This is a genomic window from Vibrio sp. EA2 (genome assembly GCF_033042495.1).
Classification (GTDB): Bacteria; Pseudomonadota; Gammaproteobacteria; order Enterobacterales; family Vibrionaceae; genus Vibrio.
This window is the reverse complement of sequence record NZ_JAWLID010000006.1, coordinates 57,672-115,342: the sequence shown is the minus strand read 5'-3', so window position 1 is coordinate 115,342 and position 57,671 is coordinate 57,672. Positions and strand designations below refer to the sequence as shown.

The window sequence follows — 57,671 nt, the reverse complement described above, 5'->3', positions numbered from 1 at the left end:
ATCTCTCGTGCACGTACGTTTGGTTTTATGCGTGATATCGAATATCTACAGTCTCAGAACCTAGTTCTGGGTGGTAGCTTTGATAACGCTATCGTACTGGATGATTACCGCATTCTTAATGAAGAAGGTCTGCGTTTTGACAATGAGTTTGTGACTCATAAAGTGTTGGATGCTATCGGTGACCTTTACATGTGTGGCCACCCAATTATTGGTGAGTTCCGCGCATTCAAATCGGGTCATGGTTTAAATAACCAGCTTCTACGTGCTGTTCTGGCTGATCAGGAAGCATGGGAATGGACAACATTTGAAGAAGAAGTCGGCTCGCCAGTCGCATTTGCTGAGCCAAATATGGTACTAGCATAACGCTTAGACAGAATATTAAAAACCAGGTCTCGACCTGGTTTTTTTCTATCCAAAATTTGCTTGAGAACGGCTATTTTTGCGATTTTTCTGCCATGTCAGCCAGTCTTTTCAGGCGTTCCTGAATTTTAGGCGGTGCCATATCGGCGATGATCATTAATGATTTGGCCGCAGATTCGGTTAATGGCGGTCGCTTAGGTCTCTCATCTTGCTCGTATCGATTGCGGTAAAGGGATGGATTAATTCTGACGTCCATGCTGATCAACTTCGCATAACCTTGAGTTCTAAGTTTATTAAGGATCATTAGGCGATCATAGTCGATCTTCATTTTAATCGCAGCGCTCGATACATCGATCAACAGATGGCCGTTACGAATATTGGCTACCCGACAATGATCCGCTGTTCCTTTGGGTAGGATTTCCTGTAAGGCTTGATTGAGCTGCAAGATTTCTCCAGCATGCTCTTGAATCTGCTTAAACTGAGATTCAGCAATAACATCCTCAGTTGAGGTTGGTCGATGATCACGCATAGGTAAAATCTAATTTTGTTAATATATAAGCTATTCTAGAGCAGCTTTCTACCTAGGTATAGTTTACATTAGCGCCTTTACTGCAATCAGTTTGGAAACGGCAAAATAAAAGCAAAAATGATAGATTTAGGGCTTTTCAGTGGAATCTTTGTCTAATCTATCACCACTTTCAATAAAATTTACAGAGTGCTTCAAACAAATAGGTCTATTTATGGTTGTATCGATTAAAAATCCTTACACTAGGCGACTATGTTTCGAAATTTAGCCTTGAAATATGGATGTTTGGACTCAATATCATTTGTTAAATGATTTATATCAGTATTCTTAGTACCAAACTGGCAGAGACTGAAGGCATTACAAGTAGATCGGCAACGGTCTGATGAAAGAGAGATTCACGAAAAATGATAACTAAGCTACTGACAAAAGTTATTGGCAGTCGCAACGATCGAACACTGCGCCGCCTTAGAAAAATTGTAAAAGAAATTAATAATTATGAGCCGACATTTGAAGCTCTATCTGATGAAGAACTAAAAGCAAAGACTGTTGAATTCCGCGAGCGTCTGGACAAAGGTGAAACTCTTGATCAACTCCTTCCAGAAGCATTTGCAACCGTACGTGAAGCGTCTAAGCGTGTTTACGGCATGCGTCACTTCGATGTACAGCTGATTGGTGGTATGGTCCTGAATGCAGGTCAAATTGCAGAAATGCGTACCGGTGAAGGTAAAACATTAACGGCAACGCTTCCCGCTTACCTCAACGCATTAGCAGGTAAAGGTGTTCATGTAGTCACCGTGAACGATTACTTGGCTAAACGTGACGCAGAAACAAACCGTCCATTATTTGAATTCTTAGGTATGAGCGTTGGCATCAATGTGCCAAACATGCCACCTCAAGAGAAAAAAGAAGCGTATCAAGCTGATATCCTTTACGGAACCAACAACGAGTTTGGCTTTGATTACCTTCGTGACAACATGGCTTTCCGCAATGAAGACCGCGTACAGCGCGAGCGCTTCTTTGCCGTAGTCGATGAGGTTGACTCAATCCTTATCGATGAAGCTCGTACTCCTCTTATCATCTCTGGCCCTGCTGAAGATAGCTCTGAGCTATACACTCGAATCAACCTGTTGATTCCTAATCTTAAAAAGCAAGATCAAGAAGATTCAGAAGAATACCGTGGTGATGGTCACTACACGTTAGATGAAAAATCGAAACAAGTGTACCTGACTGAAACCGGTCAAGAATTTGTTGAAGAACTGATGGTTAAGAACGGCTTAATGGAAGAGGGTGACACGCTTTACTCTCCAACCAATATCAGCCTACTTCACCACGTGAACGCAGCACTACGAGCGCATGTACTGTTTGAACGTAACGTTGATTACATCGTTACGGAAGAAGGTGAAGTGGTTATCGTAGATGAGCACACGGGTCGTACCATGCCTGGCCGTCGTTGGTCTGAAGGTCTTCACCAAGCAGTAGAAGCGAAAGAAGGCGTTAAGATTCAGAACGAAAACCAGACGCTGGCATCCATCACATTCCAGAACTACTTCCGTTTATACGAGAAGCTGTCAGGTATGACAGGTACAGCAGATACAGAAGCGTTTGAGTTCCAGTCAATCTATGGTTTGGAAACGGTTGTTATTCCAACCAACAAACCAATGATTCGTAACGATATGCCAGATGTGGTGTACCGTACCGAGCCTGAGAAGTTTGCCGCAATCATTGAAGATATCAAAGAGCGCGTAGCAAACGGTCAGCCATCATTGGTTGGTACCGTATCGATTGAAAAATCAGAGCTGCTGTCTAATGCACTTAAGAAAGCCAAGATTAAGCACAACGTACTGAACGCTAAATTCCACGAGAAAGAAGCCGAAATCGTAGCCGAAGCGGGTATGCCAGGTGCGGTGACTATCGCAACTAACATGGCGGGTCGTGGTACTGACATTGTGCTTGGTGGTAACTGGCAATCCAAAGTTGAAATGCTGGAAAATCCGACGAAAGAACAAATCGATGCGATTAAAGCGGATTGGAAAGTGGTCCACGATCAAGTACTGGAAGCGGGTGGTCTGCACATCATCGGTACAGAGCGCCACGAATCTCGTCGTATCGATAACCAGTTACGTGGTCGTTCTGGTCGTCAGGGTGATGCGGGTTCTTCACGTTTCTACCTCTCAATGGAAGATTCACTACTACGTATCTTTACCTCTGACCGTATGGCAAGCCTGATCCAAAGTGGTATGGAAGAAGGCGAAGCGATCGAATCTAAAATGCTGTCTCGTTCGATTGAAAAAGCGCAGCGTAAAGTGGAAGGCCGTAACTTTGATATTCGTAAGCAGCTGCTTGAATACGATGATGTTGCCAACGATCAGCGTAAAGTCGTGTACGAGCTACGTGACGAGCTAATGAGCGTTGATGATATCAGCGAAATGATCGAGCAAAACCGTGAAGACGTAATGACGGCGATCATCGATGAGTACATTCCGCCACAATCTCTGGAAGATATGTGGGATGTGGAAGGTCTGCAAGAACGTCTGAAAGCGGACTTCGATCTGGATGCACCAATCAAGCAATGGCTTGAAGAAGATGACAAGCTTTACGAAGAAGCACTGCGTGAAAAAATCATTGCTTTAGCGGTTGAAGTTTACAAAGCGAAAGAAGAAGTGGTTGGTGAACAAGTACTGCGTAACTTCGAGAAATCAGTGATGCTACAGACCCTGGATACGCTTTGGAAAGAACACTTGGCGGCAATGGATCATCTGCGTCAAGGTATCCACTTACGTGGTTATGCACAGAAGAACCCGAAACAAGAGTACAAGCGTGAGTCGTTTGAACTGTTCGAAGGTTTATTAGACGCGCTGAAATCTGATGTTATCACGGTACTGTCTCGCGTACGTGTTCAACAGCAGGAAGAAGTTGAACTTATGGAAGAGCAACGTCGTGCGCAAGCAGAAGAAGCGGCACGCCGTGCACAAGCTCAACATGCGGCGGCAGAAAACCAGTTTGCAGATGGTGAAGAGGCACACGATGAACACCAACCCGTTGTTCGTGATGAACGTAAAGTGGGTCGTAATGAGCCATGTCCATGCGGCAGCGGTAAAAAGTACAAACAGTGCCACGGAAAAATTGACTAATATTGCGTAGTCACTTATTGATAGAGAGTCGCTTAGGCGGCTCTTTTTTTAAGTAAATTTTATTGCTCCGACTCATGTTGTCTCCATGTAGGGTCGGGAGCATTTCAGTTTTAGGAAGTATTCTCCATGAAAAGAATTCACATCGTTGCGGCGATCATTTTCAACCAAGATAAATCGCAGATCTTCATTACTAAACGCCCTGACGATAAGCATAAAGGCGGATTCTGGGAATTTCCTGGCGGCAAAGTAGAACCCGAAGAGTCTGTTGAACAAGCTATGACTCGCGAGTTAGAAGAAGAAGTGGGGATAAAAGTCACAGAGCAGTCTCTGTTTGAGCACCTTGAGTACGACTACCCAGACAAATCCCTGAAGTTTGACTTTATCTCTGTTATCGCTTTTGAACATGAACCGTACGGCAAAGAAGGCCAGGAAGGACGCTGGGTTGATATTAAGAGCTTGCCTGAATATGCATTTCCGGAAGCGAATGTGCCAATTCTTGAACGTGTCGTACAAGAGTTTTCTTCATAGTTTACGCTGTAAGTATCTTGTGGTTCGCAAGGTATGTTGTTAGTTTAAAAACATTGAGCGAAATGTGAGAAAACGAGAATAGATCTCGTATTCCAGAGAAGGAGATAAACGCAATGGTTCGTATTGCAATCGCAGGAGCAGCTGGCCGCATGGGTCGCAACTTGGTCAAAGCTTCACACCATCATCAAGAAGCATCGGTAACGGCGGGATCTGAGCGTCCGGAATCATCACTTGTTGGTGTCGATATTGGTGAGCTTTGTGGTGAAGGTAAGTTTGATGTTGTGTTGACAGATGATCTTGCTAAAGACGTGGATAACTTTGATGTCATTATCGACTTTACGGCACCAGTCAGCACTTTGGCTAACCTTGAGCTATGCAAACAGCATGGTAAAAGCATGGTGATTGGCACCACGGGTTTCAGTGACGAAGAACGTGCGCTTATTGATGAAGCTGCGAAGCAAGTTCCTGTTGTAATGGCTCCTAACTACTCTGTTGGTGTGAACCTAGTATTCAAGCTGCTGGAAAAAGCAGCTAAAGTCATGGGTGATTACTGCGATATCGAAATTGTTGAAGCACACCATCGCCATAAAGTGGATGCCCCATCAGGTACAGCAATTGGTATGGGAGAAGCGATTGCAGGTGCAATGGGCAACAATCTTAATGATGTAGCGGTTTATGCTCGTGAAGGCATTACCGGTGAGCGTACTAAAGACGAGATTGGATTTGCCACCATCCGCGCTGGCGATATTGTTGGTGAACACACCGCGATGTTTGCCGATATTGGTGAGCGAGTTGAAATCACACACAAAGCAACGGATCGCATGACCTTTGCAAATGGTGCCGTGAAGGCAGCGGTTTGGTTAAGCGCTAAACCAGCAGGCTTTTATACTATGACTGATGTACTGGGTTTGAATGAACTGTAGTTACATAATTATTCGCCGGCGTTAGCCGGCTTTTTTATACTACTAGGTATAGATGTAAAATAAATGATTCAATGTTAGTGGGGTTTTGATTTCACTTAAGTTGTCTTTTTGGCGCTTTTGTTGTCTATGCTGTCTATATGGCTTAAAAAATATAGTTATTTTTGATTGGTTAACGTTTGCGTAAAAATCTCATCTAATTTTGTGATCTGTAGAAAGTTCAAATTTGTAAAATTCACAAAAAAGTCACCCCTTCTCATCTTAAGGTAACTAAAACTTGTTATTTTGGGGGTTATTCTGTCCAAACGCCCTTACTCGCTAGAAAATCATCATTTATTTTTAATTGTTTATTGACAGGTTTCCAGTCCGTCTTTAGAATACCGCCAATTTGTCTGAAATACCTATTTATGTCGATTTTATAGGTAAAGGAAGGCATTGATTGCAGTTTGATTTATTTTTTTTGCATTTTTATTCTGGAGGTTGTCTTGGGTAAATTAGCACTGTTAGTCCTAGAAGATGGGACAGTGTTCCGCGGAGTGTCCATTGGGGCAGATGGCGTATCCGTCGGTGAAGTCGTTTTCAATACCTCTATGACGGGGTATCAAGAAATCCTCACTGATCCTTCCTATTCTCAGCAAATCGTTACTCTTACTTATCCTCACATTGGCAATACCGGAACCACTTCCGAAGATGAAGAATCCTCTTCAATCCATGCACAAGGCCTTGTGATTCGCGATCTTCCTCTTATCGCTTCTAACTTCCGTAATGAGCAATCCCTTTCTGACTACCTTAAATCACAAAATATTGTTGGCATCGCCGACATAGATACGCGCAAGCTGACTCGTATCTTGCGTGAGAAAGGTGCGCAGAATGGTTGCATCGTCGCTGGCGACAACTTAGATGAAGCTTTGGCATTAGCGAAAGCTAAAGAATTCCCTGGCTTAAAAGGAATGGACCTTGCGAAAGAAGTTACAACAAAAGAAGCGTATCAATGGAAACAAGGCTCGTGGACGCTTGAAGGTGGACTTCCAGAAGCGAAAGATGACAGCGAGTTACCGTACCATGTCGTTGCATACGACTTCGGAGCGAAGCGAAACATCCTACGCATGTTGGTTGACCGAGGATGCCGCTTAACGGTTGTACCTGCTGAAACTTCAGCAGAAGAAGTACTGGCTCTTAACCCAGATGGCGTTTTCTTATCAAACGGCCCTGGCGATCCAGAACCATGTACTTACGCGATTGAAGCAACAAAAGTGTTCCTGGAAAAAGGTCTACCGATCTTTGGTATCTGTCTGGGTCACCAAATCCTGGCGCTAGCGTCTGGTGCACAAACGGTGAAAATGAAGTTTGGTCACCATGGTGCGAACCACCCAGTTAAAGATTTAGATCGTAACGTTGTCATGATTACTTCTCAGAACCACGGTTTTGCAGCGGATGAAGCAACGCTACCGGAAAACTTACGTGCAACTCACGTATCTCTATTTGATGGCTCTCTGCAGGGTATCCACCGCACAGATAAGCCAGCATTTAGCTTCCAGGGTCACCCAGAAGCGAGCCCAGGTCCACACGACGCGGCACCGCTTTTTGACCACTTTATCGAACTAATCAAAACACACAGCGCTTAATTCGGAGTAGTAGATAATGCCAAAACGTACTGACATTCAAAGTATTCTAATTCTTGGTGCTGGTCCGATTGTTATCGGTCAGGCATGTGAGTTTGACTACTCTGGCGCACAAGCGTGTAAAGCTCTTCGAGAAGAAGGCTACCGAGTTATCCTAGTTAACTCTAACCCAGCAACCATCATGACTGACCCAGAGATGGCAGATGCGACTTACATCGAGCCAATCCACTGGGAAGTAGTACGCAACATCATTGAGAAAGAGCGTCCAGATGCGGTACTACCGACAATGGGCGGTCAGACTGCGCTTAACTGTGCTCTTGATCTAGAGAAGCACGGCGTTCTTGAAGAGTTCGGCGTAGAAATGATTGGTGCAACGGCTGACGCGATTGATAAAGCAGAAGACCGTTCTCGCTTTGATAAAGCGATGAAGTCTATCGGCCTTGAGTGTCCTCGCGCAGATACAGCGAAGAGCATGGAAGAAGCTTACAAAGTTTTAGACATGGTTGGCTTCCCTTGTATCATCCGTCCATCTTTTACCATGGGTGGTACTGGTGGCGGTATCGCGTACAACAAAGAAGAGTTCGAAGAAATCTGTCGTCGTGGTCTGGATCTTTCTCCGACCAACGAACTGCTTATCGATGAATCTCTAATCGGTTGGAAAGAGTACGAAATGGAAGTGGTTCGTGACAAAGCGGACAACTGTATCATCGTATGTTCAATCGAAAACTTTGACCCAATGGGGATCCACACTGGTGACTCAATCACAGTAGCACCAGCGCAAACACTGACAGACAAAGAATACCAGCTAATGCGTAACGCATCGCTAGCGGTTCTGCGTGAAATCGGTGTTGAAACAGGTGGTTCAAACGTACAGTTTGGTATCAACCCGAAAGATGGCCGTATGGTTATCATCGAGATGAACCCACGTGTATCTCGTTCTTCTGCTCTCGCGTCTAAAGCAACAGGTTTCCCAATCGCTAAGATTGCAGCGAAACTGGCAGTTGGCTTTACTCTGGATGAACTACAAAACGACATCACAGGTGGTGCAACTCCAGCGTCATTCGAACCAACTATCGACTACGTAGTGACTAAGATTCCTCGTTTTAACTTCGAGAAATTTGCTGGTGCTAACGACCGTCTGACTACACAGATGAAGTCAGTTGGTGAGGTGATGGCGATTGGTCGTAACCAACAAGAATCTCTGCACAAAGCACTACGTGGCCTAGAAGTTGGCGCGACTGGCTTTGACGAGATGGTTGACCTGGAAGCGCCAGATGCATTGACTAAGATTCGTCACGAGCTGAAAGAAACAGGCGCTGAGCGCATCTGGTACATCGCAGACGCATTCCGTGCAGGCATGTCAGTTGACGGTGTGTTTAACCTAACGCAAATCGATCGCTGGTTCCTGGTTCAAATTGAAGAACTCGTGAAACTAGAAGAAGAAGTGAAAGCGGGTGGTTACGCAGGCTTGACCAAAGATGTGCTTCGTCAATTGAAGCGCAAAGGCTTCTCTGATGCTCGTTTGTCTAAACTACTTGGTGTTGCAGAAAGCGAAATTCGTCGTGCTCGTGAGCAATTCGATATTCACCCGGTTTACAAACGTGTGGATACCTGTGCGGCAGAATTCTCTTCTGACACGGCTTACATGTACTCATCTTACGATGAAGAGTGTGAAGCAAACCCAACAGACAAAGACAAAATCATGGTTCTTGGCGGCGGTCCAAACCGTATCGGCCAAGGCATCGAATTCGACTACTGCTGTGTACACGCATCACTAGCACTACGTGAAGACGGTTACGAAACCATTATGGTTAACTGTAACCCAGAAACGGTATCGACTGACTACGATACGTCTGACCGTCTGTACTTCGAACCAGTCACACTGGAAGATGTACTGTCTATCGCTCGCGTTGAAAAACCAAAAGGTGTAATTGTTCAGTACGGTGGTCAAACACCACTTAAACTGGCTCGCGCTCTTGAAGCGGCTGGTGTGCCAATCATTGGTACTAGCCCAGATGCTATCGACCGTGCGGAAGACCGTGAACGCTTCCAGGCAGCCGTTGACCGTCTAGGTCTACTTCAGCCAGAAAACGCGACAGTAACGACGATGGAGCAAGCGGTTGAGAAATCAAAAGAAATTGGCTTCCCATTGGTTGTTCGCCCATCTTACGTACTTGGTGGTCGTGCGATGGAAATCGTATACGACGAGCAAGATCTACGTCGCTACTTCAACGAAGCGGTAAGTGTATCGAACGAGTCTCCGGTTCTACTAGACCGTTTCTTAGATGACGCAACGGAAGTTGACATCGACGCTATCTGTGACGGCGAACGCGTAGTTATCGGCGGTATTATGGAGCACATCGAACAAGCCGGTGTTCACTCTGGTGACTCAGCATGTTCACTTCCTGCTTACACGCTAAGCCAGGAAATCCAGGATAAGATGCGTGAGCAAGTAGAGAAGTTGGCATTCGAACTAGGTGTACGCGGTCTGATGAACACGCAGTTTGCTGTGAAAGACAACGACGTTTACCTAATCGAAGTTAACCCTCGTGCTGCTCGTACGGTACCATTCGTATCGAAAGCGACAGGTGCACCTTTAGCGAAAATCGCAGCACGTGTAATGGCGGGTCAATCTCTGGAGTCACAAGGCTTTACTAAAGAGATTATTCCTCCTTACTACTCAGTAAAAGAAGTGGTTCTGCCGTTCAACAAATTCCCTGGCGTTGACCCACTATTGGGTCCAGAAATGCGCTCAACAGGTGAAGTCATGGGTGTTGGCGCAACGTTCGCAGAAGCTTACGCGAAAGCAGAGCTAGGTTGTGGTGCGGTTTACCCAGAAGGTGGTCGTGCGCTACTGTCAGTACGTGAAGGCGATAAAGAGCGTGTTGTTGACCTGGCGTCTAAGCTAGTGAAACTAGGTTACCAGTTGGATGCAACACACGGTACTGCAGTGATTCTAGGCGAAGCGGGTATCAACCCACGTCTGGTAAACAAAGTACACGAAGGTCGTCCACACATTCTTGACCGCATCAAGAACAACGAATACACCTACATCGTAAACACGGCTGCAGGTCGTCAAGCGATTGAAGATTCGAAAGTTCTACGTCGTGGCGCATTGGCAGAGAAAGTGAACTACACAACGACACTGAATGCAGCGTTCGCTACGTGTATGTCTCACACTGCAGATGCAAAAGCGTCAGTAACTTCTGTTCAAGAGCTACACGCTAAAGTGAAAGCAAGTCTAGAAGCGTAATAGATAAAAATCAGTAAGCTCGTTAATCAGAGCTTATATGACAACCTCATTGCCCGCTCTGTTGAGCGGGCTTTTTTGTATTAGATTCTTCCAACTGATACCAATCCGGAAAATTAACTGGTCAGGGAACTGGGGTCGATAAACAAACTCTATTTGCCATGGATGGCAAATCGAAGCCCCATGGATGGGTTGATGCGTGTTTGTGTTCGATGCCTGTTTTCTGGTTCTCTATAATTAAGCATGACCACTTGCTTACTTAGGTTGATATTAGATTTCCCAAACCAACACTGATGAAAATCTGGAATAGGTTGGTATCTTGCCTTTCCTTTTGTCCTTGCTTCGATTAATGCTACCGTTGCCTTCTTTTTGGTATCTCATTGACAAGGAAGCATAAGTGGAAATTACGTTTGAGGTTTTAGCTGCACTGTTTTTTGTAGCATCAGCAGCAGGGTTTATTGATGCCATGGCTGGTGGCGGCGGTTTGTTGACGCTTCCAGCATTACTGGCTGCGGGGCTCAGCCCAACTCAGGCGCTAGCAACCAATAAACTGCAAAGCTCATTCGGCAGCTTTTCCGCCAGCTGGTATTTTGTGCGTAATGGCATCGTCAGCCTAAAAGAAATGCGTGTTGCTATCTCATGTACTTTCATTGGCTCCGCAATCGGTGCTGAGGCGGTGCAATTTATTGATGCTGGCATTCTTACCAGCTTAATTCCCGTTTTGCTCATCGCAATTTCACTCTACTTTTTACTGGCACCAACAACGAAAAAGACCGGTGGTGACCCTAAGCTATCAGAGGCCATGTTTGCGCTCTGTATTGGTGGTGGCGTAGGGTTTTATGATGGCTTTTTTGGACCAGGGACAGGCTCTATCTTTACGGTTTGCTTTGTTGTTCTGGGTCACTTCTCTTTAGTTGATGCAACGGCGCGAACTAAGATCCTTAACTTCACTTCTAATATTGCCGCTTTGTTGTTTTTTGTATTAGCCGGGCTGCCAGTATGGGAGATAGGCTTAACTATGGCGGTTGGTGGTTTTATTGGCGCTCAACTAGGGGCGAAAGTCGTGGTGACGAAAGGGCAAAAATGGATTCGACCTTTAGTGATTACGATGTCGATGTTGATGGCGATAAAACTTCTTTGGCAACAACATCAGCAATGGCTTCTATCAATGTTTTAACCCGTTGATTTCGTGAGGTGTTGTGGCGCAAGCAGATGTTAATTGGCCGAATAAGATGAGTGAGTTCCTCGAATTCAAAACAGTATTTGGCGTCGATATTAAGTGTATTGACGATGGATTTGGGGATCAAAGCGGGGGCCATACCACCCAAAGCTAATTGTGCGGCTGCGGTATAAGAGTCCATCTGCATCAGGGGCTCGATGTTGTGTTTAGATAAAATCGCCTGTTGGTAAGTGTTAGCAGGGTTATCTAAATCATTGGTCAGTACTGCTTTTGGCAACGTGGTCAGTGGGTATTTACTGATTATTGAGAAGGGCTCGTCGGCTAAGTGAAAGCTCATTAGGCCGTGATGAGGGGGTAAATAGCCGGCGCAGAATCCAAGCGTTGCTTTGCCTGATTTTACGTTTTCGATGATTCTCGGCGTGTGATTAGTGGAGATACGAAGATAGGGATCTTCTGAGAATCGCGCTTGCATGATCAAACTCAGATAACCAGCAACCAAGGTTTCGGAGCAGTCGATCTTAATTAGCGACGTATCTTCGATCACTTGTTGATCGTGGATTTGGCCTATCAACTCGTTGAAGGTTGGCTCAATCATACTGATAAGGGCAGTCGCGTCTGAGGTCAGTTTGATATGTCGACCATGCGGCTCAATCAGCTTTTTGCCTAGTTTTTTTTCCAGGTTGGCAATACGTTTACTCACGGCAGACTGGCTAATATAGAGCTGACTGCCCGTACGGCTCATGGTCTTCTCTTTGCTTAGAACTAGTAACGTCTCAATGCCTTCTAATAACATACCAATTAATGAAAATAGGGAATAGTAGGTCCAATTTAACCAAATGTAGAACAGTAAGCGAGCATAATAGAACAAATAAAAAGAGCCGATGTCAGGACCGGCTCTTAAAAGTGTTCTTGGCTAGGGGGTAACTAGCGATTGATGGCGAATGTAGGCAAAGACAAGTGCCAGCGGATCGCCCCAAGACGGATGATCAATGTTGAGCTTACTCCAGCGATCATCGCCGTTGAATGGTCATAGCCCATTGCGACAGCGGTGGTATGAAATATCCCGCCAATAATACAGGCTGTCGCATACACTTCACTTCTCAGTACCATCGGCACCTCGCGCGCCAGTACATCACGTATGATGCCGCCACCACAGCCAGTAATAACGCCCATGATCACAGCGACCATGCCTGAAGCATTATAAGCCAGGGCTTTTTCTACTCCGATACCGACGAATACAGCAAGGCCAATGGCATCACAAACGGGTAAAACCCACCAAGGAAGGCGTTTGGGACGACGGACGATCAACAAAGTTAATAGACAGGTGATAAAGATAACCCAGAGATAAGTCGTGTCAGTGACCCAAAAGACAGGTGTGGCACCCAGTGCCATATCTCGGATTGTTCCTCCGCCGATAGCAGTAACGCTACCAAGTACAATAACTCCGAATGGATCCATCTTTAACCGGCCTGCCAGTAATACACCAGAAATGGCGAAAACAGCGGTGCCGAATAAGTCGATCAAATAAAGCAGCATGGAATCCATGTTACTTGGTACCTTTACAACGAGTGATAAAAAATGGGCGCAAATTGTACGGTATTTACCACAAAAACGTTAGCCTTTTTGGCGAACGCTTTCAAAGTGATCACACACTTCTGTGATGGCGTTAAGTGTTCTAGGTGTCGGGCGGTTGATCCAGTCAGCATTCAATGACCAAATATGTCCATCTCTTAAAGCCGGCACCTCATTCTTCCATTCAGACCACATCCCGTCACTACTCATTGCATGACGCGAAGTAAAAATGACATCCGGTTGGCGAGTGATGACTTGCTCGATGCTGACCTGAGGGTAGGGGGATCCTGCATTGGCAAATATATTTTCGCCGCCACAAAAGCTAAACACTTCGCTCGGCCAGTTTTTTCCTGCGACGGTGATGATCGGCTTTTCACTCAGCTGGTAAAAATAGCGGACTTTATCTTCAGTATTGTATTTGTCTTTGAGTGCCTTTAATCCGGCTCTAAAATCTTCGGCGGCTTGTTGGCCTACTTGTGGGTTTTCGCTGTAGTGACTCAATTGCTCGATGTTATCAGCTATCTCCTCCAGTGAATCCGTCGTCGAGTAATAGATAGGTACATCAAACTGGGCGAGCTTTTCCAGTTCTTTGGCTGGATTGCCTGAAGGCCAGGCAATGACCAAGTCCGGACGAAGCGCAATGATACGTTCTAGTTTAATTCCTTGGTAATTAGAAACTTTTTCCAGCTTGTTCGCTTGCTCAGGGTAATCACTCGACTCGCTTACTGCGATCAGTTTGTCTCCCAGCCCTGCGGCATAGGCAAGTTCTGTCGCGTGTGGCGCTAAGCTTATTATGCGTTGAGCTGGCTCGTTCGCCAGGGTAATAGACGAAAAGAACAGTGAAAGTGATACGGCAATTTTATGCATCATAATCCTTGATAAATCAGTCCTAGAAGAAGGCTTTGGATAACAATCCAGGCAAAGATACGCCAAACCAGCAGGGTTTGGATCTGTGCCAGATGTATGGCGGAAGGCGCAATGCGTCCGCCTAATTTCGCTCTCTCGGCGCGTGTTCCTTGGTAAAGGGCTGGTCCACCCAAAGAGAGCTGCAACTTGTGTCCGATACTACAGAGCAACCATGCAGGCCCGGGTAACGGCCAGGATTGGGCTTGTTGTTTTATCCCGCTAATAACAGTGGATAGGCTCTTGCCTGATGCGATAAACAGAGCGAACAAACGCAATGGGATGACTTCAAGTGCGGCGAGAAGCTGAATGATGGGCTTGCCAAATGGTGAATACTGTTTACGGCTTGGTGACCAGGTGCGTGCAAGGTCTGCGATGAGTCGGTAAAGGAAAGCGCCGATACCACCCGTCAGTGCATACCAGAACAAAACACAGATGACATTTCTACCGTACCCCATAATGATGGTCTCTGCGCCCGCTTTTCCAATGCCTACGAGCGAAAGGCTTTCGGTATCACGATTGAGGTACGGTTGTAGCCGTTGACGACAAAGCGGTTTGTCCTCTTTAGACATGGCGTTGACGAGTTGTTTGGTCAACCTCTCGCTGCTTCGCCAATCTAACGCAAGCAACAATAGGGCGAGCTCGTACAGTGGTGCTTTCCAGACTAAAGGTTTGAGTGCGATCAGTAATGCCAAACAAGGCATGAGCATGAGGATAATGGAGAGGCTGCCTGCGAGTATGCTTTGCGAATAGCTATGGTGTCGATTCACCTTTATGGCCAGCTGCTCGGCTATTTTTCGCCATAAGGCTAAGGGATGAGCGGAATGAGGGATAGGCAGTATTAAATGAAATAGCAGCGCGCTCCACATTACCAGGAGCGCGCCATTGGTATAAAGTTGCTGAAAAATTTCGTCCATGAAAGGTTCGATTTATTTAACCTGCGTGATTGGCTTCACGTGCTTTATTTTACCAACTCAAGCATTTTGAATACCATTTCGGAAGAGCTCTTCGCCGCTAACGGTAAAAACTCTTCAAAGCTCATTGGTGATTCTTTGTCTGCTACGTCTGAAATCGCGCGCACAACCACAAATGGCGTGTTGAACTGATGGCAAGTTTGGGCAATGGCGGATGCTTCCATTTCTACTGCAATCACTGATGGGAAGTATTGACGAATAAATGCCTGACGCTCTGCAGTACAAACAAACGCATCACCCGTACAAATTAGACCGCGTACCGCGTGTTTATTTTCCATTTGTGCCAGTGCTTTTTCTGCAAGCTCCATGAGCTTTTCATCGGCTTTAAATGCCGCTGGTTGGCCAGCCATTTGCCCCATTTCGTAACCGAATGCCGTTACATCTGCATCGTGGTGACGCACTTCCGTTGAGATAACTACGTCGCCTAGGTTCAGGCTTGAATCGAAACCACCAGCCGAGCCTGTGTTGATCACAACGTCAGGTTGGTATTCATCAAGTAAGATAGTGGTACCTACAGCGGCGGCAACTTTACCGATACCTGACTGCAGAAGTACCACATCTACACCGTTAATTTGACCAGAGAAATACGTACAGCCAGCTTTGTTAACCGTCTGGCAGTTTGTCATTGCTTCTTTCAGGATGGTCACTTCTTGTTCCATCGCACCGATGATACCGACTTTCATAACACTCTCTTTGGATAAAATATGTATTCGGCCGAGAGTATAACACTCCCCATCGCCAGTTTTCTATTTGATGAGTCCTGCGTCAGAGAGTTCTGCGCGCAATTGATTCGCTCGCTTTCGGTTGACGCCGAAATCAGAGTATCCAATACGCGATTCAGAGCGAACAATGAGCTTATCGTCACTGATTTTTAGCTCGAGATCATCAACAAAGCGCATGATTTTCGACGTACATTCAATACGCAGGTAATCACCTTCTTTTACCGCCGTTTTTGCCCCTGGTAACTTAAGTGCCGCTTGTTCGATGGCATCTAAAGTAGCAGCGTCGGTCAGGACAAATGGCTCAAGGTAGTGCTCGTCACGAGAATCTTGGGTGGAAACACAGTTTGGCTTGTTACCACATGGTGTTTGAGAGCGATCGGTCATGGTTGGTACTCCTTGGCTGCACGCGGTTAAGCTGAAAAGAACGATAGAAAGGAGAGCAAATGTTTTCATGGAATGGATTCCTTGTGGTAGGAATTTACTACGATTGGTATTGGGTAATTATATGTAGTAAAAGAAAAAAGGACCCAACAATAGGGTCCTTTTGAGAAGTTTGACGGGTTGAAATTAGACTTCTAGGTAGTCGAGGATACCTTCGGCTGCTTTTCGGCCTTCGTCGATGGCCGTAACCACGAGGTCAGAGCCGCGTACCGCATCACCCCCGGCAAAGATTTTCTCGTTGCTGGTTTGATACTGAAACTCTTGTTTCAGAGGCGCTTTAATTCGGCCCCACTGGTCGAGGTCAACATTGAAAGGGGTTAACCAATCCATTTGATGTGGTTGGAAACCAAATGCCATGATCACCGCGTCAGCAGCTAATACATGCTCACTTCCTTCAACAGGTTCTGGGCGTCGTCGGCCTGCTTCATCAGGCTCACCTAGTGCGGTTTTCACCACTTTCACGCCAGTCACCTTACCAGAGGCATCGATTTCTAGCCCCAGAGGTTGAAGGTTGAACATGAATTTCACGCCTTCTTCTTTGGCATTTTTAACTTCTCGACGTGAGCCCGGCATGTTGGCCTCGTCACGACGGTACGCACAAATGACGTTGGAGGCACCCTGACGAATAGAAGTACGCACACAGTCCATTGCGGTGTCACCGCCACCAAGTACCACGACTTTTTTACCCGCCATATCGATATATGGTTGACTATCTTTCAGGCCCATCACTTTATAGGTGTTGGAAATCAAAAATGGCAGGGCATCATATACACCTGGTGCTTCTTCATTTTCCAAACCGGCACGCATGTTTTTGTATGTACCTACACCAAGGAAAACAGCATCGTACTCATCGATAAGTTCTTGCATCTGCACATCTTTACCGACTTCGACATTCATGCGGAACTCGACGCCCATCTCAGTGAAAACGCGGCGACGATTTTCCATGACCCCTTTTTCAAGTTTGAATGAAGGGATACCGAAGGTCAGCAGGCCACCAATTTCAGGGTAGCGGTCAAACACCACAGGTTTCACTCCGTTACGAACCAAGATGTCGGCAGCAGCGAGACCCGCAGGGCCAGCACCGATAATGGCGACTTTCTTGTCTGTCCATTCAACCTTGGACATATCCGGCTTCCAGCCCATCTCAAAGGCTTTATCGTTAATGTACTTCTCGATGTTACCGATGGTGACGGCACCAAAGTCATCATTGAGTGTACATGACCCTTCACATAAGCGGTCCTGCGGGCAAACGCGGCCACACACTTCCGGTAAGCTATTGGTTTGGTGAGACAGCTCAGCGGCTTCCAGAATTCGCCCCTCATTAGCCAGCTTCAGCCATTGAGGAATATAGTTGTGCACCGGACACTTCCACTCACAGTATGGGTTACCACAATCCAGACAACGGTCAGCCTGTGCCGATGCCTGTTGCTTAGTAAACGGTTCGTAGATTTCAACAAACTCAATCTTACGAATTTTAATTGGCTTTTTCGCCGGATCTACGCGTTGAACATCGATAAATTGATAAACGTTCTGGCTCATGATTCAAACATCCTCCATGATTTATTGGGCTTGAACGCGCAGTTCAGCAGTGCTGCGACTTTGGTGACCAAGCAGCGTATTTAGATCTGCCGCTTGAGGTTTCACCAAGTAGAACTTCGGAATCCATTCATCAAAGTTCGCTAAAATATGCTCTGCGTGACTAGAGCCCGTTTCTTCTAAATGCTCTGCAATCAGACCACGAAGATGTTCTTGGTGGATGAACAGATCAGACAGTGAAATAGCTTCAACCGATTCGTTGTTCACACGACCTTGGAAGCTTTGTTTCTCATCCAGCACATAGGCAAATCCACCTGTCATACCCGCGCCAAAGTTCACGCCCGTTTCACCAAGAACAGCAACAATACCGCCTGTCATATATTCACATGCGTTATCACCTGCGCCTTCAATCACAGCGATGGTGCCTGAGTTACGCACACCAAAACGCTCGCCAGCTTTACCTGCAGCAAACAGTTTGCCGCCCGTCGCGCCATATAAACAGGTGTTACCTATGATGGTCGCTTCGTTACATTTGAAGGCGGTGCCCAAATGTGGCTTGATAGCAATCTTGCCTCCCGCCATGCCTTTACCGACGTAGTCGTTGGCATCACCAGTCAGGTAAAGTTCTACACCACCGGCGTTCCAAACCCCAAATGACTGTCCTGCCGTACCATCGAGGTGCAGTTTAATCGGTGATGCCGCCAATCCTTGGTTACCATAGCGCTGCGCGATTTCACCAGATAGACGAGCGCCTACTGAGCGATCCGTATTGATCACATTGTAGTAGAAGCTGGCTGAACGGCCCTCTTCTACAGCAGCAATGGCATCGTCAACGATTTGTTGGTTGAGTTCTGCTTTATCAAATGGTGTGTTTGGCTCTGTCCAAAATAGAGGGTGTCCCTCAGCAGAAACCGGTGCTTCCAGAATATTAGATAAATCTAGTTTGGTTTGTTTTGCGGTGAAACCTTCTACAGCTTCAAGTAAGTCGGTACGGCCAATCAAGTCGGTCAGCTTTTCGACCCCAAGCTCTGCAAGCAGACCGCGTACTTCTTCCGCAAGGCCTGTGAAGTAGTTCATCACCATTTCAGGCAAGCCTTTGAAGTACTCTTTACGCAGGGTTTCATCCTGAGTCGCAACACCTGTCGCACAGTTGTTAAGGTGACAGATACGCAAGAACTTACAACCCATAGCGACCATTGGCGCGGTACCAAAACCAAAGCTTTCCGCCCCTAAGATCGCCGCTTTTACGACGTCTAAACCTGTTTTCAGACCACCATCGACCTGCAAGCGAATTTTATGACGCAGACCGTTGGCAACCAGAGCTTGTTGAGTCTCAGCTAGGCCTAGCTCCCAAGGGCTACCAGCGTATTTCACCGAGGTTAGTGGGCTCGCGGCCGTACCACCGTCATAACCAGAGATAGTGATAAGGTCAGCATAAGCTTTTGCCACGCCCGTAGCGATAGTGCCAACACCTGGTTCAGATACAAGCTTCACCGAAACCAGTGCTTTCGGGTTGACTTGCTTTAGGTCGAAGATCAGCTGAGCCAAATCTTCAATCGAGTAAATATCGTGGTGTGGAGGAGGGGAGATCAGCGTCACGCCCTGCACTGAATAACGCAGCTTAGCAATTTCAGCCGTGACTTTATGTCCCGGAAGCTGGCCACCTTCACCCGGTTTCGCCCCTTGAGCGACTTTGATTTGTAGGACATCCGCATTGGTGAGGTAGTGCGGAGTAACCCCAAATCGACCTGAGGCAATCTGTTTAATGCGAGAGTTACGCTCGGTACCAAAACGGCGAGGGTCTTCACCACCTTCACCAGAGTTTGAATAACCTCCGAGACGGTTCATTGCCGTTGCCAGTGCTTCGTGTGCTTCTGGGCTCAATGCACCGATAGACATCGCAGCAGAGTCGAAACGTTTGAATAGATCGTTTTTCGGCTCGACTTTATCCAGTGACAACGGAGACTCGGCTTTCTTCAATGTCATTAAATCACGCAGCATAGCAACCGGACGTTGGTTTACCTGCTTCGCATAGGTTTGATAGTCATTGATGTCGCCTGATTTCACCGCGGTTTGTAGCGTACCTACCACATCTGGGTTGTAGGCATGGTATTCGCCGTCGTGAACGTATTTCAGCAAACCACCTTGTTCGATCGACTTACGTTTTGTCCAAGCTTTACGGGAAAGGTTAGTCAGATCTTGCTGGAAATCTTCAAAGTTTGCTCCGGCAATTCGTGTCGCGACACCTTTAAAGCAGAGATCAACGACTTGCTGACTTAAACCTACCGCTTCAAATAGTTGAGAACAGCGGTATGAGGCGATGGTTGAGATCCCCATTTTCGACATGATTTTGTACAGGCCTTTGTTGATGCCGTACTGGTAGTTTTGCATCACGTCGCGGTATTCTTTGTTTAGTACACCATCATCGACCAGCTTACCGAGAGCTTCATAAGCTAAGTACGGATAAACCGCTGTGGCACCAAAGCCAAGCAGAACGGCAAATTGGTGTGGATCTCGTGCTGTTGCGGTTTCGACCACAATGTTGGCATCACAGCGCAAGTTGGCATTGGCAAGGCGAGTTTGTACCGCCCCTACCGCCATTGCCGCAGGGATTGGCAGCTTACCTTTAACCAAAGCGCGATCAGACAGCACAACCAGAACCGTGCCTTCACGAACCACTTGTTCCGCTTGATCACACAGGAAGTGAATCGCTTCCTCGAGGCTTCTCTCTTCCGGATCATAGTTGATATCGAGAATGGTATTGCGATAGTGATCGTCACTCAGCCCAAGCAGTTGCTGCATATCAGAATAAAGCAGAACCGGTGAGTCGAACGTGACACGATGCGCGTGTCCGTCGGTTTCACAGAAGACGTTCATCTCCTGACCGATGCTGGTTGCCAGTGACATCACGTGCTGTTCACGTAATGGGTCAATCGGCGGGTTAGTCACCTGAGCAAATTTCTGACGGAAGTAGTCGGTAACCAGGCGCTCTTTGGAAGACAATACGGCCATTGGGGTATCATCACCCATCGAGCCCACTGCTTCTTGTCCCATTTCGCCGAGAACACGCAGTACTTGGTCGACTTCTTCGTTATTCATGGCGAATTGCTTCTGATAGGTCTTGAGCAAGTCTTCGTCAAAAGTGCGCTCGCCAACCTGATCTTCAGACAGTTCTGCAAACGGTGTCAGTTTACGTACGTTGTTTTCCATCCATTCACGATATGGGTGACGACTTTTCAGATCGTTGTCGATCTCGCTAGATTGCCACAATTTACCTTTTCGGGTATCGACAACCAGTAGCTCGCCGGGGCCAACACGGCCTTTTTCCGCCACTTCATCTGGTGCGTAGTTCCAAATACCGATCTCAGAAGCAAGCGTGATCAATTTGTCTTTGGTGATCACATAACGCGCCGGACGCAGACCGTTTCGATCCAGGTTACATGCGGCGTAACGACCATCAGACAATACAATTCCCGCTGGGCCGTCCCATGGTTCCATGTGTTTCGAGTTGAAATCGTAGAAAGCGCGCAGATCCTGATCCATGTCCGGGTGGTTCTGCCATGCTGGCGGAACAAGCATGCGCATTGCACGGAAGATATCCATACCACCAGCCAGGAATAGATCCAGCATATTATCTAAGCTGGAAGAGTCTGAGCCAGTTTCGTTAACGAATGGCGCGGCGGTTTGAAGATCAGGTAACAACGGAGATGAGAACTTGTAAGCACGAGCACGTGCCCACTGGCGGTTGCCTTCAATGGTATTGATCTCACCGTTATGTGCCAGATAGCGGAACGGCTGCGCTAGGGGCCAGCGTGGCTGTGTGTTGGTTGAAAAACGCTGGTGGAATAGACAAATTGCCGATTCCATACGTAGATCGGCAAGATCCAGATAGAAACGTGGCAAGTCTGCCGGCATGCAGAGCCCTTTATACACCAATACTTGCGTAGATAAGCTACAGATATAAAAATCTGGATCTTCCGTGATCTGCTTTTCAATACGACGTCGAGCTATATATAGACGGCGTTCAATATCTCGTTCACGCCATCCTGCTGGTGCGGAGATAAAGACCTGATGGATATTTGGTACTGAGTGCAGGGCTATTGGACCCAGAACTTCAGAGTTTATTGGTACTTCTCGCCAGCCCGCTATGGTTAGCGTTTCTTGGGCGAGTTCTTTATTCACGATTTCTCGTGCTTGTTGAGCTTTGATAGGATCCTGGCTAAAGAATATCATCCCTACGGCATATTGCTTGCCAAGGTTAAAGCCATGCTCTTCAGCGACTAGACGTAAATAGGAATCGGGCTTTTGAAGTAGAAGACCACAACCATCACCTGTTTTACCATCGGCGGCAATACCACCACGGTGGGTCATACGGTCAAGTGCAGAAATTGCTGTACGAACCAGCTTGTGACTTTGCTCGCCTTCCATATGAGCGATCAAGCCAAATCCACAGTTGTCTTTCTCAAGACTTGGATCATAAAGAGCCATTGCAATTCTCCCTTTGCTTATCTGTCATCCCGACAGATATATCAACACTGCTTATGTTGATACTGATGACTAACTATGCGTCATTTTTATAATTTTATGTATATTTATTCAATAAAAGTTGTGAAATATTTAACAAGTTTTGTCTGTTTTATTTTCATCAACTTCACAAGCTATAGCTTATTGTAAAAAAGGTCAAGTTATTAGTGGATGATCACGTAAATCTGGTAATTACCATTTAATTGGCTGGGATTGTTCAATAATTTCAATTGGATATAAATTTGATTGTTACAATAAAGTAATATTTACGTCTGTGAGAAATAAAAAAGACCAGCATAAAATGCTGGTCAAAATAGAAAGATTGGAAGGAATTGTTTTCTTTCTAGGACAACAGCCCACAATATAAATGCTGGCTGTTTAAAACGCAGAAAGAGTGGGGGGAGTGTATCTCCCCCACTATTATGCAGAGAGCATCAGCGAGTCTGCTTTAGCTTCCAGATGGGTTCCGCCCATCAGGTATTCATCGATAGAACGAGCACACTCACGACCTTCGTTAATACAACGAACAACCAGTGATTGACCTGTACGCATATCGCCTGCAGCGAAAATGCCTTCTTGGTTAGTCGCAAAGCCCTGAGTTGCAACATTGCCACGATCATCAAGAGCGATGTCTAGCTGAGCCAGCACACCTGTTGGTTCAGGATGTAAGAAGCCCATCGCTAGGAATGCCATGTCACATGGAATCACTCGCTCACTGCCTTCAACTTCTTTAAAGCTTGGGCGTTCGCCTGGTTTTGCATCTTCCCATACGATGTCAGCAATACGTAGACCCGTTACTTCACCTTTATCGTTGCCAATGAACTCCTTGGTCAGGATGTTCCAGTGACGATCTACCCCTTCTTCGTGAGAAGTCGAAGTACGAAGGATCATTGGGTATTGTGGCCACGGCATATTCGCAGGGCGTTTTTCTGGTGGAATTGGCATGATCTCAACTTGAGTCACACTCGCTGCACCGTGACGGTTTGAGGTACCAACACAGTCAGAACCTGTATCACCACCACCAATAACGACAACATGTTTACCAGCAGCATGAATCTCTTCTGTTTTTAGATCCATGTTGTTTGCGCGGCGGTTGTTCTGTCCAAGGAACTGCATTGCGAAGTAAACGCCGTTTAGCTCACGTCCCGGTACCGGAAGGTCACGAGGAACCGTAGAACCACCAGTCAGAAGGACGACATCGTACTCCTGACGTAACTGCTGTGCGTTTACGTCAACCCCAACGTGTTGGTTTACTTTGAATTCAACACCCGCTTCAGCCATCAGATTGATCTTACGATCGATCACTTCCATGCTCAGCTTAAAGTCAGGGATACCAAAACGTAGCAGACCGCCAACTTTTTCATCGCGTTCAAATACCGTCACTGAGTGACCCGCGCTGTTCAGCTGTTCAGCCGCAGCCAGACCCGCAGGGCCTGAACCGATGATTGCAACGGTTTTACCAGTACGAGAACGTGGTGTTTTTGGCTTGGCGTATCCTTCACGATACGCCGTTTCCACGATGGTTTTCTCAATATTACAGATGGTGATTGGGTCTTGGTTAATACCAAGTACACAAGAACTTTCACACGGTGCTGGACATACACGACCCGTAAATTCAGGGAAGTTGTTCGTCGAGCTCAGAATGTTCCATGCTTCTTCCCAGCTATCGCGGTAAACCGCATCGTTAAATTCTGGGATGATGTTACCAATCGGGCAGCCGTTATGACAAAACGGCACGCCACAGTCCATACAGCGAGAAGCCTGAGTATTGATCTTGCTACCAAACTCCTCGTTCAGAACGAACTCTTTGTTGTTCTTGATACGTTCAGCGGGATCGATCTTCTGTGGAAGTTCACGACCATGCTCTAAAAATCCAGTAGGCTTACCCATTACACTGCCTCCGCTTCAGTTTGTTGTGCCTCAGCCTTACGTTTTTGAAGGACCGCTTTGTAATCGCGCGGCATAACCTTAACCATTGAGGTCAGGCTAGCTTCAAAGTTGTCTAGGAATGACTGAGCTACTTCACTTCCTGTGAATTGAACATGCTTAGTTAGCATGTCGAGTAACAGATCTTTGTCTTCTTGCTCGATAGGATCCAGGTCTACGAGTTCTGGGTTCAGTTTTGACTCGAAGTCACCTGATTTATCCCATACGTACGCAACACCGCCACTCATACCCGCTGCAAAGTTACGACCCGTTGAGCCAAGAATAATCGCTGCGCCGCCAGTCATGTATTCACAGCCGTGGTCACCGACGCCTTCTACGACAACTTTCGCGCCAGAGTTACGAACACAGAAACGCTCACCAGCCATACCGCGGATGAAAGACTCACCAGAAGTTGCACCATAGAAACATACGTTACCTACGATGATGTTGTCTTCAGCAATAATGCTAGAGTTTGCGTCTGGGTACAGTACTAACGTACCGCCAGACAAGCCTTTACCCCAGTAGTCGTTCGCATCACCTTCAACTTCGAACTTCACGCCTTTCGCAAGGAATGCACCGAATGACTGACCTGCAGAACCGTTGAACTTCACGTTCATTGGCTGTGGTAGACCCTGGTCTTTGTAAACCTTCGAAATCTCATTCGACAACATAGTACCCGCAGAGCGGTCAGTGTTGACGATAGGGAATTCAGCGTTAACTGCTTCACCTTTCTCCAGAGCAGGAATCGCTGCTTGGATCAGCTTACGGTCAAGTACTGATTCAAGGTTGTGGTTCTGTACCGTTTGGTTGTGTACACCGTCAGCTTCACGTGGTTGCTCAACGTGTAGGACAGGAGACAGATCCAGGTTCTTGTATTTCCAGTGTGAAACGTTTTGGCGAACACGCAGTTTCTGGCCTTGGCCAACCATCTCGTCGATAGTGCGGAAACCAAGTTCAGCCATGATTTCACGCAGACCTTGAGCCATGTACTGGAAGAAGGTCACAACGTCTTCTACGCGGCCATCAAAGCGCTCACGCAGCGTCTTGTTCTGAGTTGCGATACCAACAGGACAGGTGTTCTTATGACACTTACGCATCATGATACAGCCTTCAACAACCAATGCAGCGGTTGCCACGCCCCATTCTTCAGCACCCAATAGCGTTGCGATTGCAAGGTCACGAGGTGTTTTCATCTGACCGTCAGCCTGAACAACGATACGGTTACGCAGACCATTCTTCAGAAGTGTCTGGTGTGTTTCTGCCAAACCGAGTTCCCAAGGAAGACCTGTGTGACGAATCGAAGAAATTGGCGACGCACCTGTACCGCCATCGAAACCAGCGATCAGTACAACGTCTGCTTTTGCTTTCGCTACACCTGATGCGATGGTACCAACGCCCGCTTCAGATACCAGTTTCACGTTGACACGGCCTGCACGGTTCGCGTTCTTCAAGTCGTAGATCAGCTGAGCCAAATCTTCGATTGAGTAGATATCGTGGTGTGGCGGTGGAGAAATCAAACCCACGCCAGGAGTCGAGTGACGAGTTGCACCGATCCAGTCATCCACTTTATCGCCAGGTAGCTGACCACCTTCACCAGGTTTTGCACCTTGAGCCATCTTGATTTGTAGCTCATCTGCGTTGCTGAGGTAGTAAGAGGTCACCCCGAAACGACCTGATGCAACCTGTTTGATTGCTGAACGTTCCCAATCGCCGTTTTCTTTACGTTCGAAGCGAATTGGGTCTTCACCACCTTCACCTGAGTTGGATTTTGCGCCCAGGCGGTTCATCGCAACAGCCAGTGTTGAGTGAGCTTCGTGAGAGATCGAACCAAATGACATTGCACCTGTTGCAAAGCGTTTTACGATGCTTTCAAGTGGTTCAACTTCGTCGATAGAGATAGAACCTGCTGGGTTCTTAATGAACTCTAACTGGCTACGCAGTGTAACGGCGTTATCACCCTGTTTATCGACTGCACTCGCGTACTGCTTGAACTGATCGTAGTCTTTATTTCGAGTCGATTGCTGTAGCAGAGAAATCGTTTCTGGGTTGAACAGGTGCTTCTCACCACGTTGTTTCCATTGGTAAACTCCGCCAACATCCAGCATTTGAATTGGGATATCGCGTTGTGGGTAACCGATACGGTGACGAACTACGACTTCTTTCGCGATGTCGTCCAGAGTCAGACCCTGAATACGAGAAACTGTACCGGTAAAGTATTTGTCTACAACTGACTTGTGAATACCAAGTGCTTCGAAGATCTGTGCGCCATGGTAAGACTGTAGCGTTGAGATACCCATTTTCGAGAAGATTTTCAGCAAACCACCGTTAACTGCATTACGGTAGTTGTTGAACAAATCGCTTGGGTTTGCTTCAGGATCGAGCTTTTTCGTACGCTGTAGTTCGATGATGCTTTCGATTACCAGGTAAGGGTTAACCGCGTTTGCACCGTAACCAAGTAGCGTTGCGAAGTGGTGAGTTTCACGCGCGTCACCTGTTTCTACCACGATGTCACACTTAGCACGCAGACCTTTACGGATCAGGTGGTGGTGTACTGCGCCAACCGCCAGCATTGCTGGGATAGCTGCGTGGTTAGAGTTTACTGCACGGTCTGTCAGTAGAATGATGGAGTAGCCATCGATCACTGCGTCTTCTGCGTATTGGCAGATACGTTTTAGTGCGCGCTCAAGCTTGCCTTTGTCTTCGCTTGCCTGGAATACGATGTCTAGCGTCTTCGCTTGTAAGTGCTCGTTATCGATAGCACGCAGCTTCTCAAGCTCAGAGTTAGCCAATACTGGAGATTCCAGCTCTACCTTCTGACAATGAAGCGGTGTTTCTGTCAGTAGGTTTTGGTCTTTACCCAAGTAGGTGTTCAGCGACATAACCATGCGCTCACGGATCGGGTCGATCGGTGGGTTGGTTACCTGAGCAAACAGCTGCTTGAAGTAGTTTGATAGATGCTGAGACTGGTGAGACAGAACGGCTAGTGGCCAGTCCGCACCCATCGCAGATAATGGTTCTTTACCATCTTTTGCCATTGGAACGATGATTTCGTTCACTTCTTCAGAGCTAACGCCAAATGCTTGTTGGCGATGCAGCAGATGTTCCGGTTTAGGCTGGCTAAACTGGTTGCTCGCATCTGGCAGTTTTTTCAGGCTAAGAAGGTTCTCTTCAACCCATTTATCGTATGGCTGAGAGGTGGCAATGGTGTCTTTCACTTCTTCGTCAGAAATGATTCGACCTTGCTCTAGGTCCGCAACAAAGATACGACCTGGTTGCAGGCGACCACGGAATTCAACATTTTCAGGTGCGATTTCTACTACGCCAGATTCTGACGCCATAACCAGGAAGTCATCTTTAGTTACTGTGTAGCGAGAAGGGCGTAGACCGTTACGGTCAAGTGTTGCACCTACTTGAACACCATCAGTAAAACATACTGATGCTGGGCCATCCCATGGTTCCATAACGTTGGCGTGGTACTGATAGAAAGCACGACGCTTAGGATCCATGTTTTTATTTTCCTGCCATGCTTCAGGAATCATCATCATCAGCGCGTGAGGCAGGCTACGGCCAGAAAGAACCAGCAGTTCCAGTGCCATATCAAAGTTGGCTGAGTCAGACATGCCTTCCTGACAGATAGGCAGAAGCATATCGATTTCAGCCTGAGTGAACAGATCTGATTCGATGATCGCTTCACGGGCTTTCATCCAGTTCAGATTACCGCGAACGGTATTGATTTCACCGTTGTGGGCGATATAGCGGAAAGGCTGAGCCAGGCGCCATCTTGGGAATGTATTGGTAGAGAAACGAGAGTGTACCAGTGCCAGTGCAGTTACCATTGTTGGGTTCTGCAGGTCAAGGAAGTACTGTGGTACCTGTTCTGTCGTTAGCTGGCCTTTATATACCAGCGTCTTGTACGACATAGAGTTGATATAAAACTCGTCTTTGATATTCGATACGCTTTCCAGGCAGACGCGCACTGTATAGTTACGCAGAACGTACAGTTTACGTTCCAGTTCCTCAGGTGTTACACCTGGGCCGCCAGAGATAAATACATGTTCGAATTGCGGCTCCGTGCTAAGCGGGTCAGCACCAAGCATAGAATTATCTACTGGAAGTACGCGGTAACCGATAACTTCAAGGTCCAGGCGTTTGGCATTACGCTCTAGAATGTCACGGCACTGTTCACGTTTGTATTCGTCTTTCGGGAAAAGAACAACACCAACACCGTATTTTTCGAACGAAGGCAGTTTAATGCCCAGTTTAACGGCTTCTTCTAATAGAAACTCATGAGGTTTCTGCAGCAAAATACCGGCGCCGTCACCGCTGCATGGGTCACAACCTTGACCACCACGGTGTTCCATACGAGCCAGCATATCCAATGCTTGCGTTACTACTTCATGAGATTTACGGTTTTTAAGGTGAGCAACAAAACCGATACCACAAGCGTCATGCTCCAGCTCTGGAGTGTACAGACCCTGTGAATTGTGCTCTCTATCTACCATAGATACATCCTTCCAGTTCAATGTAGACGCGAAAACTCCAGACAGACTGAGCCTGTCTAGGTAAATTTAATTTGCGTCTTGTCCTTTATATTTATGATTCGCAACCAGTCGCAGTTGACCAGTCTTGATTCCTTTCCGTATCTCGCAGGAAAAGTGTTGCGAGAAAAACAATCCTTGGTGATATCTCTTTTTAATTTGTCACTTCTTGGTGACTTATATAGGTAGGAGTGGGATAACACCGACAAACCCCGCAGTCCGTGTTGTAATCAAAATGACAAAAACAACGGGGATGCGTAAGTATCCTACAATTTTGTTACTTCATAATGCAACGAAAAAGTCGACGTTGTGACCCATTTTTTTTGTTTAAATATGCATTTTTTGTTTAACAATTACGTAACATCGTCGTTTTTTATATGTTTTTATGCAGGTTTATTGATTTTGGCCAGTCTGAGATTCGTTTAAATTGACTATTATTCTTTGCTTTTTCTTGCAGGTATGTAATTAAGTTACACAGATCGTAGTGAGATTGATTGCGATTTTTGTTTGGTGGAAATTTATGCAGTTACATGAATTGGTTAACACATTAGGCCAGGATCTTCAGCGCCGCTATGGTGAAAAAGTTCATAAATTAACATTGCATGGTGGATTTAGCTGCCCGAATCGAGATGGCACGATAGGCCGTGGAGGATGCACATTTTGTAATGTTGCGTCTTTTTCCGACGAGGAAGTACAGGTTAAAAGCATTCATGATCAACTCAGTGATCGGGCAGGAGAGATCCAACGTGCGAAAAAGTATCTCGCCTATTTTCAAGCATACACGAGTACTTATGCTGAAGTTCAAGTGCTCAAGAGAATGTATGAAGAAGCATTAAAAGCGGCAGATATTGTTGGTTTGTGTGTTGGTACCCGACCTGATTGTGTTCCAGATTCTGTGTTGGAACTCTTGTCTGACTACGTTGAGCAAGGTTATGAGATCTGGCTGGAACTAGGTTTACAAACCGCCAATAATAAAACCCTAAAGCACATTAACCGCGGTCATGACTTCGAATGTTATGCTGAGATAACCAACCGAGCTCGGGCTTTAGGCATAAAAGTGTGTACCCATCTGATCGTAGGGTTACCCAAAGAATCCCGCCAAGATAACGTGAACACGATGAGCAAAGTACTCGAAGTGGGAACGGATGGCATCAAATTGCATGGTTTGCATATTGTTGAGGGTAGTATCATGGCGAAAGCGTGGCGAGCTGGAAAGCTGGAAGCTCCAGAGCTAGATGAGTATGTCGCCATCGCCAGTGAATTAATTCGCATGACGCCGGCAGAGATTGTTTATCATCGGGTTTCTTCAGCTGCACGTCGTCCGACGTTACTTTCCCCTTTGTGGTGTGAAAACCGTTGGTTAGCGATGACAGAAATTGGCCGTGCATTGGACATAGAGGGCGCTCAGGGGAGTTTAACCGGTCAGCCATTTATCTATACAAAACCCCAACTTAAACATTAAACAATGTACGCATATCTAATTGCTCACGGCTAGCATGAAACTCTGCATTCCCAAGTATTTCCTTCCTACTTGGGTCTGTGGTTCACCACTCGGTCCTTATCTGTTCTCACCACCTTTTTAAGTCTTTTCCCATGTCTGTTTTGTCGTTCATTATTAAGCACACCAACGATAAAAGAGAAGTTATTGCCAACGCTTTGTGACCTCTTGCTCTAAGTTGATAGTGAGCAGTTTAAATCACCGTATCAAACACGTTAAACTGCTGGTACTTGGTGTTTTTCCATTATTCCCCTGATACTTTTTTTAACACTAAGGCAAATGTCTCATGTTCAGGGATGATATCTAGCTTTGCGCCGTGGAGTCGTGAATGAAACCGATGAAAAATCTCGCCCAGTATTATGTCGACCTTTTGGTTAAGCTGGGAATTGTCCGTTTTTCAATTTTGCTGGCGCTTGCTCTGGTGGCGTTGGCTGTCGTGGTACAAGTCGGTATTACCCTGGCACTTAAGGGGCGAGTGGACGATATTGATATCGTTCGTTCGGTGTTCTTTGGTCTGCTGATTACTCCTTGGGCGGTATATTTTCTGTCGGTGGTTGTCGACCAATTGGAGGAGTCGCGCCAAAGGTTAACTAAGCTGGTTTCCAAGCTGAAAGACATGCGCTCGCGCGATCAAGAACTGAACTTCCAGTTGCAACAGAATATTGAAAAGCTCAATCAAGAGATTGAAGAGCGTATTAAAGCCGAAGAAGCACGCGAAGAAGCGATGAAGGACCTGGAAAATGAGGTCTTTCAGCGTGAGCGAACCCAGCTAGAACTTGCCGAGCGAACCGCACTATTACGCTCTTTCATTGATGCGTCTCCGGATTTGATTTACTACCGAAATGCAGATGGTGTGTTCTCTGGTTGTAACCGCGCCATGGAAGAGCTGACGGGTAAGAAAGAACATCAGTTGGTGGGCTTAAGCCCTTGGGATGTTTACAGTAAAGAAATTGCACAGCCAATCGTTGATACGGACCAGAAAGTCTTTACAGATAATCAGGCGATTACCTATGAGCAATGGTTGGAATACCCGGATGGCCGCAAACATTACTTCGAATTGCGTAAGGTTCCATTCTATAGCAAGGATGGCCGTCACCTTGGTTTGGTTGGTTTTGGACGTGATATCACCGAGCGTAAGCGCCACGAAGAGTCCCTGGAAAAAGCCAGTCGGGACAAAACTACCTTTATCTCCACCATCAGTCATGAGCTTCGTACCCCACTCAACGGCATAGTCGGCTTGAGCCGCATGTTGCTGGATACCCAGCTGACGGAAGAGCAGCGCAAGTACATGCAAACCATCAATGTCAGTGCCATCACATTAGGCAATATTTTCAACGATATTATCGATATGGATAAGTTTGATCGCCGTAAACTTGAGTTGTTGCCTGAGCCGCTGAACTTCGAAGATTTTGTCGCAGAAATCGAAAGTATCTCCGCGTTGATGGCGGAACAGAAAGGCTTGCGCTTTGATTTAGAGCGTTTGAGCGATTTACCCAAAGCGATTGAAGTCGATGCCACCCGTTTACGTCAGGTTATCTGGAACCTGGTCAACAACGCCATGAAGTTCACTAAAGAAGGTGGCGTGGTGATGACGGTAAGTGCCGATGTTGAAGATAGCTTCGCGACTATCATTATTGAAGTGGAAGATACCGGTATTGGCATTCCGGAAGAAGAATTGAATAAGATTTTTGCCATGTATTACCAAGTGAAATCAGGCAAAGATAATCTACACGCGGTGGGGACTGGCATTGGACTGGCTGTCTCTAAACAACTGATCAATATGATGGGTGGTGATATCTCGGTAACCAGTGAAGAGGGCTATGGTAGTACCTTTACCGTGTCTATTCATGTACCAGTCGTTCCTCTCGAAGAACCTGTCATCGACGCTCAGCGCGACAATGTTCATTTAAATATCTTTATGGTCGAAGATATCGAATTGAACGTGACAGTAGCGAAATCTTTATTGGAAAGCTTGGGTCATTCCGTCACCGTTGCCATGACAGGACAAGAAGCGTTAGTTAATTTCGTTCCCGAACAATATGACTTAGTTTTACTCGATATTCAGTTACCCGATATGACTGGTTTCGATATCGCCAAATACTATCGAGAGCACTACGATAACTTGCCTCCATTAGTTGCGTTGACAGCAAATGTGCTAAAAGATCGTAGAGAATATCTGCAAAATGGTATGGATGATGCAATCAGTAAGCCTTTAGCTGTGCATGCTATCCAGTCTGTGATTGATAAGTTCTTTGTGCATAGAGTGGAAAAACCACAGCCAGTAGAGGTTATTGAAGTGAAGGAAGAACCAACCCCATCCCCGGTGATAGAGACGCATTTGCTTGACCTCGATATGCTGGAGTCTTACGTTGATATTGTGGGGTCAAAGCCCGTTTATGACAGTATCAAAATGTTTGAAGAGATGATGCCTGATTATATTGAAGTTCTGGATTCCAATATGATCGCGAAAGATAAAGATGGCATCGTGTCAGAAGCGCACAAAATCAAAGGCGCGGCAGGTTCAATTGGTCTGAAACGCATTCAAAGTGTCGCGCAGAAAGCCCAGTCTCCTGATATGCCTGCGTGGTGGGAGAATATTTCCGATTGGATCGAAGAAATAAAAAATGAATACCTCAATGATATTCAAGTACTAAGAAGTTGGTTAGAACAAAGGAAATAACATGAAAAAACTTGCATCAGTGGCCATTGCTACTGCTTTGCTGACGGGTTGTAGTGCTGTTCCTGAAGTGAATTGGAAACAAGACAGCCAGATAACAATTAATAAAGTCAATATTGAACTCAAGAGTAACCTCTGGGTCAATTTGATGCCGACGATTGGTGAGTCGCAGGAAGCCAGCCTTCATGGTTCTCTCTCCCTAGAAAGTGACACGCAGTTACCCGCAAATCTTACCGTTGAGGCTTTGATAATTAAGCAAGGTGATGAGCAATGGATGTTGGACGAAGACTCACTGGAAACACGGACTCATAGCGAAAACCAATGGGAAGTTGCTTTTACCTGGGAAAACCAAGTTAACACTGAGAAGTGGGTTGAGCTGGCGATACTGCTGGATGATGCTGGTAAAAAGCGCTGGCTGGTCGAAAAGTATGTGAAGATCAATAAGGTGTATTGACCTCTTAAATTAAAAAAGGGCTTGCGCAGGCAAGCCCTTGGTACCTATGAAGAATAAATTAGTCTTCTAGATCACCACAGAAGCGGTAACCTTCACCATGAATCGTTGCGATGATTTCTGGTGTACCTGATACCGATTCGAAGTGCTTACGAATACGACGAATGGTGACGTCTACAGTACGATCATGTGGCTTAAGTTCACGTCCTGTCATCTTCTTAAGAAGGTCAGCACGTGTTTGGATTTTACCTGGGTTCTCACAGAAGTGCAGTAGAGCACGGAATTCAGAACGAGGCAGCTTGTAGCTATCGCCTGAAGGGCTCACTAGTGAGCGGCTATTGATATCTAGCACCCAACCGTTGAATTCGTATTTTTCTACTGAGCGTTTTTCTTCTTGAACGGCATTCTCGCTCATTGAGCGACTCAACAAGTTACGCGCACGGATAGTCAATTCACGTGGGTTGAATGGTTTAGTGATGTAATCATCAGCACCAATCTCAAGACCGAGTATCTTGTCCACTTCATTGTCACGGCCTGTCAGGAACATCAGTGCGATGTTTGCTTGTTCGCGTAATTCACGTGCAAGTAGAAGACCATTCTTGCCTGGAAGGTTAATGTCCATGATGACCAAGTTGACAGAGTTGTCTGATAATACTTGGTGCATCTCTTCACCGTCACTGGCTTCAAAAACAGCGTATCCCTCTGCTTCAAAAATACTCTTAAGAGTGTTACGAGTTACTTGCTCATCTTCAACGATCAGAATCTGCGGGGTTTGCATTGGCGGTACCTAAATTTGTGACAAAATTGTGCTAATAGAATAAATTCTAGGCAAAAATATAACATACAGGTAATGAAATTTTGATAATAAATCAAGTTAATCAAAATTACACTTCTTTCAGTTATCCGCCTTCCATGGAGATTTACCAGCTCACCTACATCCCGTGGCGACTTTTATTCTAATGGGATATTTACCTTTCATTTCCAGTTTCTTATTGGGATAGGAAACGTAAACACCCCAGAGGTGCGGAGAATTTTATATTGTTAACAGCATGCTAACAATGCTCAAATGTTAATTCCATGCAGTTTGTTGATTTACATCAATTGATGAAATTTAACTGTTATTAATCATTTAAGAGTTATGATAGAAAAAAATAATACGAACATCGACGCATCGTTATGGAATGCTTATGCAAATTCTTTTTTTCGCTTTGAAACGAAATGGAATGTTTTGAGCTATGTTGTGATAACTGCTTGGAACCCATACAGTAATTTGCTGTCCAAAGAAGATAACTGCATAATTAATCAAACGCTAGAAAAACGTCTAAAACACATCAATTATGTGCCAGTTGTGGTAGGTGATAGAACCTTCGAATGGTACGAAGAAAGTTTTGCGGCGGAGATCTCAATAGAAAATGCTATATCACTAGCGAACGAGTTTCAACAAAACGCGATTTATTATGTTTCTCATGGCGACATCTACCTTATTGCCTGTAGTGAGCCAAGCAATCGACACAAGATCGCTAAGATGAGTGAGCGACTCGTATAACGCAAAAAGGATACTACTCGTTCGAGTGTCGCTCGGGCGAGAAAATTCATGGAGGAAATATGAACGATATAACACCAGATATTTGTGACCAATTTGAAGACAAGGTTACGTTGCTGAATCTGCCATTACAGAATTTCGGACAACGGAGTGCGTTTTTTGGCGAAATTGTCACAGTGCGTTGTTATCACGATAACTCCAAGGTACGAGAAGTGCTTGGACAGGACGGCAGCGGAAAAGTATTGATTGTCGATGGCCATGGTTCGTGTCAAAAAGCATTGCTCGGTGATCAATTAGCCATACTGGGTATTGAGAATGGATGGGAAGGTATCATCGTCTATGGTGCAATACGCGATGTCGCTCAAATGTCTCAAATGGATATTGGTGTACAAGCACTTGGTACCTGTCCGTTTAAAACAGAAAAACGAGGCTTGGGCGAGGTTAATGTGACATTAACGATGCAAAATCAGCTAGTGCAGCCAAGGCATTATGTTTATGCGGACTGGAACGGCATTCTGATTTCAAAAGAAAAACTCGATTTCTAGAAGCGGAAGCCTAATCCCACCTCAAAGCCTTGTTGCCAGTCTTGATAGTCCAAAGTGGCGTGAATATCTAACTTGTCAGTAATCTTCACGCGGCTAGATACTTCGGCAGCAAGGCCACTATCTTCTTCATCAACACGCTCGTTGGTGTCCCCTTTGAAAGAACGCAGCGTACTTTTAACCGTGACACGATCATTAAAGTGGTAGCTAACACCACTTAAAAAACCACTCTGGTTCTGAATTGGAGAATTGTTAACGCGTGCCCCGACATAAAGATCAACAGAGTCAAATAACTCGTACGAGTAACCGCCGTCGATGTTCCATACATCGAAGCTATCCGTTTGATAACTGTCACTTGAGATAAACAATTTGTGTGGGGAAGTAATAGATGCACCAGGAAGGGTAGGCAGTTCAGCGGCTAAAGAAATACCGGGCATGACAAACAGTAACAGAAAAAGCCATTTTTTCATGCTCACCACTCCTTGTGTTTCACGATTTTTATTGGTATGTGCTCAACGCTTCTCACTATTAAAGCATATAATATGAAAGCCAGCTCATTTATTTGCCAAATAATTTATTCTCGTGGACAGTGATCACACTTAGTTTGCAGTGAAAGGGGCATTGCTGTGCACTTTTTTTTGATCTTGGCCGTTTTAGCAAAGATCCTTTCGAATGTAGGTGTAATGCAACTTTATCTTGGCAAACTTACATGGGGAGTGAAAAGCCAAGATAAATTTTTATTAATTTTGAATTTATAACTATGCTTTATTTTTCAGTCAGATAGCGCAGAGTTTATCTCTGGGAGATTGGGAAATAAACAATTTCTTGTTGACTCTCTTCCAGAAACTCGGTAAACGTAGGGTTAAGCAAACACACATTTCGTAGAATATTAGTTTATGCCAGTTAACAGCCTCGTTGTAATGACCACCACGATTATTATTACCGACATTACCATTGTTGGGGCAGGCTGCTGAGCGAAAGAAATTCACAAGAAAGGCCTGTATCCAACAAGATACAGGCCTTTTTTTATGCTTTCTTAATACAAAATTTAGACAAGTTTAAGAAGATACATTGGAGGAAGGGATGCGAGTATTGAAGTTTGGCGGTTCATCATTGGCTGATGCAGATCGCTTTTTACGAGCAGCAGATATTATTGCGAATAATGCTCAACAGGAAGAAGTCGCAGTCGTGCTTTCTGCACCGGGTAAAACAACTAATAAACTGGTTGCTGTGATCGAAGGCGCTTTACGAAATGGTGAAGCAGAATTACAAATTAACGAGTTAGAAGAGTCGTTTAAAACGCTCTTTGCTGAAATCCAAGCCGTTGTGCCTAACCTAGATGGGACTGGCTACGACAATCAAGTTAAAACCTCGCTCTCTCAATTACGTCAATTTGTTCATGGCATCAGCTTGTTAGGCATGTGCCCAAATAATGTCAATGCACGCATTATCAGTAAAGGTGAGCGTGTTTCTATCCAGCTGATGAAAGCGGTACTTGAAGCCAAAGGTCAAAAGGCCAGCCTAATTGAGCCCGTTGAATACCTTTTTGCTCAAGGTGATCACCTTGAAGCGATGGTTGATGTTGATATTTCTACGCAAAACTTCCGCCAAAAGCCTCTTCCTCAAGGCCACGTTAACATCATGCCTGGTTTTACTGCCGGTAATGAGAAAGGAGAACTGGTTACACTAGGTCGTAACGGTTCTGACTATTCAGCCGCTGTTTTAGCTGCCTGTCTTCGTGCGGATTGTTGTGAAATCTGGACAGATGTTGATGGTGTTTACAACTGTGATCCGCGCTTGGTAGAAGATGCGAGATTGCTGAAATCACTTAGCTACCAGGAAGCAATGGAGCTCTCTTACTTTGGTGCATCCGTTCTGCACCCGAAAACCATCGCTCCAATTGCTCAGTTCCATATCCCATGCTTAATCAAAAACAGTTTTAACCCGCAAGGTGCAGGTACCTTGATTGGTCAAGATACTGGTGAAGATAACCTGGCGATCAAAGGCATCACGACACTGAATGACCTGACTATGGTTAACGTCTCTGGCCCGGGCATGAAAGGCATGGTTGGCATGGCGAGCCGAGTATTTGGTGCTATGTCTGCGGCTGGCGTTTCAATCGTACTGATTACTCAGTCATCTTCAGAATACAGCATCAGTTTCTGTATCGAAGCACAAGACAAAGCGAAAGCACAACAGACACTGGCAGAATCCTTTGAGTTAGAACTGAAAGATGGCCTTCTTGAACCTGTAGAGTTTATTGATGATGTGGCTATCGTGACCCTTGTTGGTGACGGCATGCGTACATCGCGTGGTGTTGCTTCACGTTTCTTCTCATCTCTTGCTGAAGTAAACGTCAACATCGTTGCGATAGCGCAAGGATCTTCTGAGCGTGCAATCTCTGCGGTTATCCCTGAAGATAAGATCTCTGAGGCGATCAAAGCCTGTCACATGAACCTGTTCAATTCTAAACACTTCCTTGATGTTTTCGTCGTAGGCATCGGCGGTGTTGGTGGCGAGCTGGTGGATCAGATTGAACGTCAACAAGCGAAATTGGCTGAAAAAGGCATCATCATTCGCGTATGTGGTTTGGCAAACAGTAAAGGCCTGCTACTCGATAGTGAAGGGCTGCCACTGGAACATTGGCGAGATCGTATGTCTTCGGCAACAGAAGAGTTCAGCCTGGCACGTCTAATCGCACTTGTGCAACGTAACCACATCATCAACCCTGTTTTAGTCGATTGTACTTCGAGTGAAGCCATTGCGAATCAATATGCAGACTTCCTGGCGGCGGGTTTCCACGTTGTAACACCAAACAAAAAAGCAAACACTGCAAGCATGGCCTACTACCATCAGCTTCGTGATGTAGCGCGCAACTCACGTCGTAAACTGATGTACGAGACAACGGTTGGTGCGGGTCTACCGGTGATTGAAAACCTACAAAACCTAATTGCGGCAGGTGATGAGCTTGAGCGCTTCAGCGGTATCCTGTCAGGTTCACTGTCTTACATCTTTGGTAAGCTAGACGAAGGCATGAGCTTGAGTGAAGCGACAAACATCGCGAAAGAAAACGGCTTTACTGAACCGGATCCACGTGATGATCTATCGGGTATGGATGTGGCTCGTAAGCTTCTTATTCTGGCTCGTGAAGCGGGAATGTCGCTAGAGTTAGAAGACGTTGTGGTTGATCAAGCACTACCACCAGGCTTTGACGATTCAGGCAGTGTTGATGAGTTTATGGCACGCCTACCTGAAGCTGATGCTTACTTTAAAGAGCAGGTCGCAAAAGCAGCTGAAGAAGGCAAAGTTTTGCGTTATGTTGGTGAAATCAGCGAAGGCAAGTGCAAAGTAAGCATTGCAAGTGTTGATGAAAATGATCCGATGTACAAAATTAAAGATGGTGAAAACGCACTAGCGTTTTACAGCCGTTACTACCAGCCAATTCCATTGGTACTACGTGGTTACGGTGCGGGTACTGAAGTAACTGCTGCAGGCGTATTTTCAGATGTGATGCGTACTTTAGGTTGGAAACTAGGGGTATAACAGTAATGAGTTCAAGTGATATGGATGTAGTGGTTTATGCCCCAGCATCAATTGGTAATGTAAGCGTAGGTTTTGATGTTTTGGGAGCAGCTGTCTCTCCTATCGATGGCACCTTATTGGGTGACCGAGTACAAGTGAAAGCTGGCTCTGAACCGTTCAGTTTGAAAACCGCAGGTAACTTCGTCTCGAAGTTACCAACAGAGCCAAAAGAGAACATAGTTTACGACTGTTGGGTTGTCTTCGCTCGAGAGCTGGACAAAAAAGGCATTGAGCTGAAATCATTGGAAATGACGCTGGAGAAGAACATGCCGATTGGCTCAGGTCTGGGCTCTAGTGCGTGTTCTATTGTTGCTGCATTAGACGCTTTAAACCGTTTCCACGGACAGCCACTCGATGAAACTGAGCTGTTAGCGCTAATGGGTGAGATGGAAGGTAAAATTTCTGGTGGTATCCACTATGATAACGTGGCGCCGTGTTACCTAGGTGGCGTGCAGTTGATGCTTGAGGAACTGGGTATTATTAGCCAGGAAGTACCATGTTTTGATGACTGGTACTGGGTAATGGCTTACCCAGGTATCAAAGTGTCTACTGCGGAAGCTCGAGAGATCCTACCATCTCAATACCGCCGACAAGATATCATAGCTCATGGTCGCCACCTTGCAGGCTTTATTCACGCGTGTCATTCTGGTCAACCGGAACTTGCTGCGAAAATGATCAAAGACGTGATCGCAGAACCGTATCGTGAGAAACTGCTGCCAGGCTTTGCGAACGCTCGTCAATACGCTGCATCTGCGGGCGCGTTAGCAACCGGTATTTCTGGCAGTGGTCCGACACTGTTCAGTATTTGCAAAGAGAAAGATGTCGCTGAGCGAGTTGCTCGCTGGTTAGAACAAAACTACGTACAAAACGAAGAAGGATTCGTCCACGTTTGTCGTCTAGATAAACAGGGCTCGATCGTTACAGGAAGTGAGCTATGAAGCTTTACAATATAAAAGAAAATGATGAACAAGTTTCCTTTGGCCAAGCCGTTCGCCAAGGATTAGGTCGTAACCAAGGCCTGTTTTTTCCATCAGAATTACCAAAATTTGATGATATTGATGCGCTGCTAGAAGAAGACTTTGTCCCACGCAGCACAAAAATTCTTTCCGCATTGATTGGTGATGAGCTGTCAGAAGACCAGGTTAACTCTATGGTTGATGCTGCTTTTCAATTCCCAGCGCCGATCAAGCAAGTTAAAGATGGCGTTTATGCACTGGAGCTTTTCCACGGCCCAACACTGGCGTTTAAAGACTTCGGTGGTCGTTTTATGGCTCAATCACTGGCTGCAGTATCGGATGGTGGTAAGATCACTATTCTTACCGCAACATCAGGTGATACCGGCGCTGCAGTAGCACATGCTTTCTACGGCATGGAAAATATCAATGTCGTGATTCTTTACCCTAAAGGTAAGATCAGCCCGCTACAAGAAAAGCTATTCTGTACGCTAGGTAAGAACATCCATACCGTAGCAATTGACGGTGACTTCGACGCTTGTCAGGCACTTGTGAAGCAAGCGTTCGATGACGCTGCTCTGCGTGAAGAAATCGGTCTTAACTCTGCGAACTCAATCAACATCAGCCGTCTGATGGCGCAAATCTGTTACTACTTTGAAGCAGCGGCGCAAATGAGTAAACAAGAGCGTGAAAACCTGGTCATCTCTGTACCAAGCGGTAACTTCGGTAACCTAACTGCTGGCTTGCTGGCAAAAGCACTTGGTCTGCCTATCAAACGCTTTATTGCTGCTACGAATGCGAATGATACGGTTCCTCGCTATCTGCAAACCGGTCAGTGGGATCCAAAACCAACGGTTGCAACAACATCTAACGCAATGGACGTAAGCCAGCCTAACAACTGGCCGCGTATTGAAGAACTATGCCGCGTAAAAGAGTGGGGCTTGGAAACACTAGGTAAAGGTGCCGTTTCTGATGAACAGAGCGCTGAGTCAGTGAAAGAATTGAATTCACTGGGTTACCTATGTGAACCACATGGTGCAATCGCGTATCGTGTACTGGATGAGCAGCTTCAAGCAGGCGAAACAGGTTTGTTCCTGTGTACGGCTCACCCGGCTAAGTTCAAAGAAGTGGTTGATGAGATCTTAGAATCTGATATCGATTTACCAGCACCACTTGCGAAGCATGCTGTGATGGAGCTGTTATCGGAAGATTTAGACGCAGATTTTGAAGCGCTTAAAGCCGTATTGCGTCGAGTGCAATAAGACTGAATCGCGCTAAATGAAAAAGGTGGAGCTTAGTCTCCACCTTTTTGTTTTTATTGGATAAAAAAACGACGCTCAATGAGCGCCGTTTGCAAAACTTACCGGAGTGTGTCTCTGCGATTATAGAGACTCAGTAAAGGTACGTGCAATTACGTCACGTTGCTGTTCTGGAGTTAGTGAGTTGAAACGAACTGCGTAGCCAGATACACGAATGGTTAGCTGAGGGTATTTCTCAGGATTAGCGACAGCATCTTCTAGTGTTTCACGCTTAAGCACGTTCACGTTCAGGTGCTGACCACCTTCGATCTTTGGTGCTGTTTCGATTGCTACTTCACGGCTTTCGTATTCACCCAGATCGCTGATCGCAATCACTTGGTCTGCTTCGTAGCCAGCGGATGCTGCAACACAACGAGCTTCATTCTTTTCACCATCTAGTAGCCAGATAGAGTTTAGTAGTTCGTCGTTTGCCGCTTTAGTAATTTGGATACCTTGGATCATCACTGTCTCCTAGTCCACTTACGTGGTGTTTATTGGTGTTAGTTTTCAAACTTTCTGTTGAGCTGAGTATTATATAGCTAATAACCACTATTTTAATATTGATTTAAGTCAAAAAACAACCAAAAACATTATTTTTACTAAGGTTGTTTTGTTGAGGTAAATCAATAAAGTGTTTAAAAACATAATGATTACACTATTTTTGAATGATTAAAAAATATTTTAAACATTAAATTGTTGTGATTTTACTACATTTTGTTGATTTCAACTTGACCACAACTATGTAACTAATTGTATTTAGGTACACATACTGAAAGTCTAAAGTGATTAAATGACAAATATGAAAAACAAACTTGGAAATAAATTGATCGGTGCTCATGTTTCTGCCGCTGGAGGCGTGGATCAGGCCCCTCTACGTGCACGTGAGATCGGTGCCAACGCTTTTGCTTTGTTTACCAAAAACCAACGTCAGTGGGTAGCCAAGCCACTGGAAGAGAAAACCATCCGTGCATTTAAAGCCAACTGCCAAATGCTTGGCTTTGGTGCTGACAGTATTTTGCCGCACGACTCTTACCTGATTAACTTAGGTGCACCAGAAGAAGAGAAACTTAATAAGTCTCGCGCCGCATTCATTGATGAAATGGAGCGTTGTAACCAGCTTGGTCTAACGCTTTTAAACTTTCATCCCGGAAGTCACCTGAAAAAAGTATCTGAGCAAGCGTGTTTAGCGATGATTGCGGAATCGATCAACCTGGCACACAAAGCCGTACCAGATGTGATTGCGGTTATCGAGAACACGGCTGGTCAGGGTACCAACCTAGGCTGGAAATTTGAGCACCTGGCTGAAATCATTGAGCAAGTGGACGATAAAGAGCGCGTGGGTGTGTGCATCGATACCTGTCATACGTTTACCGCAGGATACGATTTGAGAACGAAAGAAGATTGTGAACGCACCTTTGCTGAGTTCGATCGTATCGTTGGGATGCACTATTTAAGGGCGATGCATCTAAATGATTCAAAAGTCGAGTTTGCAAGCCGGGTTGATCGCCATCACTCTTTGGGGAAAGGTGAAATCGGCTGGGACTGTTTTGAGTATATAGCAAGAGACGCTCGTTTTGATGGTATCCCACTGATTTTGGAGACAATTGATCCGGATATTTGGCATCAAGAAATTAACACGCTGCGTGGCTACCACTTGCAAGAATTCAACAAAAGTTAATCCCGTTGTCATAGTTGGCACTTTTCTTTCTTAATGATCATTGGGGCCATAGGAAAGAAGGATTGCATTATGTCTCGACCTAACACTTTTACCGCTTTTTCACATAGCAGACGTTCGGTGCGTTTGCCTGCGCCTAACCGTCATATCACGGGGCAAGGTCACTTCCGAACGCCGCAGAAACACTGATCTCTGATGACTGTTCTCAAGTCGGCAGGTAAGTTTTTGTTTGTTTGAGTGTTGCTGGTTAGAATAGAGCAACACTTAAGGACAGGAACTTTCTATGAATCAGTCACCGACTTGGCACGATGTCATCGGAGAAGAAAAAAAACAAAGCTATTTTGTCGATACCTTAAACTTTGTTGAATCGGAACGTTCGGCGGGAAAGACGATTTATCCGCCAGCAAAAGATGTGTTTAATGCGTTCCGTTATACCGAGTTTAATGATGTTAAGGTGGTCATTTTAGGGCAGGATCCTTATCACGGTCCTAATCAGGCGCATGGGTTGTGCTTTTCTGTTTTACCTGGCGTGAAAACCCCACCTTCTTTAGTGAACATTTATAAAGAGCTTGCTCAGGATATCGACGGTTTTGAAATTCCTCAACACGGCTTTTTACAAAGTTGGGCTGAGCAAGGTGTATTACTGCTTAATACCGTATTGACGGTAGAGCAGGGCAGAGCTCATTCGCATTCGAAAACTGGCTGGGAAGCGTTCACGGATAAAGTCATTGAGGCAATAAACTTACACCAACAGGGGGTTGTATTCCTGTTGTGGGGCGCGCACGCTCAGAAAAAGGGAAGGTTTATTGATCGTTCCAAGCATCATGTCCTTGCTGCTCCTCACCCATCTCCGCTTTCTGCTCACCGAGGCTTTTTAGGTTGTAAGCATTTCTCTCAAGCAAACCAACTGCTTACATCACAAGGTAAACAACCTATCAATTGGCATCTACCGATGACGGTATAAGCTTAACAACAGCGATTAAGCGCTTCTGATCGCTGTTTTTTTGAGCGCGCTCAAGCTGACAATGTATTTCTCATGTACACTTAATAAAAGCAGGTGTTAAGGAGAGACGCTATGATGATCGAAAGAATTCGACGCGAACACGGCTACATGGTTCGCCTGTTGGCTATATTGCGCCACAAACTTAATGAAATAAAACAAGAACGTGCCATTAACTATGCGTTAGTGGGCGAGATTGTTGATTACCTCTCTACGCATTCAGAAAAAGTTCACCATCCAAAAGAGGACATCCTCTACCACCATTTTCTTGAGCATTATGGTAAGCAACGGACCGTGGAAAACCTTGAGCAGGAACATAAAGAACTGGCCGAAAAAACCAAAGAGTTCTCAACGGTGATTGAGATGATTTTGCAAGACGCTGTCGTTCCTCAAGATGTGTTTGTTAGACATTTAGAAGATTTTATTGAATCTCAAAAACGTCACCTCGAGCTAGAGGAACGGAAGATCCTGCCATTAATCGAAGAGCTGTTTACGACCGAAGACTGGCAGTACGTAGAGAGTCTCTGGAGTGAAAATGAGGACGATCCTGTATTTGGCGATACCATAGCTGACCGCTATAAACAGTTGGCTGAACGCGTTCGTCAAAGCGACATGGAGTTCATCTAACGTGAGATTTGCCCGAGTAAATCACGATTTTGCTCGGGTTTGTATGCCGTTTTTCTTACTTGCTAAGAATTGCTAACAAATAAATCTTCGGCTCAATGTGGGGCGAACATGCTGCAAATTATCACTATGTGATAAAGAGGCATAAGCTCTCCCTAAGAGCCCTTAGCTCCCTGATTATTCGCTCTATATCAAATAACAAAAGGCACCGATGAGGTGCCTTTTGTTCGAATTAGAGTTTAATATCGTCTAGGTTGTAATCATTACAGACATCGAGTTCACGCAGCTCTTTTAATAGGTTGCGTCTGTCGTTCATCTCTTCTATTTCTCGCCATTTACGTTTCATTGGTTTGGCTCGAGATTTGGTTGTTGAGGTAGTATCCAGATTAAAAATGTCATCTAGTTGAAAGCCGTCCATAAGCCACCTTACCTTGTTTATCTAAACTGTTGTAACCACTCCATGTGGAGAATTTTAATTACCACAATAATTGTGAGAATAGCCATGACATATTTCGAATTTGTGTCCGTATTATGACATTTTCGTGCAAAAACACTTCGATAATCACACTTTACTTTCTCACCCTTGCATAAAAAGTGCCCAAACGAGCCAGTGAAAACGATTAAATGGTGAATTTTTCAGTGTTAATGAAAAGGTCGCAGTTAGAGCATATCGGCAAGGTTAAAGTTGCATAAAACGACTTTGATGAAATAGTGGTCGACTGAAGAAAACGTTAGGGGGGTAACTTTCTGTTACACCTTATGAATACTAGCCTTGTACCTGAATTTTGTAGTGAGACTCTATTGGTTATAAGTTCATTACTCTTGTTGTGTTAAAGTAAGCAATATGTTGCGTTTTATGGTGCGTCTGTCTTCTGATTATGTTATTTTTTGGTGACTTTATAGTGAAAAATAACAATATTAAGCGTGTTGTTTCATATTGATTTTTGTGTCTCCAGGTTGCATTATCCGCCCGTCAAAAAATACGCTGGTACGTAAAATGGATGCATGAAGCGACATTTACGATTCTAGATTGCCCTTAAAACAAACACTATTTAATTAGCTAAGCACACTTTGACACTTAGCAGGCAATCTGGTGGATGGCTAGGATGCATAGACCAGCGCAGCTCACTTTGAGGTACGCATGACAGACTTAATCAATTTGATGAACGATCTTCTGTGGGGATCGATTCTGGTTTATCTTCTGGTTGGTGTAGGTATTTACTTCACCTTTCGATTGGGGTTCATTCAGTTCCGCCACTTCGGACACATGTTTTCGGTTCTAAAGAACAGTCGTAAAGCAGACAAAGCTGGTATTTCTTCTTTCCAAGCACTTTGTACCAGTCTTGCAGCACGTGTTGGTACCGGTAATATGGCTGGTGTTGCTGTAGCACTAACAGCCGGTGGCCCTGGTGCTATCTTCTGGATGTGGTTGATCGCTATGTTAGGTATGGCAACCTCGTTTGCAGAGAGTACTCTGGCGCAGCTATACAAAACCAAAGATGATGATGGCAACTACCGTGGTGGTCCTGCTTACTACATGGAAAAAGGCTTGGGCATGCGCTGGATGGGCGTACTGTTCTCGGTTTTCCTAATGATCGCTTTTGGTTTGGTATTCAACGCCGTTCAAGCTAACTCTATTGCTAATGCGATGAACACGGCATTTGGCTGGGACTCTCTCTACGTGGGTATCGCCGTTGTTGTATTATCCGCAGCGGTTATCTTTGGTGGTATTAAACGTATCGCTAAAGTTGCAGAGATGATTGTTCCACTGATGGCACTGCTTTACCTTGCGCTGGCACTAGTGGTGATGTTTGCCAACATCGAGAAGTTACCTGCGGTACTAACTCTGATTGTTAAAAGTGCCTTTGGTCTACAAGAAGCTGCTGCTGGTGGTTTAGGTTACGCTATCGCTCAAGCAATGATTAACGGTGTAAAACGCGGTCTGTTTTCGAACGAAGCGGGTATGGGTTCTGCTCCAAACGCGGCGGCATCTGCTACACCGTATCCGCCTCACCCTGCGTCTCAGGGTTACGTTCAGATGCTGGGTGTGTTCATGGACACGATTGTGATCTGTTCTTCGACGGTAGCGATCATCCTGATGTCAGGTGAATACGTAGGTCAGGCGACAGAGATTACAGGGATCGAACTGACTCAGCGTGCATTGAGCTCACAAGTCGGTGACTGGGGTGGTATTTTCATCGCAGTGGCGATCTTCTTCTTTGCATTTACGTCGATCATTGCAAACTACTCATATGCAGAAACGAACTTAGTCTTCCTGGAGCATAACCATAAAGCGGGTATCGGCATTTTCCGAATTATCTTCCTGGGTATGGTGATGTTTGGCGCGGTAGCTTCGTTGCCAATGGTATGGTCACTGGCTGACGTGTCGATGGGCCTAATGGCGATCGTCAACTTGGTAGCGATTATTCTGCTATCCGGCATCGTTATCAAGCTGGCTAAAGACTACAACCGTCAGTTAGACGCTGGTAAGGTACCAACATTTGATGCTAACGATTTCCCAGAGCTGAAATCTCAGTTGGAAGAAGGCATTTGGTACAGCGACAAAAAAGACTGAGTGTCATAGTTAAAAGCTATTAGCACGATTTATAAAGCCATGCAGACAATGCATGGCTTTTTTTGTACCCTTAACGGTATATAAAATTAAAAGGATAGAGTCAAAGTCATGCTTATCGTAGTTTCTCCTGCTAAGACACTGGATTATGAGTCTCCGTTAGCAACGGAAAAGTTTACTCAACCTGAGTTAATTGAATTCTCCAAAGAGCTGATCGAAGTTTGCCGTAAATTGACGCCTGCTGATGTTGCATCGTTAATGAAGGTGAGCGACAAAATCGCAGATCTGAACGTAGGGCGATTCCAAGAGTGGAGTGAAACCTTCACGACTGAAAACTCACGTCAGGCGATCCTAGCGTTCAAAGGTGACGTTTATACGGGTCTTGAAGCGGAAACCTTGTCTGAAGCTGACTTTGATTACGCTCAGGATCATCTGCGTATGCTATCTGGCCTTTACGGCTTGTTGAAGCCATTGGATTTGATGCAGCCATACCGTCTGGAAATGGGGACTAAGCTTGCGAACGACAAGGGCACTAACTTGTACCAGTTCTGGGGCAATATCATCACTGACAAGCTTAATGAAGCGATTTCAGCGCAAGGTGACAATGTGTTGATTAACCTGGCATCAAATGAATACTTCAAGGCGGTGAAACCAAAGAACCTTGATGCTCAAGTGATCACGCCAGTTTTTAAAGATTGTAAAAACGGTCAATACAAAGTGATCAGTTTCTATGCGAAGAAAGCACGTGGCATGATGGCTCGCTACATTATCGAAAACCGAATTGAGAGTGTCGCTGACCTGACTAAGTTTGATACGGCGGGATACTACTTTGTCGAAGAAGAGTCGACGCCAACAGAATTGGTCTTTAAGCGCGAAGAGCAGAACTAAGCTCAAACTCCGTACACAAAAAAGGGTTGGCATTGCCAACCCTTTCGCTATTTTAGACTTACAAGCTTACTTCTTCTTAGCGACTTTCTTTTTCGCGGTTTTCTTCTTGTCGTCTTTTTTCTTTTTCTTCTTAAATACCGGTTTTTTGTGTTTAGGACGCATCTCTTTGATGAAGCGCTCTTTGATGTCTTCTTTCACGTAACGAGCGACGCGATCCATCATTGGCTGATCGTGGGCTTCTACAATCGAGATTGCATTACCTTTCTTACCTGCACGAGCGGTACGGCCAATACGGTGAAGGTATACGTCTGCCGTGCGCGGCATGTCATAGTTGATAACGTGCGATACATCTGGAAGGTCGATACCACGAGCTGCAACGTCTGTTGCCAGTAGAACGTTAACCGTACCATCACGGAAACGTGCAATCGCGTTATTACGGCGGTCTTGTGGCATCTCCCCCTGAATCCATGAACATGGAATCTGTGCGCTTTCAAGCTGGCCACGCAGTTCAGCCAGACGTTCACGCGTTTTCAGGAAGACGATTGTACGTTCTGCTTGCTCCGTGATGATGTGCTTGAGTAGATCGAGTTTATGCTCTGCGCTGTCTGCACGGTGGTACCATTGTGCGATCTTCTTACGTTCACGCAGTGGTGACTTCGCATCGATCTCTGCAGGTTCATTCAGTAGGTCCGCAGTAAAGCCTTCAACACCTCTGCCTTCTAATGTTGCAGAGAACAGAAGGGTTTGCTTACGCCAGCGACACTCGTTAGATAGACGATCGACTGTTGGCGCAAAACCCATGTCTAGCATTCGGTCGGCTTCGTCGAGGATTAGCCATTCAATCGCGCGGCAATCAAAACGTTCTGCGTCAATGTATTCATGCAAGCGGCCAGGTGTTGCAACAACGATATCTTGTGTCGTTGCCAGAATATCAGCATGTTCTTGGTACTGAACGCCACCTGTGATGGTAAAGATGTTGAGTTTGGTATTTTTTGCCAGTGCACGAGCTTGATCCGCCACCTGCATCGCAAGCTCACGAGTTGGCGTTAGGATCAGAATACGCGCTGGTCCAGGTTTACGACGCGGGAAATCTTGCAGGTATTGAAGTGCTGGCAGTACGAATGCTGCCGTTTTACCTGTACCTGTTGGTGCCGACGCTAGAATATCCCGACCATCCAGCGCTTGTGGGATTGCTTCTGCCTGGACTTTTGTTGGGCGATCGAAGCCCATATCTTCAATGGCATCAAGTAGGTTTGGGTCTAGATCAAGTTCAGCAAAAGTTCTGATCACAATGAGTTCTCCACAAGCAAGGCTTGGTTAATGGTCCGCCGCAACAGCTTAAAATACGAAAAGGTCGGACATTATAAAGTGATTGGTGATAAGGATCACATGTTATTTCACATCTTAAGATAAAACTCTCGGGTTAGCTGGACAAAATGATCGCTGTATCCGTCTGATGAGTGAATGACTAAGTGTGACTTTTGAGTATCGCAAGGCTGCTTGGCCAACTCAAACAACAAGCGATGTACAGGCTTTTTCTCTGATGGCTGCACGTGGCAAAGGCGAGATAAATACCAACTTTGCTGTAATGCTAATTCAATAAACTGCTCACCTTCGGTGATAGGCAGCACAAAGCTGGCTTTTCCATTTTCCTCTACTAGTTGGTAACAACGTCGAAGTAGGGCGTCGTGAGGCAGAGAGTCTGTATGCCTTGCCGCTGCTCTCTGGCTCTGTTTGGATTGTTCTCCGCTATTGAAATAGGGCGGGTTACAAATGATTCGTTGGAACAACTTCTTTGGGGAGAAGCTCAACACATCTGTATGAAGCACGCATAACCTGTCTTTCCAAGGCGATTGACTGAAGTTGTTTCGAGCTGCAGCGATTGCCGTTGCTTCAATATCGAGTGCGGTTATCTGGGCTTGACTAAAACGTTGAGCACACATCAACGCCAGCAAGCCTGTACCGGTTCCAATATCGAGTATCTCGGCATCTTCAGGGCTTTCAACCCAAGCGCCAAGCATCACGCCATCGGTACTGACTGGCATGCCGCTTGCGCCGCCTTCGATGAAAAAACGCTTAAACTTGAAGCTCTTAGTTTTAAATTTTTCGTCACTCATGATTGTTTTGCATATACTCTCTATTTTAGTGCTTTCATCTAATGTTTATTAATTGTTTAGTTTGTTGTTTTGTAGGTTAGTAAATTGTATTGTTGTTTGATCGAGATAAATTTCTGGTTTTTTGTTTTTTATTGGTTGGATTGACTGGTTTTTTGTTCTAAACATAAATTAATATGGTGTTTTTTTCTCGTCGGTTGCCAAATGATGATTCTTTCGTCATTATGCGGCGCTATTTTATAGATTGAACCACGAGTACTTGTTGAAAACAAAGGCTCAAAAAGTGGTCGATGCATACACAACATTCACACATTTTTAGACAAGGGTTATCTGTGAAACAGACATTAAAATTAACAGATATTATCGCAGTAGGCTTTATGCTATTCGCGTTCTTTTTAGGTGCTGGTAACATCATTTTTCCACCTTTAGCTGGTCAATTGGCCGGTGAAAACCTCATGCCAGCTATGTTCGGTTTCTTGCTAACAGCGGTAGGTCTACCTCTTATCACTATCGTTGCTATTGCTGTGGCAGGCGGAACTTGGGATCATCTAACGCAAGACCTGCCGAGAAAAGCGGCGGTTGTAATGGCGGCTCTGATCTTCATTATCATCGGTCCGGCATTTGCTGCGCCTCGTACTGGCCTCGTCGCTTATGAGATGGCCGTTAAGCCATTTTTTGTTGAAGCGTCTCAAACAAACCTGACCGCTTTCTCCGTTATCTTTTTTGCCGTTGCGATGCTGTTTTCATGGTTCCAGGGACGCTTGATCGACCTGATAGGTAAAGTACTGACACCTGTGTTGTTCATTGGTCTGATGGTTCTTGCTCTGTCTGTGTTTATTGACCCTCAGGGTGAAATGATTGGCGCAACAGGTGAGTACTTAACTCAGCCTCTGACGAAAGGCTTTCTAGAAGGTTACAACACCATGGATACCTTCGCGTCACTGATGTTCGGCATGCTGATGGTCGATGCGCTGCGTGGCAAAGGCATCACTGAGCGCGCTGCAACAACGAAATACCTGATTTTTGCTGGCTGTATTGCGGCGGCAGGCTTAGCGTTCGTTTACATTTCGCTGTTCTATTTAGGTGCAACCAGCGCATCGGTTGCTGCGGGTGCAGACAACGGTGGTTTGGTTCTGAGCCAATATGTTCAGGCGCTGTTTGGCCCTTATGGTCAAATCGTTCTTTCAGTGATTGTATTGCTGGCATGTTTAACCACAGCAATCGGTCTTATCTCGGCGTGTTCTGATTTCTTCAGCTCTAAAACATCACTTTCTTACAAGCACTGGGTACTGATTAACGGTTCTGTGTGTGCGCTGGTGGCAAACGTGGGCCTTGCACAGTTGATCTCTTTGTCAGTTCCTGTGTTGTTCGCACTTTACCCTGTTGCGATTGCATTGGTTGCGTTAACGTTTGTTCGCAGCAAACTACCTAATACACGCTTTGCATACCGCGCGGTATTGTTGGTTTCTTTGCTGTTTGCGTTATTGGATGCAGCAAAAGTAGCTGGTATGGACGTATCGACTTTCAACGTACTGCCTCTGTTTGACATCGGTATGGGCTGGGTTCTGCCGACGTTCGCGGCGATCATTTGTATGTTCTTCATCTCTAAGCCTCAAGAAGAGCTCGTCGAAGAAACGGCGTAAGTTCACTTAACGACGAACAACAAAAAGCCCGATGAAGTCATTCATCGGGCTTTGTTTTTTCTGCGAAGCGGAACAATGGCAGGTTGATTACAGAGTATCGTGGAACTCTACCAGCACTTGCTCGCACCATTTCTCAATACGTTCGTCACTCAATTCGTACTGTGAATCTTCATCCAATGCGAGACCGACAAATTGGCTGCCATCTTCCGTCAGTGCTTTCGATACTTCGAACTCATAGCCTTCATTCGGCCAGTAACCGATAAATTGTGCGCCTGTTGCTTTCAGTTCATCATGGAGTAGGCCCATGGCATCCAGGTACCATTCACCGTAACCTTCTTGATCGCCCAGACCAAACAGTGCCACCACTTTGCCTTTTAATGGTGTCGCCGCGATGTCTTGCCAAATGGCACTCCAATCCTCTTGGATTTCACCAAAGTCCCAGGTGGAAATACCAATCAGCAGTAAATCGTAGTCTGCCATCAAAGACAGCGGTGTCTCTTTCACATTGTGAATGTCGACAAGATCTTCTCCAATGATGGAACGAATTTTCTCTGCTGCCATTTCGGTATAGCAGGTCGTAGAGCCGTAAAAGAGTCCGATTTTCATTATATTCGTCGTATTTTATGTTGCTGTTGTGGAGGATTTTAACCTTAAATTGCCTGTGAATGCAGCGAATATCGTGAGATTACCTCACGAAGCTAATTTTTTATGGCATTCAAACTGGGGCTGCCTTACCCTCACAGGTTACAGAAAAATAATAAAAGGAAGCGCGAATGACAGCACAACTGCCTGTCAATCAACAAGACTTTGCCTTTGTCGATCAATTCCTAGACGCGATGTGGATGGAGCGTGGACTGTCTGAGAACACCTTAGCGTCATACCGAAATGATTTGATAAAACTGCTCATATGGATGGAGCAACAGCGCTACCGTCTTGATTTTATCAGCTTGTCGGGTCTTCAGGAGTATCAGAACTACTTAGTTGATTTGGATTACAAACAGACTTCCCGTGCCCGTATGTTATCGGCGATTCGTCGTTTGTTTCAGTACCTTCATCGTGAAAAAGTACGGGCCGATGATCCCAGTGCATTATTGGTCAGCCCTAAGCTCCCGCAGCGTTTGCCGAAAGATATCAGCGAAGAGCAGGTAGATGCATTATTGGATGCGCCCGATCCAAATGATCCAGTGGAGTTGCGTGATAAAGCAATGCTAGAGTTATTATACGCAACGGGGCTTCGTGTTACGGAGTTGGTGAGTCTGACCATGGAAAATGTCAGCTTGCGTCAGGGCGTGGTTCGCGTGACGGGTAAGGGCGGAAAAGAGCGTTTGGTGCCGATGGGCGAAAATGCGGTGGATTGGATCGAAACCTTTATCCAGCAAGGCCGGCCTGCACTGCTGGGTGAGACTTCTTCGGATGTGGTATTTCCAAGCAAACGGGCCCGACAAATGACTCGTCAGACGTTCTGGCATCGAATTAAATACTATGCTGTGATAGCGGGGATCGATACCGAGCAATTATCACCGCATGTGCTGCGTCACGCATTTGCAACACATTTACTGAACTATGGCGCAGATCTCAGGGTCGTACAGATGCTGCTCGGGCATAGTGACTTATCGACCACGCAAATTTATACTCACGTGGCGACTGAGCGATTGAAGCAAATCCACAGTCAACACCATCCAAGAGCATAATGATGGTTTCATTCATTGCTTCTCATTGGACGAAAGAACGTATTTTTAAGGTGATTTTAATGAGCGTATTACGCCGACTAACTCTGCTGACTTTACCCTTTTTTGTAACCGCTTGTGGAGCGGAAGAAAGTCAGGCTAAAACGGAAACTCCTGTACAACAAGTTGCCTCAACCGCGCAACAGCACTTTGATGAAGCTGCATTAAAAGCGAAATTCTCAAAGCTAGGCTTATCTATCGTTAATATCCAACCATCGGACGTGGCAGGCCTGCTAGAAATTCAAACCAACGGTGGTGTTTTATTTGCTTCAAATGATGGTAATCATTTCATTGCAGGCACCCTGTACGCGATTGATGAAAATGGCGGTTATAAAGATGTGCTGGCTGAACGTCAGGCACCACTGAACGCTGCTAAGATCGCAGAATTTTCTGACAGCATGATTGAGTTCAAGGCTGACAATGAGAAATATGCAGTGACGGTATTTACCGATATCACTTGCGGATACTGTGTCCGTCTGCATAACCAAATGCAGGGTTACAATGATTTAGGCATTACGGTGCGTTACTTGGCGTACCCTCGCCAAGGTGCGACAGGGCCTGTTGCTGAGCAGATGGCATCCATTTGGTGCGCAGAAGATCCAAAAGCGGCAATCCACAATGCGAAAGTGAACCGTACTTTTGATAGCCCTGTGAATGACCTGGAGCAGTGTAAAGAAACGGTTCAGGCACATTACAATGTCGGTCGTCAGCTTGGTATTTCTGGTACGCCAGCTATCTTCCTGCCAAGTGGTGAAATGGTAGGGGGTTACCTACCTCCAGCTGACCTACTAAACCGTTTACAGCAACAATAATCCTTTAGGAGCAGAGTCGGCAGCACCGCCGGCTCTTTTCAAGCATGATAGAAATTCAACGACGTCCCGAACCGGATCTTTCCCTGCTACCGGATTCCATTCCTCCAATCTTAAAGCGCATTTATATCAATCGTGGCATAACGGATCAGGCACAGCTGGAAACCTCTGCACGTGGTTTACACTCCTACCAAAAGCTCGGTGGTATTGATGAGGCAGTAGCGCTGTTATTCCAAGCGATTCAGGAACAAAAGCGCATTATCATCGTCGGGGATTTTGACGCAGATGGCGCGACCAGCTCGGCGTTGTCAGTGCTGGCACTACGAATGCTGGGTAGTGCCAATGTGGATTACTTAGTGCCAAACCGTTTTGAAGACGGCTACGGTTTGAGCCCGGAAGTGGTTGATCAGGCATTAGAGCTCGGCGCTGAAATGATCATGACCGTGGACAACGGGGTCTCGTCGATTGAAGGTGTCCGTTATGCCAAAGAAAATGACATAACGGTACTGGTAACCGACCATCACTTGCCAGGACAAGTACTGCCAGATGTGGATGCCATGGTTAACCCAAACCTGGAAAGCTGCGCGTTTCCGTCTAAAGCACTCGCGGGGGTTGGGGTTGCGTTCTATTTGATGATGGCACTTTGCGTGCACATGCGAAAGTTGAACTGGTTTGCTGAGCAAGGGATGCAAGAGCCCAAATTAATGGAGCTGATTGATCTTGTTGCGTTAGGCACAGTGGCTGACGTGGTACCGCTGGACGAAAACAACCGTATTCTTGTTCATCAAGGCTTACAGCGAATTCGTGCTGGTAAAGCGCGTCCGGGGATTCAGGCTTTGATTGAAGTCGCCAAGCGTGATGCCCGCCGTCTGGTGGCGTCTGACTTTGGATTTGCTCTTGGCCCGCGCATTAACGCAGCCGGTCGCTTGGATGACATGTCTTTCGGGGTTGAGCTGCTGATGTGTAATAACATCCATGCTGCTCGCCGAATGGCCAGTGAACTTGATGGCCTGAACCAAACCCGAAAAGAGATCGAGGAAGGAATGAAGCAGGAGGCCATGGCCTTTTGTGAGCGCCTGCAGTTTGGTGAAAACAGTGAGTTACCTTATGGTTTGGCTCTGTTTCAGCGCGATTGGCATCAGGGTGTGATTGGCATTCTGGCTTCACGTATTAAAGAGAAGTTTCATCGTCCCGTGATTGCATTTGCTGATGGCGGTGAAGGGACGATCAAAGGTTCTTGCCGTTCGATACCGGGGCTGCACATGCGTGATGCGCTCGATTTGATCGATACGCAAAACCCGGGATTGATCCTCAAGTTTGGTGGCCATGCGATGGCGGCTGGTTTAACCATTAAAGAACAGGATTTTGAACGTTTTAGCCGTTTATTTGATCAAGTGGTGAAGCAAGAGCTTGATGATGCAGCACTAAAAGGTGTGATCCTGTCTGACGGCGAACTTAAGCCAGAAGAGTTTTCGATGCATATTGCTGAACTGCTGCGTGCTGGTGGTCCATTTGGTCAGGCGTTCCCGGAACCGGTTTTTGATGGTGAGTTTAAGGTATTACATCAAAAACTAGTGGGAGAAAAACACCTGAAACTGATGTTAGAACCACTGCATAAAGGTCATCCAACCAATGTGATGATTGATGGTATTGCGTTCAATATCGATTTGCGTCGCTGGCCGGACGCCTCCGTCAAAACGGTGCGTTTAGCCTATAAGCTGGACGTGAACGAATTCCGAGGCAATCAATCTCTGCAACTGATGATTGATCACATTGAAGCTAAGTAGTACCTAAGCTTTTCTTTAATATCACGTACGGTCTCCTGCATGTGCGAGGCCGTGCTTATCTCGTCGCAATCTGACCTTTCATTCGAAATTTTCCTGTATCTCCGTCACATTTTTCAGTAGAATTCCTCGGTTAAATTCTATTCTAAAATGTTGAGTAAACATGTTTGAAATCAATCCAATTAAAAACCGTCTACAGGACGTGTCTGAGCGCACAAATGTCCTGAGGGGGTATCTTTGACTATGACGCTAAGAAAGAGCGTCTAGAAGAAGTAAACGCAGAATTAGAACAACCTGATGTATGGAATGAACCAGAGCGTGCACAAGCACTGGGTAAAGAGCGTGCATCACTAGAAGCGGTTGTTGAAACTATCGACCAATTAGAGCAAGGTGTAGAAGATGTTGAAGGTCTTCTGGAGCTTGCGGTTGAAGAAGAAGATCAAGAAACGTTTGACGAAATCGAACCAGAACTTGCTGAGCTAGAAGAGAAACTAGAGCAGCTAGAGTTCCGTCGCATGTTCGCTGGCGACCACGACAGCTCTGATTGCTACATCGACTTGCAAGCAGGCTCAGGTGGTACAGAAGCGCAAGACTGGACCAACATGATGCTACGTATGTACTTACGCTGGGCTGAAGCAAAAGGCTTTAAGGCGGAGGTGATCGAGGTGTCAGAGGGCGAAGTAGCGGGTCTGAAATCTGCAACGGTTCGTATCTCTGGTGAGTACGCTTACGGCTGGCTACGCACAGAAACAGGCGTTCACCGTTTGGTTCGTAAATCGCCATTTGATTCAGGCGGCCGTCGTCATACATCATTTGCTTCTGCGTTTGTTTACCCAGAGATTGATGACAACATCGACATCGACATTAATCCGTCCGATCTCCGCATTGACGTATATCGAGCGTCTGGTGCGGGTGGTCAGCACGTTAACACCACGGAATCTGCGGTACGTATTACCCACGTTCCGACCAATACTGTGGTTCAGTGTCAGAATGACCGTTCTCAGCATAAGAACAAAGATCAGGCAATGAAGCAGCTTCGTGCAAAACTGTTTGAACTTGAGCTTCAGAAACAGAATGCTGAAAAGCAAGCAAACGAAGACGCGAAATCTGATATCGGCTGGGGCAGCCAAATCCGTTCTTACGTACTGGATGACTCACGTATCAAAGATTTACGTACAGGCGTTGAAAACCGTAACACGCAAGCGGTTCTTGACGGCGATCTAGACAAATTTATTGAAGCTAGCCTGAAGTCAGGTCTTTAAGCTTTTCACCGACACTCAAATCGAAACAGGATACATCGAAAAATGACTGATGCTGTTCACAACGACAACGCACAAGAAGAGAATAAGCTAATTGCAGAACGCCGCGCGAAACTGGACGAGATCCGTAAGAGCTGCAAAGCAAACGGCCACCCAAACGACTTCCGTCGTGACGCACTAGCGGGCGACCTTCAAAAAGAGTTCGGTGAGAAGACCAAGGAAGAGCTAGAAGAGCTTAACCACGTTGTTGCAATCGCTGGCCGTATCATGGCTAAGCGTGGTCCTTTCCTAGTTATCCAAGAGACTTCTGGCCGCATTCAGGCGTACGCTGCAAAAGACGTACAGAAAGAGCTTAAAGCTAAATACCAGGGTCTGGACA

At 45.9% G+C, this 57,671-nt stretch carries 44 protein-coding genes and 1 other annotated feature (2 of these 45 cut by a window edge); of the genes, 26 read left to right on the top strand and 18 right to left on the bottom strand.

Features of this window, described 5'->3' with window-relative positions; translation table 11 throughout:
* A protein-coding gene (lpxC, locus tag RXX31_RS14480; protein ID WP_317590233.1) for a UDP-3-O-acyl-N-acetylglucosamine deacetylase crosses the window boundary here: on the top strand, nt 1-363 show its 3' portion. 555 nt of this gene lie to the left of the window's left edge; 363 of the gene's 918 nt are visible here — the last part of the coding sequence; its start codon lies off the left edge, out of view; the stop codon is at nt 361-363.
* A gap of 70 nt (nt 364-433) precedes the next feature.
* Here lpxC and RXX31_RS14475 read toward each other — a convergent pair whose 3' ends face one another.
* Nucleotides 434-889, bottom strand: coding sequence for a DUF721 domain-containing protein (locus RXX31_RS14475; RefSeq protein ID WP_317590232.1), 456 nt, complete (start codon nt 887-889; stop codon nt 434-436).
* Nucleotides 890-1,290: 401 nt separating this feature from the next.
* Between RXX31_RS14475 and secA the strand changes: the two genes are divergently transcribed.
* From secA to RXX31_RS14445, 6 genes are all read left to right on the top strand, one after another.
* Nucleotides 1,291-4,017 carry a preprotein translocase subunit SecA gene (secA, locus tag RXX31_RS14470; RefSeq protein ID WP_317590230.1) on the top strand — a complete coding sequence of 909 codons (2,727 nt, stop codon included), beginning with the start codon at nt 1,291-1,293 and terminating at the stop codon, nt 4,015-4,017.
* A 126-nt stretch (nt 4,018-4,143) separates the two neighbouring features.
* The gene (gene mutT, locus RXX31_RS14465) at nt 4,144-4,545 is read left to right on the top strand and encodes an 8-oxo-dGTP diphosphatase MutT (RefSeq protein WP_317590229.1); all 402 of its coding nucleotides are present in this window, start codon (nt 4,144-4,146) and stop codon (nt 4,543-4,545) included.
* Nucleotides 4,546-4,658: 113 nt separating this feature from the next.
* A complete protein-coding gene (gene dapB / locus RXX31_RS14460; protein WP_020335893.1) occupies nt 4,659-5,468 on the top strand; it encodes a 4-hydroxy-tetrahydrodipicolinate reductase in 810 nt (269 codons plus the stop codon).
* Between the two features lie 482 nt (nt 5,469-5,950).
* Nucleotides 5,951-7,090 (top strand): glutamine-hydrolyzing carbamoyl-phosphate synthase small subunit, encoded by a 1,140-nt coding sequence (gene carA / locus RXX31_RS14455; RefSeq protein ID WP_317590226.1) that lies wholly within the window; start codon nt 5,951-5,953, stop codon nt 7,088-7,090.
* A gap of 16 nt (nt 7,091-7,106) precedes the next feature.
* Nucleotides 7,107-10,340, top strand: a complete 3,234-nt coding sequence (gene carB / locus RXX31_RS14450; protein ID WP_317590225.1) for a carbamoyl-phosphate synthase large subunit — start codon at nt 7,107-7,109, stop codon at nt 10,338-10,340.
* 394 nt (nt 10,341-10,734) lie between these two features.
* Complete coding sequence (locus RXX31_RS14445; RefSeq protein WP_317590224.1) at nt 10,735-11,514, top strand: TSUP family transporter; 780 nt, start codon at nt 10,735-10,737, stop codon at nt 11,512-11,514.
* Here the strand turns inward: RXX31_RS14445 and RXX31_RS14440 are convergent.
* The 10 genes from RXX31_RS14440 to gltB (RXX31_RS14395) form a co-directional block, all read right to left on the bottom strand.
* The gene (locus RXX31_RS14440; protein ID WP_317590222.1) at nt 11,441-12,310 is read right to left on the bottom strand and encodes a LysR family transcriptional regulator; all 870 of its coding nucleotides are present in this window, start codon (nt 12,308-12,310) and stop codon (nt 11,441-11,443) included. The two genes, RXX31_RS14445 and RXX31_RS14440, sit on opposite strands and share 74 nt — an antisense overlap.
* Nucleotides 12,311-12,441: 131 nt before the next feature.
* Nucleotides 12,442-13,062 carry a TRIC cation channel family protein gene (locus RXX31_RS14435; RefSeq protein WP_317590221.1) on the bottom strand — a complete coding sequence of 207 codons (621 nt, stop codon included), beginning with the start codon at nt 13,060-13,062 and terminating at the stop codon, nt 12,442-12,444.
* Between the two features lie 69 nt (nt 13,063-13,131).
* On the bottom strand, nt 13,132-13,956 hold the full coding sequence (gene btuF, locus RXX31_RS14430) for a vitamin B12 ABC transporter substrate-binding protein BtuF (protein WP_317590219.1): 825 nt from the start codon (nt 13,954-13,956) through the stop codon (nt 13,132-13,134).
* Complete coding sequence (locus tag RXX31_RS14425; protein WP_317590218.1) at nt 13,956-14,909, bottom strand: cobalamin biosynthesis family protein; 954 nt, start codon at nt 14,907-14,909, stop codon at nt 13,956-13,958. The genes btuF and RXX31_RS14425 overlap by 1 nt, the downstream gene beginning before the upstream one ends.
* Nucleotides 14,910-14,953: 44 nt before the next feature.
* Complete coding sequence (mtnN, locus tag RXX31_RS14420; RefSeq protein ID WP_317590217.1) at nt 14,954-15,649, bottom strand: 5'-methylthioadenosine/S-adenosylhomocysteine nucleosidase; 696 nt, start codon at nt 15,647-15,649, stop codon at nt 14,954-14,956.
* A 63-nt stretch (nt 15,650-15,712) separates the two neighbouring features.
* Nucleotides 15,713-16,141 (bottom strand): DUF1499 domain-containing protein, encoded by a 429-nt coding sequence (locus RXX31_RS14415; RefSeq protein ID WP_317590216.1) that lies wholly within the window; start codon nt 16,139-16,141, stop codon nt 15,713-15,715.
* A 114-nt stretch (nt 16,142-16,255) separates the two neighbouring features.
* A complete protein-coding gene (locus tag RXX31_RS14410; protein WP_317590215.1) occupies nt 16,256-17,668 on the bottom strand; it encodes an FAD-dependent oxidoreductase in 1,413 nt (470 codons plus the stop codon).
* Nucleotides 17,669-17,689: 21 nt separating this feature from the next.
* Nucleotides 17,690-22,153 carry a glutamate synthase large subunit gene (gene gltB / locus RXX31_RS14405; protein WP_317590214.1) on the bottom strand — a complete coding sequence of 1,488 codons (4,464 nt, stop codon included), beginning with the start codon at nt 22,151-22,153 and terminating at the stop codon, nt 17,690-17,692.
* A 456-nt stretch (nt 22,154-22,609) separates the two neighbouring features.
* The gene (locus RXX31_RS14400) at nt 22,610-24,079 is read right to left on the bottom strand and encodes a glutamate synthase subunit beta (protein WP_317590212.1); all 1,470 of its coding nucleotides are present in this window, start codon (nt 24,077-24,079) and stop codon (nt 22,610-22,612) included.
* Nucleotides 24,079-28,617 carry a glutamate synthase large subunit gene (gene gltB, locus RXX31_RS14395; protein WP_317590211.1) on the bottom strand — a complete coding sequence of 1,513 codons (4,539 nt, stop codon included), beginning with the start codon at nt 28,615-28,617 and terminating at the stop codon, nt 24,079-24,081. Before gltB (RXX31_RS14395) ends, RXX31_RS14400 begins: the two co-directional genes overlap by 1 nt.
* 556 nt (nt 28,618-29,173) lie before the next feature.
* Here gltB (RXX31_RS14395) and RXX31_RS14390 point away from each other — a divergent pair.
* The 3 genes from RXX31_RS14390 to RXX31_RS14380 all read left to right on the top strand — a co-directional run bounded on the left by RXX31_RS14390 (nt 29,174) and on the right by RXX31_RS14380 (nt 33,282).
* Nucleotides 29,174-30,115: a TIGR01212 family radical SAM protein gene (locus RXX31_RS14390; protein ID WP_317590210.1), complete on the top strand. Its 942-nt coding sequence runs from the start codon at nt 29,174-29,176 to the stop codon at nt 30,113-30,115.
* A gap of 364 nt (nt 30,116-30,479) precedes the next feature.
* Nucleotides 30,480-32,831 carry an aerobic respiration two-component sensor histidine kinase ArcB gene (gene arcB / locus RXX31_RS14385; protein ID WP_317590209.1) on the top strand — a complete coding sequence of 784 codons (2,352 nt, stop codon included), beginning with the start codon at nt 30,480-30,482 and terminating at the stop codon, nt 32,829-32,831.
* Between the two features lies 1 nt (nt 32,832).
* Entirely contained in the window at nt 32,833-33,282 is a 450-nt protein-coding gene (locus tag RXX31_RS14380) for a hypothetical protein (RefSeq protein ID WP_317590208.1), read from the top strand.
* 58 nt (nt 33,283-33,340) lie between these two features.
* Here the strand turns inward: RXX31_RS14380 and arcA are convergent, their stop codons facing one another.
* Nucleotides 33,341-34,057 (bottom strand): two-component system response regulator ArcA, encoded by a 717-nt coding sequence (gene arcA, locus RXX31_RS14375; RefSeq protein WP_264903124.1) that lies wholly within the window; start codon nt 34,055-34,057, stop codon nt 33,341-33,343.
* A 360-nt stretch (nt 34,058-34,417) separates the two neighbouring features.
* Here arcA and RXX31_RS14370 point away from each other — a divergent pair, with 360 nt between their 5' ends.
* Nucleotides 34,418-34,825, top strand: coding sequence for a DUF3293 domain-containing protein (locus RXX31_RS14370; protein ID WP_317590207.1), 408 nt, complete (start codon nt 34,418-34,420; stop codon nt 34,823-34,825).
* A 59-nt stretch (nt 34,826-34,884) separates the two neighbouring features.
* A complete protein-coding gene (locus RXX31_RS14365) occupies nt 34,885-35,367 on the top strand; it encodes a putative 4-hydroxy-4-methyl-2-oxoglutarate aldolase (RefSeq protein WP_317590205.1) in 483 nt (160 codons plus the stop codon).
* Here the strand turns inward: RXX31_RS14365 and RXX31_RS14360 are convergent.
* The gene (locus RXX31_RS14360; protein WP_317590203.1) at nt 35,364-35,834 is read right to left on the bottom strand and encodes a ribonuclease regulator; all 471 of its coding nucleotides are present in this window, start codon (nt 35,832-35,834) and stop codon (nt 35,364-35,366) included. The two genes, RXX31_RS14365 and RXX31_RS14360, sit on opposite strands and share 4 nt — an antisense overlap.
* A gap of 439 nt (nt 35,835-36,273) precedes the next feature.
* Nucleotides 36,274-36,393 (top strand) — a sequence feature (Thr leader region).
* A 54-nt stretch (nt 36,394-36,447) separates the two neighbouring features.
* Between RXX31_RS14360 and thrA the strand changes: the two genes are divergently transcribed.
* Genes thrA through thrC form a run of 3 tightly spaced genes read left to right on the top strand, consistent with a single transcriptional unit; the run spans nt 36,448 to nt 41,161 of the window.
* A complete protein-coding gene (gene thrA / locus RXX31_RS14355) occupies nt 36,448-38,907 on the top strand; it encodes a bifunctional aspartate kinase/homoserine dehydrogenase I (protein WP_317590202.1) in 2,460 nt (819 codons plus the stop codon).
* 20 nt (nt 38,908-38,927) lie between these two features.
* Nucleotides 38,928-39,884, top strand: a complete 957-nt coding sequence (gene thrB, locus RXX31_RS14350; protein ID WP_317590342.1) for a homoserine kinase — start codon at nt 38,928-38,930, stop codon at nt 39,882-39,884.
* Nucleotides 39,881-41,161 carry a threonine synthase gene (gene thrC, locus RXX31_RS14345; RefSeq protein ID WP_317590201.1) on the top strand — a complete coding sequence of 427 codons (1,281 nt, stop codon included), beginning with the start codon at nt 39,881-39,883 and terminating at the stop codon, nt 41,159-41,161. Before thrB ends, thrC begins: the two co-directional genes overlap by 4 nt.
* Nucleotides 41,162-41,281: 120 nt before the next feature.
* On the opposite strand, the gene grcA is transcribed toward thrC, so the two are convergent.
* On the bottom strand, nt 41,282-41,659 hold the full coding sequence (gene grcA / locus RXX31_RS14340; protein WP_264903118.1) for an autonomous glycyl radical cofactor GrcA: 378 nt from the start codon (nt 41,657-41,659) through the stop codon (nt 41,282-41,284).
* Between the two features lie 328 nt (nt 41,660-41,987).
* On the opposite strand from grcA, the gene nfo reads away from it, so the two are divergent.
* The 3 genes from nfo to RXX31_RS14325 all read left to right on the top strand — a co-directional run bounded on the left by nfo (nt 41,988) and on the right by RXX31_RS14325 (nt 44,499).
* Nucleotides 41,988-42,875, top strand: coding sequence for a deoxyribonuclease IV (gene nfo, locus RXX31_RS14335; protein ID WP_317590200.1), 888 nt, complete (start codon nt 41,988-41,990; stop codon nt 42,873-42,875).
* Between the two features lie 280 nt (nt 42,876-43,155).
* Nucleotides 43,156-43,836, top strand: a complete 681-nt coding sequence (gene ung / locus RXX31_RS14330; protein WP_317590199.1) for a uracil-DNA glycosylase — start codon at nt 43,156-43,158, stop codon at nt 43,834-43,836.
* 111 nt (nt 43,837-43,947) lie between these two features.
* On the top strand, nt 43,948-44,499 hold the full coding sequence (locus tag RXX31_RS14325) for a hemerythrin domain-containing protein (protein ID WP_317590198.1): 552 nt from the start codon (nt 43,948-43,950) through the stop codon (nt 44,497-44,499).
* 229 nt (nt 44,500-44,728) lie between these two features.
* Here the strand turns inward: RXX31_RS14325 and RXX31_RS14320 are convergent, their stop codons facing one another.
* Nucleotides 44,729-44,914 carry a DUF3545 family protein gene (locus RXX31_RS14320; RefSeq protein WP_014230839.1) on the bottom strand — a complete coding sequence of 62 codons (186 nt, stop codon included), beginning with the start codon at nt 44,912-44,914 and terminating at the stop codon, nt 44,729-44,731.
* 723 nt (nt 44,915-45,637) lie between these two features.
* Here RXX31_RS14320 and RXX31_RS14315 point away from each other — a divergent pair.
* Together RXX31_RS14315 and yaaA are read left to right on the top strand one after the other, a co-directional pair.
* Nucleotides 45,638-47,071: a sodium:alanine symporter family protein gene (locus RXX31_RS14315; RefSeq protein WP_317590195.1), complete on the top strand. Its 1,434-nt coding sequence runs from the start codon at nt 45,638-45,640 to the stop codon at nt 47,069-47,071.
* 108 nt (nt 47,072-47,179) lie between these two features.
* Nucleotides 47,180-47,956, top strand: coding sequence for a peroxide stress protein YaaA (gene yaaA / locus RXX31_RS14310; protein WP_317590194.1), 777 nt, complete (start codon nt 47,180-47,182; stop codon nt 47,954-47,956).
* Between the two features lie 66 nt (nt 47,957-48,022).
* Here yaaA and srmB read toward each other — a convergent pair whose 3' ends face one another.
* A complete protein-coding gene (gene srmB / locus RXX31_RS14305; RefSeq protein ID WP_317590193.1) occupies nt 48,023-49,246 on the bottom strand; it encodes an ATP-dependent RNA helicase SrmB in 1,224 nt (407 codons plus the stop codon).
* Nucleotides 49,247-49,353: 107 nt separating this feature from the next.
* Nucleotides 49,354-50,073, bottom strand: a complete 720-nt coding sequence (locus RXX31_RS14300) for a tRNA1(Val) (adenine(37)-N6)-methyltransferase (protein WP_317590192.1) — start codon at nt 50,071-50,073, stop codon at nt 49,354-49,356.
* A gap of 329 nt (nt 50,074-50,402) precedes the next feature.
* On the opposite strand from RXX31_RS14300, the gene brnQ reads away from it, so the two are divergent.
* On the top strand, nt 50,403-51,713 hold the full coding sequence (gene brnQ, locus RXX31_RS14295) for a branched-chain amino acid transport system II carrier protein (RefSeq protein WP_317590190.1): 1,311 nt from the start codon (nt 50,403-50,405) through the stop codon (nt 51,711-51,713).
* Nucleotides 51,714-51,800: 87 nt separating this feature from the next.
* Here brnQ and fldB read toward each other — a convergent pair whose 3' ends face one another.
* Nucleotides 51,801-52,319: a flavodoxin FldB gene (fldB, locus tag RXX31_RS14290; RefSeq protein ID WP_317590189.1), complete on the bottom strand. Its 519-nt coding sequence runs from the start codon at nt 52,317-52,319 to the stop codon at nt 51,801-51,803.
* Nucleotides 52,320-52,486: 167 nt separating this feature from the next.
* Here fldB and xerD point away from each other — a divergent pair, with 167 nt between their 5' ends.
* From xerD to lysS, 5 genes are all read left to right on the top strand, one after another.
* A complete protein-coding gene (gene xerD / locus RXX31_RS14285; RefSeq protein ID WP_317590188.1) occupies nt 52,487-53,404 on the top strand; it encodes a site-specific tyrosine recombinase XerD in 918 nt (305 codons plus the stop codon).
* 59 nt (nt 53,405-53,463) lie between these two features.
* Nucleotides 53,464-54,252 carry a bifunctional protein-disulfide isomerase/oxidoreductase DsbC gene (gene dsbC / locus RXX31_RS14280; protein WP_317590187.1) on the top strand — a complete coding sequence of 263 codons (789 nt, stop codon included), beginning with the start codon at nt 53,464-53,466 and terminating at the stop codon, nt 54,250-54,252.
* A gap of 44 nt (nt 54,253-54,296) precedes the next feature.
* The gene (gene recJ / locus RXX31_RS14275; protein ID WP_317590186.1) at nt 54,297-56,036 is read left to right on the top strand and encodes a single-stranded-DNA-specific exonuclease RecJ; all 1,740 of its coding nucleotides are present in this window, start codon (nt 54,297-54,299) and stop codon (nt 56,034-56,036) included.
* Between the two features lie 160 nt (nt 56,037-56,196).
* Nucleotides 56,197-57,295 (top strand): peptide chain release factor 2 gene (gene prfB / locus RXX31_RS14270; RefSeq protein ID WP_118117739.1). Its coding sequence is split into 2 segments (ribosomal slippage): nt 56,197-56,271 and nt 56,273-57,295, totalling 1,098 coding nucleotides; the frame shifts between segments, so codons are not numbered across the junction.
* A gap of 42 nt (nt 57,296-57,337) precedes the next feature.
* On the top strand, nt 57,338-57,671 hold the beginning of the coding sequence (gene lysS / locus RXX31_RS14265) for a lysine--tRNA ligase (RefSeq protein ID WP_317590185.1). Its footprint extends 1,184 nt past the window's final position; the window shows 334 of its 1,518 coding nt (coding positions 1-334); it begins with the start codon at nt 57,338-57,340; its stop codon lies off the right edge, out of view.

Excerpts from the sequence above, each read along its gene's own strand:
- mutT (WP_317590229.1), top strand. The coding sequence starts at position 4,144 with ATGAAAAGAATTCACATCGTTGCGGCGATCATTTTCAACCAAGATAAA.
- RXX31_RS14410 (WP_317590215.1), bottom strand. The coding sequence starts at position 17,668 with ATGAGCCAGAACGTTTATCAATTTATCGATGTTCAACGCGTAGATCCG.
- RXX31_RS14315 (WP_317590195.1), top strand. The coding sequence starts at position 45,638 with ATGACAGACTTAATCAATTTGATGAACGATCTTCTGTGGGGATCGATT.
- recJ (WP_317590186.1), top strand. The coding sequence starts at position 54,297 with ATGATAGAAATTCAACGACGTCCCGAACCGGATCTTTCCCTGCTACCG.
- RXX31_RS14365 (WP_317590205.1), top strand. The coding sequence starts at position 34,885 with ATGAACGATATAACACCAGATATTTGTGACCAATTTGAAGACAAGGTT.
- RXX31_RS14435 (WP_317590221.1), bottom strand. The coding sequence starts at position 13,062 with ATGGATTCCATGCTGCTTTATTTGATCGACTTATTCGGCACCGCTGTT.
- yaaA (WP_317590194.1), top strand. The coding sequence starts at position 47,180 with ATGCTTATCGTAGTTTCTCCTGCTAAGACACTGGATTATGAGTCTCCG.
- RXX31_RS14390 (WP_317590210.1), top strand. The coding sequence starts at position 29,174 with ATGCAGTTACATGAATTGGTTAACACATTAGGCCAGGATCTTCAGCGC.
- thrA (WP_317590202.1), top strand. The coding sequence starts at position 36,448 with ATGCGAGTATTGAAGTTTGGCGGTTCATCATTGGCTGATGCAGATCGC.
- RXX31_RS14425 (WP_317590218.1), bottom strand. The coding sequence starts at position 14,909 with ATGGACGAAATTTTTCAGCAACTTTATACCAATGGCGCGCTCCTGGTA.
- nfo (WP_317590200.1), top strand. The coding sequence starts at position 41,988 with ATGACAAATATGAAAAACAAACTTGGAAATAAATTGATCGGTGCTCAT.
- xerD (WP_317590188.1), top strand. The coding sequence starts at position 52,487 with ATGACAGCACAACTGCCTGTCAATCAACAAGACTTTGCCTTTGTCGAT.
- thrB (WP_317590342.1), top strand. The coding sequence starts at position 38,928 with ATGGATGTAGTGGTTTATGCCCCAGCATCAATTGGTAATGTAAGCGTA.
- dapB (WP_020335893.1), top strand. The coding sequence starts at position 4,659 with ATGGTTCGTATTGCAATCGCAGGAGCAGCTGGCCGCATGGGTCGCAAC.
- RXX31_RS14370 (WP_317590207.1), top strand. The coding sequence starts at position 34,418 with ATGATAGAAAAAAATAATACGAACATCGACGCATCGTTATGGAATGCT.
- btuF (WP_317590219.1), bottom strand. The coding sequence starts at position 13,956 with ATGCATAAAATTGCCGTATCACTTTCACTGTTCTTTTCGTCTATTACC.
- carB (WP_317590225.1), top strand. The coding sequence starts at position 7,107 with ATGCCAAAACGTACTGACATTCAAAGTATTCTAATTCTTGGTGCTGGT.
- secA (WP_317590230.1), top strand. The coding sequence starts at position 1,291 with ATGATAACTAAGCTACTGACAAAAGTTATTGGCAGTCGCAACGATCGA.
- gltB (WP_317590211.1), bottom strand. The coding sequence starts at position 28,617 with ATGGTAGATAGAGAGCACAATTCACAGGGTCTGTACACTCCAGAGCTG.
- gltB (WP_317590214.1), bottom strand. The coding sequence starts at position 22,153 with ATGGCTCTTTATGATCCAAGTCTTGAGAAAGACAACTGTGGATTTGGC.
- RXX31_RS14320 (WP_014230839.1), bottom strand. The coding sequence starts at position 44,914 with ATGGACGGCTTTCAACTAGATGACATTTTTAATCTGGATACTACCTCA.
- RXX31_RS14360 (WP_317590203.1), bottom strand. The coding sequence starts at position 35,834 with ATGAAAAAATGGCTTTTTCTGTTACTGTTTGTCATGCCCGGTATTTCT.
- RXX31_RS14475 (WP_317590232.1), bottom strand. The coding sequence starts at position 889 with ATGCGTGATCATCGACCAACCTCAACTGAGGATGTTATTGCTGAATCT.
- grcA (WP_264903118.1), bottom strand. The coding sequence starts at position 41,659 with ATGATCCAAGGTATCCAAATTACTAAAGCGGCAAACGACGAACTACTA.
- RXX31_RS14440 (WP_317590222.1), bottom strand. The coding sequence starts at position 12,310 with ATGTTATTAGAAGGCATTGAGACGTTACTAGTTCTAAGCAAAGAGAAG.
- RXX31_RS14415 (WP_317590216.1), bottom strand. The coding sequence starts at position 16,141 with ATGAAAACATTTGCTCTCCTTTCTATCGTTCTTTTCAGCTTAACCGCG.
- ung (WP_317590199.1), top strand. The coding sequence starts at position 43,156 with ATGAATCAGTCACCGACTTGGCACGATGTCATCGGAGAAGAAAAAAAA.
- RXX31_RS14325 (WP_317590198.1), top strand. The coding sequence starts at position 43,948 with ATGATGATCGAAAGAATTCGACGCGAACACGGCTACATGGTTCGCCTG.
- RXX31_RS14380 (WP_317590208.1), top strand. The coding sequence starts at position 32,833 with ATGAAAAAACTTGCATCAGTGGCCATTGCTACTGCTTTGCTGACGGGT.
- fldB (WP_317590189.1), bottom strand. The coding sequence starts at position 52,319 with ATGAAAATCGGACTCTTTTACGGCTCTACGACCTGCTATACCGAAATG.
- mtnN (WP_317590217.1), bottom strand. The coding sequence starts at position 15,649 with ATGAAAGTCGGTATCATCGGTGCGATGGAACAAGAAGTGACCATCCTG.
- arcA (WP_264903124.1), bottom strand. The coding sequence starts at position 34,057 with ATGCAAACCCCGCAGATTCTGATCGTTGAAGATGAGCAAGTAACTCGT.
- arcB (WP_317590209.1), top strand. The coding sequence starts at position 30,480 with ATGAAACCGATGAAAAATCTCGCCCAGTATTATGTCGACCTTTTGGTT.
- RXX31_RS14400 (WP_317590212.1), bottom strand. The coding sequence starts at position 24,079 with ATGGGTAAGCCTACTGGATTTTTAGAGCATGGTCGTGAACTTCCACAG.
- thrC (WP_317590201.1), top strand. The coding sequence starts at position 39,881 with ATGAAGCTTTACAATATAAAAGAAAATGATGAACAAGTTTCCTTTGGC.
- dsbC (WP_317590187.1), top strand. The coding sequence starts at position 53,464 with ATGAGCGTATTACGCCGACTAACTCTGCTGACTTTACCCTTTTTTGTA.
- RXX31_RS14300 (WP_317590192.1), bottom strand. The coding sequence starts at position 50,073 with ATGAGTGACGAAAAATTTAAAACTAAGAGCTTCAAGTTTAAGCGTTTT.